We start from the raw sequence: 55043 nt of genomic DNA, 5'->3' as shown, positions 1-55043 counted from the left end.
CAGCCGCCGAGCCCAGGATAAACGGGGGATATGCCCAGTCCAGTGTCCCTCGGGATGCTATCAGTGCTACTTTTTTCACTTTTTCTGCCATTGTAGCAAAGCTAAACGATTACATTACCATATGATCATACAGTGATAAAATTAACAAAAATTGAGATTATCCCAAGAAAAAAACGTTAGCTGTAGACCAAGAATCCCTTGGCAAGCGGCTTCCCCCCATACATCCGGTTTATCCGGTCACCACTTGGGATAATCCACGCTATTTACTTACTTGTATCTGAACACCGGGAATATCGCTATCACAGTAACAAGTAAAAGTAAAACATCATACTACCAATGAACACTCCGCACGTTTACAAAAAGATCGAGCTTGTCGGCTCCTCACAGAAAAACATTGAAGATGCTGTAAACAATGCTGTAGAAAGAGCAGCAGAAACAATCCGCCACATTCGCTGGGTTGAGGTTGTAGAAACACGGTGCCATGTCGAAGAAAACAGAATCGCTTACTGGCAGGTAACGGTCCGACTCGGATTTACGCTTGAGGAAGAATAACAGAAGCAGGGGCGGCACTTCTTTTTACCGCCCCTCATTGTATGCCTCGATAAACTTCGCAACGCTCCTATCCCAACTGCGCTCTATATCGTCAGGAAAGAGGCAGGCTGGAAGTTGCCCTTTCCCTTTATGATACGCAATGCATTCGCAGCAAAGTCCTTTGCGGGGACAAGGCTTGTAGGTGCAGTTGCATCGTTCCAGATTATCATTTTTTCTACAGTCCATCGCCTCTTCCTTTGTCATGTGAAAAGATACTTCGGCTAAACGTTAAAAACATATCCATCCTTTCTGAATACCGCAACAGTGATATCAAAACCACTTGTTTGTATAGCTGATCTCGACCGAAATCCTGGGCTCTATATCCCGAACTTCAGGAACATGAGCGGACCTAAACTGATCCGATATTTGTTGTCCCCCCGAAGTTCAGCGTATAATGATTTATGGATGTCGTAGGAAAACGCAGATCAGATAGAATGGCTAGGCACCCAATCCCCCCAAAAGCATCCGTTTTGAATAACAGGGATTCCCGAATCGTGCGTCGTATGCCTGAGAGTGACTGGAAAAGAGAAGTCATGTCACCCCGTGAAATAGCTGTCCGGATTCCACTGGTCCGCCAAAAGAAAGACAACCATGAAAAGACAGCCTAACCATTGACGATTGCCTGCTTAAAAAAAATGCAAGAGGCTGCCTTTTTACGACAGCCTCTTGAATCAAACCGCACCTGAATTGCAGAATACCGTCAGTGATTATTTTCACCCGTATCGGTAAATCTTTCAGGAGCAAGCTCCCAGTGCTCCGGTGAAAGCCAGAAGGTCGAAAGCAAAAGCTCACGAATATGACTGAACTCTTTAGGAAGCTTATCGTAAAGTTTTTCAAAAAGCTCTTCGTGAGACAGCAGCTCTTTCTTCCAGACCTCACGGTCGACGATCATCAGCTTGGAGAACTGCTCATACGTGAACTCCTCGAGACCGCTCCACTCCATGGACTCATATTTCGGCATCCAGCCAAGGGGGCTTTCCACCGCACTTGCCTGCCCATGAACCCTGTCGACGATCCACTTGAGCACCCGCATGTTCTCACCGAAGCCAGGCCAGAGAAAGCTTCCATTTTCATCCTTGCGGAACCAGTTGACGCCGAAGATTCTCGGCGGCTCGGAAAGTTCGCGTCCAACATGAAGCCAGTGGTTGAAGTAATCACCCATATGATAACCGCAGAATGGAAGCATAGCGAAAGGGTCGCGGCGAACGTCACCGATCTTACCGGCTGCCGCTGCAGTTTTTTCCGAACCCATGGTTGCTGCCAGATAAACACCGAAGTACCAGTTTGGAGACTGGTAAACAAGCGGCACGACATCACTACGACGCCCACCGAAGATAAAGGCACTGATAGGAACACCTTCAGGGTTTTCCCACTCGGGATCGATGGACGGACATTGTGAAGCTGGCGCCGTAAAACGGGCATTAGGGTGCGCTGCCGGCTTGCTTGAATCGGGAGACCAGGGATTACCCTGCCAGTCAGTCAGCCCATCGGGTGGAGTTTTGGTCATACCTTCCCACCAAACGTCGCCGTCAGGGGTAAGCGCCACATTGGTGAAAATGCAATTTTCCTTGAGCGTCTCCATAGCGTTGAAGTTGGTTTTTTCGGAGGTACCCGGGGCTACTCCGAAAAAGCCGTATTCAGGATTGATGGCATAAAGTCTGCCATCCCTTCCCGGTTTGATCCAGGCAATGTCGTCGCCAATTGTCGTCACCTTCCACCCCTCAAATGAATCGGGCGGAATGAGCATGGCGAAGTTGGTTTTGCCGCATGCGCTCGGGAAAGCAGCGGCAACATAGGTTTTTTGACCCTCGGGAGACTCGACACAGAGAATCAACATATGCTCGGCAAGCCAGCCTTCCTCCCGGGCCATCGATGATGCGATCCGAAGCGCAAAACACTTCTTACCCAGAAGCGCATTACCCCCATACCCGCTACCATACGACATGATTGACCGTTCCTCAGGGAAATGAACAATGTACTTCTGATCGTTGCAGGGCCATGGAACATCTTTCTGGCCGGGCTCGAGAGGAGCGCCGACAGAATGCAAACAAGGGACAAAATCATTGTCTTCCCCAAGCAGTTCAATCACCCTCCGTCCCATCCTGGTCATGATACGCATGTTGGTGACAACATAGGGAGAATCCGTTATCTCGACACCTATATGTGAAATGTGCGAACCCAGGGGCCCCATGCTGAACGGAATGACATACATGGTTCGACCCTTCATACACCCATTGTAAAGCTTGCGGAGCGTCTCTTTCATCTCCTTGGGATGTACCCAATTGTTGGTCGGACCTGCATCCTGCTTGCGTATGCTGCAGATAAATGTCCTGTCTTCCACCCTTGCGACGTCACTTGGATCGGAACGGCACAGAAAGCTGTTCGGGCGCTTTTCATCCGAAAGCCTGATGAAGGTACCGCTCTCGACCATCTCCTGGCAAAGCCTATCATACTCTTCCTGGGAACCGTCACACCAGTGCACCGAGTCCGGCTGGCACAGTTCCGCTGTTTGCTGAACCCATTCAACTAATTTTTGATTTTTCACATACTCAGGGGGCTCGATCTGCATTTCGGTCATGGTTATCCTGTTTACTGAATGGTTAATAAAGAAATGTTATAAGCGTTATCATCCACCGGCATTAATGGCTTCACGGATAAGGTTGTCAAAAGCCATTTTACTTTGAGGGCCAAGAAGTACGGACTGAAGGGAACCATCCGCCCCGACAACAAATGATGTCGGAATAGCACGCAACCCTCCCTCAACATAGCTGCTGTATGTATCGAGAATCTGCTGATCAGCCACGACAACGGGAAAGTTAATCCCGTAATCACTGACAAACGCCCTTGCTTTGGAAAGATCCTCGTCGACAGTGATGCCGACGAATGTGAAGCCGTTTTGCTCATACTCACTTTGCAGGGCAACCATGTCGGGCATCTCGGCACGGCAGGGAGGACACCATGATGCAAAAAAGTTTACAATGTATGCTTTGCCGGCAAGGCTCGCCGACGAAACCGTCCGTCCATCGAGCGTTGTACCGACAAAAACAGGAGCAGTAATATTTTTTGTCGCCTCCGAACCTTCCGACTGAGGCTTCGCTGTTTCCGCCTGCTCAGGCTGGCATGCGAACATAACCACAGACAAGCAGAGCATGGTTGCAATTTTAAAAAAACTCATATGTGTGATGGTGTTTATATTCAAAATTGATTAATAAAAAACAGGCTCATGATTTCGTTTGAAAATATACAATTCTTCCCTTTATTTATAGTCCTTCGAACAGAGTCCATAATCTTTGCGTTTATACGATAAATAAAGTATATTCAGAACCATATTTTTTTTAGGCGCCACCTTAGCTCAGTTGGTAGAGCAACTGTTTCGTAAACAGTAGGTCGTGGGTTCAAATCCCGCAGGTGGCTCGAACCTGAAAAAACTCGGTCCACGGATGAAAAAACATGGGCGTGTAGTAAAAAGTTTTGACTGCAACAATACAATCCTATCAACACTGTCAATATGCAAGAAGGTAAGATATCTCAAATCATTGGTCCTGTCGTTGATGTTGATTTCCCGGAAGGCGACCTCCCGGCAATTCTTGACGCACTGACCGTTACTCGACCAGATGGGACAAAACTGGTTCTTGAAACCCAGCAACATCTCGGAGAAGAGCGCGTACGAACTATTTCAATGGAAGGTACCGACGGTCTGGTAAGAGGTATGACTGTCGTAAACACCGGAAAGCCCATCCAGGCACCTGTTGGTGAAAACGTGCTCGGGAGAATGCTCAACGTTGTAGGCGATCCAATCGATGGCCTCGGAGAAGTCAAGAGCAACAAAACCTACCCGATCCATAGGCCGACGCCGAAGTTCGAAGAACTGTCGACCAAATCCGAAATGTTTGAGACCGGTATCAAAGTCATCGATCTTCTTGAACCATACTCACGAGGCGGTAAAACCGGCTTGTTCGGTGGTGCAGGTGTAGGCAAGACTGTTCTGATCATGGAGCTGATCAACAACATCGCCAAGCAGCAGTCGGGATATAGTGTGTTTGCCGGTGTCGGAGAACGTACCAGGGAAGGAAACGACCTCTGGGAAGAGATGAAGGAGTCTGGAGTTATCGACAAAACAGCTCTTGTGTTCGGCCAGATGAACGAGCCACCAGGTGCACGTGCACGTGTTGCGCTTACCGGCCTCAGTATCGCCGAGTATTTCCGTGATGAAGAGAATCGTGACGTACTGCTGTTTATCGACAACATTTTCCGTTTTACCCAGGCGGGTTCCGAAGTGTCGGCACTTCTCGGCCGTATGCCAAGCGCTGTAGGTTATCAGCCGACGCTTGGTACTGAAATGGGCGAGCTCCAGGACAGAATTGTATCGACGAAAAAAGGCTCCGTAACCTCGGTGCAGGCCATCTACGTTCCTGCGGATGACCTTACCGATCCGGCTCCTGCAACCGCGTTTACTCACCTTGATGCGACGACGGTTCTTTCCCGGTCGATTTCTGAATTGGGTATCTACCCGGCTGTCGATCCTCTCGATTCAACGTCACGAATACTCGATCCGAACATTGTCGGTGAAGAGCATTACAATACCGCGCAGGCCGTCAAAGTGCTTCTGCAGCGTTACAAGGATCTTCAGGACATCATCGCGATTCTCGGTATGGATGAACTGAGCGATGAAGATAAACTGACCGTGGCCCGTGCAAGAAAAATTCAGAAATTCCTTTCACAGCCGTTCTTCGTTGCCGAAGCCTTCACCGGACTCCAAGGCAAGTATGTTAAACTCGAGGATACCATCAAAGGCTTCAATGAAATCATCGACGGACGTCACGATGATCTGCCTGAAAATGCATTCTACCTCGTCGGTACTATCGAAGAGGCTATCGAGAAAGCCAAAACCCTGTAACTTTATCTGATTATCATGGCAGGTTCCGATAAAGCCTTTGCAATAGAGATCGTTACTCCTCAAAAACAGTTTTTTGCAGGGGAAGTGACCAGTATTCTGGCTCCCGGGCAGGACGGGTTGTTTCAGGTTCTCAAAAACCATGCACCGCTCGTTGCCGCACTAAAAGGCGGTAAGGTAAAGCTCGAGCTTCCCGGCAGTGGTGAAAAGACATTCACCATAGCCGACGGTTTTTTTGAAATCAGCGACAACAAAGCCATTCTGCTCGCGGAAGATATTTCCTGAAGCAACGCAAAAGAAAGAGGAAACGAAACTCGTTTTGTTAAAACATCAGTGAGACGTACTTCACTCGTATCACTGATGTTTTTTGCTTATGCACATGCACAAGTTGATTCCCAAAGCTCTTCGTCACGGAGACACCATAGGGCTTATTTCACCCTCCTCGCCCTCTCCCGACCATGAAAAAATCGGTCAGGCCGTCACTTATCTCGAAAAACTCGGTTACCGCGTCAAGCCTGCCAGTCACTTTAACTGTCAGGGAGAACACCGTCGGGAACTCGACCGCCGAAAACGTCATGATCTTCATGAGATGTTCGCCGACAGATCGGTCAAGGCAATTTTCTGCCTCAGAGGCGGTTCGGGTGCGACAAGACTGCTGGAAAAACTTGACTACGGCCTCATTGCACAAAACCCGAAAATTCTCGCAGGGTATTCCGATATCACCGCTCTTTCAATAGCGCTCTATGCAAAAACAGGCCTGATAACGTTTTCAGGACCGATGCTTGCAACCGAACTACATAGCCCCAGCCCTTATACGGAAGAGAATTTCTGGAAGGTACTGGAATCGACTTCGACAACCCACCAGATCATCAACCACCCGAGTCACCCGGTCCGCATCTACAAAAAAGGCTCTGCGTCGGGCACACTGCTCGCAGGCAACCTTACCGTTCTTTCCTGTCTTGTCGGGACGCCTTACCTTCCGCAAATGAAGGAATCTCTGATGCTCATCGAAGACATTAACGAAGAGCCCTACCGAATAGACCGCCTCCTTTCACATTTTTACAATGCAGGCCTCCTGCAGAGATGCTCCGGACTTTTGTTCGGACAGTTCAGGCGTGAAGCCATGGCGTTCGACCGGGAACATCCTCTTCTTGATATTCTCAGCTACTATACCGATAAAATGGCACCTCATATTCCAGTTGTCGCAGGGCTTTCTTACGGGCACATCGACGATTTTCTGACTGTCCCTGTTGGTGCAGACTGCACACTGCTTGCCGGTGAAGAACAGCTTTCGATCTGCATGGAACCCGCTGTTTCAAGCTCCTGAAAAAAAGGTATTTGATATTTTCCGTGCCGGGTTTCATTACAGCTCTTTATGATCTATTCTGATTTTATTACATTTTTTACATACGCTGCGTCATATTGTTCCATGCTTAGATTCAGATGCCATGTATAATCTCTGGGAGGCCTCCCACAGTAGCGAGCAAACAGAAGTCGCTCAGCAGGAAACCCTCAGCGATACCCTCGATGCGTACAGGGTAGTCCTTTTCAACGACGACGTACACACGTTTGATGAAGTGATTTTTCAGATCATCAAAGCAATTCAGTGCACAAGATCAAAGGCTGAAAAGCATACTTGGGAAGTCCATACCAAAGGGAGTTCCATCGTCTACGCCGGAACACTGCCCGCCTGCCTGAAAGTCAGCTCTATTCTCGAAGAGATCGATCTCAAAACCGAGATCCAGACCGGTTAGCTTATTACGCATCACAGTCATCGTGCCGTTCTTCCCTGCCTTCATATCAACAGCTCATCAATAGCTTCACGATACTTTGCCACTGAGTAATTTCAAGTGACACCACGGTTCACCTCCTCTGCGGTGATGAACCATAGCGATACCGCATTCGCACTTGAAAACAATTATTGCATACAAAATGATAATTATTGTTTGCATTATGTCTACTAAAGTGTGCATATTATACATAACGATACACAAAGAATTACAGGCACAATGAAACAGCTCGATTTTTCAGTCCTCAAAACGCTACGCCAAAAACGGAAAATGACCGCCGAACAGCTCGCCAGCGAAGCAAATGTCACACGCGCAACTATCGCGAAAATCGAAGCCGGATTCGACAACCCCAGAGTACAAACAATAGAGGCGTTAGCCAGCGTGTTTCAACTCAGCGCCGGTGATTTAATCCGATTGGCCGAAGGGGGGCGCATAGAAGAAGCACGAACCGAACCCTACTCTCAAGACGGTTGTTCAGGAACACGCTTCTTTTTCAGAAATCAGGAAATGTACCTCTTGAAAGCCGTCAAAGGCAGCAAAACCATATTCGAACATAATTTGCATGAAGACACTATGGAGACATGCATCGTCCTGTCAGGACAGCTTACGGTTCAGGTGGGAGAACAGTCTTTGCATCTGGCATCAGGTTCGGCTGCAACATTTCATGCAATGCATGAACATAGTTTTTCCATCGGGGAAGATGCGAATTTCTTACTCATCCATACCCGTAACGTATAGAAATGAAAAAAATTTTTTCCAACACCTTATAACAATAAAAACCATGAATATCCTGAATCTCTATTACTCGTCTACGGGAAACACAACACGGGTAGCGAAAGCCATCGAGGAAACCGCCGTTCAGCAAAACCATTCCGTCGACACTGTCAGAATCAAACCGGGGATGGAACCCGGCATCGATGTTCTCGCCTATGATCTTGTTTTTGCAGGATCAGGCGTTTATGAATGGCTGCCTGGAAAACCGGTGATGACCCTTTTCAGTAAGCTGGCCAAACAGTACAGGCTGAATGGTTTGATTCAGCAACCTGCTGAAAGAAGGCGTACCAAACAAGCAGTGGTATACTGCACCTACGGTGGAACCCACACCGGAGCGAACGAAGCCATTCCGACCGTAAAATATATGGGGCAACTTTTCGATCATCTCGGCTTTGAACTCGCAGGAGAATGGTATATCGTCGGGGAGTTCCATGGAGCATATCTGGATTTTTCCAAAAAAGGGAAACTGGGAAATATCACTGGCCGACCCAATGAGTCGGACCTGCAATCAATTGCGGAAATGGTTAAAGGAGCGCTTAACATTAAAGCCGCCTGAACGTGCACTTCCCCCGATCACGCAACCCAGCCTGGTCGGGGGAGACCAGGCTCTGCAGCTCACCGATATATCACCACAACGTCAAACTCCTGCAAAAAGAAGCATCAGATGTACCGCCCCTGCCAGCGAACAGAGCCCGATGAGAAGTAACGAAAACCTTTTCGTGAACCCGTTGTGCTCATGTCTTCTCAAAAGATAGTGCAACCCCGCATGAACAATGAAAAACACATCCATAATTGCCTGAAACGCATAACGCACCCCTCTATCTGGATGGAACATGAGCCAGAAAATCACTACGAGCAGAGGGACATGAAGCAGCACAAACAGCCGATACCCTTTTCGGTCGGCAAGCCCTGAAAGGCCCGGAAACATTTTCCATTCATGACGGTTAACGGCATCGAGTTCATGCGCAATCAGAAACGACAGCCCTGTGTAGAAAACAAGATCTTCTATCAAAAATCACCCCCTTGTTCTGACAAAATCCGTTATGCCAAAAATCGTGTTTTCCCTGAACTCGAACGCCGAACACCTTTTAGGCTGTAACACCACCTGTCAATCTGTTTGAAAAGTACTCCGTAAAAACCGCTTCACTGACTTTTTACGGAACCGGCCGGTTCCGTAAACTACAGCGTTCAGTTTTCCCAAATACACTTTCAAACGATTTCAGGTTGAGCCGGTGCAACCATTTTATAAGCGTCAAAGCTATTGTATTTGTCAATATAGCGTTCGATAACAATACTCTTTCACCTCCGGTTCATCGCTACCCCAAAATTACCGCCGCCTCAACAATACCAGGCATTCTTCCTTTTGCAGGACATGGTCTTGAAGCAAAGTGAAACACCCCTTCGTTATGCGAGTTCAAACCACAAATAATCTCGCTATACAATGCCAATACTTTGAAAAATGATTGTGATGACGTTGTTTTGCCGTAAACCGCAAAAAAGATATAATTCATTTTTTTTATGTTAGTTAAGAGCTTGTTTTTTCTTTCGACAAAACGCTTACTTGCTCGTCAACAAAAAAACACCAGGAGGCCAATCATGGGCGCGACAAATCAGGAAAAAGAGGTACTGCTTTCCCGACTCGTTGAAATCGATGACGAAATCGGCAATCTCGAACGAGAGCTCGATGAGGCAAAAACAATCGAAACAAACCCTGCTGAAAAAGACAAGGCCCACGATGTTATCGAGAAAGAGGTCCTCAACAAGGAAAATGAAAAATTGCGAATCCAGGTTCTTGTCGGTCAGGAACAGACCCGGGAAGATCTTACAAAAGCAAGAGAGCTTGCCAGAAGCAAATCGCTCAAAACCGAAAGTGAGGCGATCCTTCAAAATGCAAAGCTGACGACCCGTGGCGGATGCGGAGGCGGAGTCTGCCTGACAGGTTGCACCACCTGCTATATGTGCGTTAAAGAACAGTTGGTCGGAAACGTCCCGCTGTTGTAAAAAGTCCTTGTTATGGTAGCAGCAACCGAATTCAGAGATAACGACATTCTTGTCCTATCACCTGAATATCGCATCAGACCCAATGCTTATAACTGCATCATCTATCCGTTTGATGCAGAAGATGCGTCGAGTTGGAGAAGTATGCCTGCCGTCGGGGGAGTCGCTTTGACACTTTTTGACGGCAGACGTACCAATCACGAAGTCGCTCAGGAACTCGAATCGCTTTTAGGACTCGAGAACGAAAAGGCAAAAGAACTGCTCGCATTTCTCATCTCACATTCCAACAGCGAAGCCGGCAAGGAGTACCTTTACCATTATATTCCCGGTAACGGACAAAACTCTTTTTCGACATATTCAACCCTGAAGTTTCTTGAAAAACTCAAAGGCAACTCCCTCACTGATATTCCACAAGGAGCGAAACTCGAAGCCCCGCTAACGCTCATTCTCATGCCCACCAACAACTGTGACGTCAGTTGCAGGTATTGTTATGCCGAGAAAATCGGCCCTCTGCCCAACAAAATGCTTCCCCTTGCTAAATGGTTCGAAATCATTGACGAAGCTGCATCTCTTGAAATAGTCGCCCATACCTTCAGTGGGGGTGACCCGCTCATTTACCCTGGAATTGACCTGCTGTTCGAAAGAATGGCACTCTACGGCATGAAATTCCTTTTACCAACCAAGTCTTTTGTATCCAAAGAGCAAGCGTCCCGGTTTCACGATATAGGGATGAAAGAGCTTGTAACGATACAAATAAGCGTCGATGGCACAAGCTCCGTTATCGATGAGCTCGTCGGTTGTCCGGATTACGCAAACCGTGCATTTGCCTCGATAAAAAACCTTGTCGAACAAGGCTTTTACGTCAGAACAAACACGGTTTGCACTCCTCTAAACTACCGTGAGGTACCCGATCTTGTACACAAACTTCACGATTTGGGCGTAAAACGTTCAAGTATAACCAATTATGCAAGATCTTTCTACCGGCATGACGAATCACTGTTTCTCAATGAGAAGCAAATCCGGTGGGTCAATGAACAGGTTTCGCGAATCGGCAGTGATTTGGGATGGGACGATCTTCGGGCAAATGCTGCAATACGTGACTTTTCCGTCCCTGACCGGGAAGAAAAGACAGCCGACTGGAAAGACAGAGCTTACTGTTCAGGCGGTAAATCCTGTATGGTCATTACACCCAACGGCGATGTTGTTTTATGTGAGCAGGTCCCGCAAAGAGCACCTTTTGTTGTCGGTTCACTCCGGGAGCAAACTATCACGGAAGTCTGGAACTCTCCTGAAATCGATGCGTTTGTTCATCCTTCAAAAGAGTTGTTTAAAGGAACCGAGTGTGAAACGTGTGATGAATTCGACGAATGCCATGCGGTATACGGCCGTTGCTTTCGTGATGCTTTTTTCACGTACCAAAACCTCTACACTCCTTCGCCGAACTGCCCAAAAGCACCTCCCGGGTTTCGCATGAGTTGACCGTCAAAGAAAAATCAACTGTCCCGAGCCCGCTTTCATCACTTCGCGGTTCGTCACCATCACGCCTTCGCCCTGTGACCCTTATTTCAACAGGAAATAACCTGGGACACGAAAATTCCGACCCCGACAGAGTCGGGGCCGTGGTCAGTGACACACGAGACAGTTTAGGGAGGACAGCTAAATGGTTGTGGCAGTGATGGTATACTCTCCACCGGTATGGCTGCCTGAACGGGTGGTATTCGAGAAATCGAGATCCATTTCGATGTTACCCGTGGTAGCTCTGTTCTTCGAGATGCCATTCAGCTTTATGGTAATTGTCGAACCGTTCTGTGCATCGTCACTTACCTTGACATTTGACATCTTGATTTCAGAAGAACCATTCTGCAATTTGTCCGAAGGAGTCGTAACGTCCACTCTTGCATTGCCACTTGTCGAAAAACCTCTGACTGCCCATACATTGTTCAGTCTTACGGTTGTTTTTGTTCCGTCGAGTTCGAGTGAAGCCGTCATCAGGTCATTGGCATCGAGACCATTTCCGCTGGTATTGCCACTCCAGTCTGCATCAAAGCTGTTGCTGCCTTCGTCAATCGCCTCCGCTGTCGGCGCATTGAAGTTCAGGGTAATGCCTGAATAATAGTGCAGGACGATAAATTCTGGCACTCTGACCGAAACATTGGTGGTGCCGCTGGTGCTTGCTGCAAGTGCTGGTGAAGAAAGTGTTGTAAGAAGTACGAGTGCGATGAGGATGCTTTTAATCCGCGTCATGATAATTCTCCTGTTGGTTAACGTTCTACAACAGGAGAGTCAACAGCTGTGCCAGCCAGGAAAGACTGAAAGCAAAAAAACCTAAACCACTATACTATAAAGAGATAAAAGATGAGAAATCTGTTTTCTTCAAAATCAACCACATCGAACAAGGGCGAACAAATAGACCATTAATGCAACACGTGTAGCAAATATGGGCATATTGTCAACCCTATATCAAACATTGCTCACTTACAGCCGAAACCTCCCGATCATGGCGACGCAGCTCTTACACAAGATGCGGTTGGCATGAGAATGCCGGCTACCCGAGAGCTGCCACCACCCCGCCCCCTGCAGAGAGTGTACCCGAAAAACACAGGCCTGATGATTTTTTCGATATTGTATTTCTGCTTGGAGAATTGACGGAAAGAAATGTTACAATTGAAATTCCGGAAATCTCAGCGTCAAGGGCGGGTTTTCTTTAGATGATGATAACCTATTCGTTTTGAATCGGGAGTCTTTACCGATCAGCCAATACCCCCTGATAATCTCCTTGGTTTGTTATATTCAATATCTTATTTACATAGAGACACGGCGGATACCGCCAGAGAACGCAATCATTGAAACACAACATGAGTAATTCGGATACAGCACGAGTAAAGAGTGTGGGTCAATCACCTGAAAAGGTCATGAATAAATTGGTCTCGCTTGCAAAGCGACGGGGGTTCATCTATCCTTCATCGGAGATCTATGGAGGACTTGCCTCCTGTTTCGACTACGGCCCGCTCGGCAGTGAGATGAAGAAGAATATAAAGGATCTCTGGTGGACATCGATGACGAGAAAACACCGGAATATCGTCGGCATCGATGCATCGATCATGATGAACCCGACGGTTTGGGAAGCCTCAGGCCATGTATCGAGCTTCAACGACCCGATGATCGATGACAAAACCACCAAGCGCCGCTATCGCGCGGACCACCTGATCGAAAACCATATCGAAAAACTTCGCCGTGACGGCAGGGAAGATGATGCACACAGGGTAAGCACATACTATGAGCGGGCTTCAGAAACAGACGATCCCAACAAGACTTTCTATGACATCATCATTGCCGAGGAAATCAAGGCTCCGGATACCGGCTCATCAGACTGGACGGAAGTCAGGCAGTTCAACCTCATGTTCCAGTGCAACATGGGTGCACTTGCCGATTCTTCAGGTATCGTCTACTTGAGGCCGGAAACCGCTCAGGGAATTTTTGTGAATTTCCACAACGTCCGCGAATCCAATCGTATGAAGGTGCCTTTCGGTATAGCCCAAATCGGCAAGGCGTTCCGCAACGAGATCGTCAAAGGAAACTTCATTTTCCGCATGGTCGAGTTCGAACAGATGGAAATGCAATACTTCGTAAAACCGGGAACCCAAGGGGAGTCTTTCGAAGCATGGCGCGAGGAACGCTACAACTGGTACATCGAGAAACTGGGTATAGAAAGAGAAAAACTGCACTGGTACAAGCATGACAAGCTCGCTCATTATGCGGACCTTGCTTACGACATCAAGTTCGAGTTTCCCTTCGGCATTGAAGAGATCGAGGGAATTCATTCACGGACCGATTTCGACCTGAAGCAACATCAGGAGTTTTCCGGCAAGAACATGGAATACATCGATCAGACAACTAAAGAACGCTACATCCCCTACGTGGTTGAAACCTCTGCAGGATGCGACAGGCTTTTCCTCGCACTTCTTTGCGACGCCTATACAGAAGACGTTGTTGACGGTGAACAGAGAACCATGCTGAAATTCTCATCGAAAATAGCCCCGGTAAAAGCTGCCGTGCTGCCGTTGATGAAGAAAGGAGAGATGGGTGCAAAAGCAACGCAGCTTTGTGACGAACTTGCTGACAATTTCCTTGTCCAGTATGACGATGCCGGCTCTATCGGCAAACGGTACCGGCGGCAGGATGAGATAGGCACACCGTACTGCTTCACCGTCGATCATGAAACGCTGGAAAACAATACTGTAACCGTGAGGTTCCGTGACTCGGCGCAGCAGGAAAGAGTGAATATCTCGAAAGTAAAAGCATTTCTCGACGAGCAACTTGCTAAATAACTTTTGAAACAATGCGTTACGATGTCGCAATAATCGGTGGTGGGCCTTCAGGAGCCGTTGCCGCCGCCGAACTGGCAAAGGCCGGAATTTCAACGGTTCTTATCGAGCGGAACCTTGACAATGTCAAACCTTGCGGTGGGGCCATTCCTCTCGGACTGATAGAGGAGTTCAACATTCCCTCACCTCTGGTAGAAAAAAAGCTTTCGAAGATGAGCGTCCGTTCTCCCAAAGGAAGAATAATCTCCATGGAAATGCCTAACGGCTACGTGGGTATGGTGCGTCGCGAACGCTTCGACAGCTATCTACGAGACCGGGCCAAACGTTACGGCGCTGAAATCATGGAGGCACTTGTCAAGCAAATCGACCGAAACGGAAAAAGCCATACAATACACCTGTCGAAAGGCCTTGCCCCTTTGGAAGTCTCTTACATTATCGGTGCAGATGGCGCCAACTCCAAAACAGCAGAAGAACTCGGATTCCCCCCGAACGACTTGCAGGTCATTGCCATGCAACAACGCTTCCACTACTGCGATACCCTGAAGCCTTATGAAGAACTGGTAGAAATCTGGTTCGACGGAGACGTGTCTCCTGATTTCTACGGCTGGATTTTCCCGAAAACCGACCATATCGCCATTGGAACCGGCACGGAGTTTCGCAAACATAACCTCAAGCAGTTGCAACATCGTTTTGTGGAGAAACTTGGCATTACAGAAAACCCCTATCTCGACGAGGCCGCAAAGATTCCCATGAAACCGAGAAAATCATTCACACTGGACAATGCCATACTCGTGGGAGACGCTGCAGGGCTGGTAACCCCTGCAAATGGAGAAGGGATATTCTTTGCGATGCGCTCCGGGAAACTCGGAGCACAAGCAATGATTGAAAAAGTACGCAACAACCGGCCTCTGAGTTCATATGAGAAAACCTTCAGAAAACTGTACGCCCCCATCTTTTTTGGACTACAGACACTTCAATCGGTTTATTACAAAAGCGATCGGTTGAGAGAAAGTTTCGTAGCAATCTGTGAGGATAAGGATGTGCAGCAAATCACTTTTGATTCTTATCTCTACAAAAAAATGGTACCTGCCCCTTGGGGCGTTCAGATGAAAATTTTCATGAAAAACATCTATCACTTGATAAAGGGATCTTGAATGCTCCTCTCACTACCGAACTGGCTCATCCATATATCCTCTTCCCTCGAATGGGGAATAGCCGCATTTCTGATGTACCGTTACGGAGAGATGATCGGCCGTAAAGACTTGAAACGTTTAGGACTTTTCATGATTCCACACTGGATAGGAAGCTGGTTCGTGCTTGCCTACCATGTCAGTGGTGATGATATTCCGATACTGCTCGACCTTTCGGAAACCGTCAACCTTCTGGGAAGTATCGCGCTGCTGTACGCATCGATTGGAATTCTCAAAACCATCGAATCCCGAAACATCACCAACATCATGGCAATCTCAGGCATGTTTCTTATTTCGGGAAGACCTCAATCCTACATGGGTGAGGATGTTTTCGATCTCATCCTCCAAATCTCCAGCGTGGTATATATCAGCTTTCTGGTAACCCTGATTCTGATCAAAAAAAAGGATCCCCATATTTTATCGGGTCTCACGATCGCCGGCTTTTGGTTTGTGCTGATATTCATCAGTGTGACGGTATTCTTCATGTACCTCTCTACAGAGGTTCGCGGATTTCCAACGCTGTCACATGATGATCTTCTGCACGGCAGCGCGGAAAGTCTGCTTACCATAAGCAACCTGATGATCGTTCTCGGAATCCATCGCCAGATCAAACGCGTCGAGAAGGGGAACCTGTAAGAGGCATTTCCCTACGGACTGAGAATACCGCGGTACTCTCTGGAATCCTTAAGAATGGCGAGAGCCTTTTTAACGACTGGATCACCCTCGATCATGCTTCTTCGAGCGGCTTCTTCGTCAAAGTGACGCATGATCTCTTGCTCAAGAGCAAGAGCAATCGTTTCCGATTCGTTGGATTTTCCCTTTTCTGCAAGGCGTTCCACCTCGTTATGCAGCGAAGCTATAAGTGTGTCGATCGTTCCTGACGTGTTCTCTTCCGGTTCTTCCTCGATAGCTCTCTTAACTTCTTTCAGCAAAAGTGCAGGCTCGGTTTGATAGACAAATCCTTCATTTTTCAAAAAACTGTCAAAATCCTGCATCAGGAATTTTCTGTCAATACCGGCTTCCGGCAAGCTGTCATTTGAAGCCCTGTACTTGTTCGCATAACGGAACAGCATCCCATCCTTGCGCAGCGATGCCTCGTAATCCCCCAATGTATCAGCCTCCACCTCGATATCGGGAAGAATACCTCCCCCTCCATACACTTTCCGCTTGTTCACGGTATAATAAACCGTTTCATCATTCCCCTTTGTTTCTTCTTTGAGAACATCACGAGAGCCATCCGTCCAGTCATGCTCTTTCTGGATAAGGCGACCCGAAGGAGTATAGTATTTTGCAGTTGTCAGTTTCAGGGCACAATCGAAAGGCAAACGTACCACCGACTGCACAAGCCCTTTCCCGAAAGAACGATCACCGATAACCACACCACGATCAAGTTCCTGAATCGCTCCCGCAACGATCTCCGAAGCGGATGCACTGTTACCATTTATTAAAACAACCAGAGGCAATCCCTTCACAACAGGTTCTTTTGCCGTTCGATAACTTACCTCGCTTTCCAGATCACGCCCCCTTGTAGAAACAACCTGACTTCCTTTGCCGACGAAAAGCCCGGTTACGTCAACCGCCACATCCAAAAGCCCACCCGGGTTGTTACGCAAATCAAGAATCACCGCATTCATGGTACGATTTCCCAATCTGGCAGCAGCATGCATATCATTGATAGCCCGGGTAAGCTCATCCGCGCTTCGGTTACCGAAAGAACTCATTTCGAAATAACCGGTGGTTCCGAAAAGCCCGGCATAGCGTATGCTGTTCACCCTCACTTCCTGACGGACAAGAGTGTAGCGCTTGTTCCTCCTCCGACCGTACCGCTCTACGGACAGAACAACCTTGCTTCCGACAGGCCCCTTGATAAAGTCTTTCACCTCATCGAGCTCTTTTCCTTCAATAAGATGTTTATCGACTTTTACAATCCGGTCACCGACACGCAGCCCGGCCTGCGATGCTGGAGCACCGTCGAAAACCGAAACGATATATACATCACCTGCGATCTCGGAAATTCTGATACCGACCCCCGCATATTGACCCCTGGTCAACTCTCCAAGCTCGAGCGATTCTTCCTTATCAAGAAACACCGTATAAGGATCAAGCGTTTCAAGCATACCGTCAATGCCCGCATACATGAACTCTGCAGGATCGATATCGTCCACATAATTGTCAGATACCCCCCGATAGACATCGCCGAGAAGCTCTATGTTCTTGGCAATGGAAAAATACTCGCGCTCAGAACTGTCCGAAGGTTTGAGACCTGTTCCCGTAAAAGCGAGCAGAATAACGAGAATCGGGATCATCTTTTGCGACATGCCCCTAACGAGGTCGAGTTTCATAAAGAAGATCTTTGAACTTTACAAAAGCAAATCCGATAAATTCAGCGCAAAGCGCTTTCAAGAGCCGTAGCACTATCGGTTTTTTCATCCCTATACTTGATAATCACAGGAGTATAGATAGAAAGACCATGTTCATCGGCAAAGCTACCTTTGATCTTTCTCGAACCTGCAACAACAACAGCCCCTTCGGGAATCGAAAGAGGTGCGTCCTCTGTTTTCCTGATAACACGATCATGAACAATATCGTAAACCGGTGTCGAACCGTTAAGAATAACCCCGGTACCGAGAACCGCCCGCGAACCAACGATCGTACCCTCATAAATGCCACAGTTTCCTCCCACCATAACATCATCCTCAATAACAACCGGTACCGCTCCTACAGGCTCGAGTACACCGCCGACCTGAACCGCAGCGGAGAGATGCACGTTCCGACCAACCTGCGCACAGCTACCGACAAGAGCATGAGAGTCGATCATACTGCCTGCATCGACATACGCGCCGACGTTGACATATGCTGGCGGCATCATAACGACAGAAGGAGCAAGATACGCCCCATCCCTAACGGATGAGCCACCGGGCACAACGCGAACACCATCTTCCTTTCGAAACTGCTTAACGGGATAGGTATCCTTGTCGACAAAAGTCCAGTTACGACCGTCGGGAAACGCTATCGTGCTTTCCTGCAACAATCCCAGCTTCATACCGAGCAAAATCCCCTGCTTTACCCAGGAATTTGCCTGCCAGCAGCCATCTTTTTTCTCAGCAGCCCTTGCCTTGCCTTCATTCAACAGAGATTGGAACTCCATGAAAACATCACGAGCATCGGCATGCTTGCGTAAATCGGGAGCCGTCAGAACGGCCAGGTTTTCTATACTTTTTCGTACTTCTTCAAGTAGCATTGTTCGTTGTTCGTTGTTCGTTGTTCGTTGTTCGTTGTTCGTTGTTCGTTGTTCGTTGTTCGTTGTTCGTTGTTCGTTGTTCGTTGTTCGTTGTTCGTTGTTCGTTGTTCGTTGTTCGTTGTTCGTTGTTCGTAAGCAAACATAGTCTACACACACAGGACCGCTTCAATGCATGAGAATTTTTGTTCAGGGTCAAGAGAGTTCAGAAACCGAAGCGGATATCGGAAATCTGAACAAGACGCAGAAATTGGGCAAAAAGGCCAAGCCTTGAGGTGAGCTTACAGCTCGCTGTACTCTGCGGTTATATCCTTGCTGCTCTTTCGGATATAGAATCGAAAATCGTCACTCCTCAGGCTTTCGTCCGGCTTGACCCTGATAAAAAGCATATGCTGAAGAAACCATTTCATTTCTATGTTGCGATCGACATTTCTCAACGGCTCGGCAACTGTCGGACTCACATGCAGATCAAGTTGCTGGAATTTCATTTTCTGCTGAAGAGCATATTTTCTAAGCCATCTCTCTACCTGATTAATCGTTGTACAGCGAGCCTGTACAACGCCTGAACCTCCACATGCAGGACACTGATCCCCCATGCGCTGCATAAGGCTCGGCCTTATTCTCTCCCGGGTAATCTGCATCAACCCGAAATCGGACATTGGCAGAATGTTCGATTTCGCACGGTCATGGCGCAGCTCGTTTTTCATCGCATCATAAACTTTTTTTGCATTCTTCGGGTCAAGCATATCGATGAAGTCGACAACGATAATACCACCGATATCCCTTAACCTGAGCTGACGGACTATTTCACGCGCTGCTTCGAGGTTTGTTTTCAACGAGTTCTCTTCCTGCTCTTTCTTTGCAGCATAGCGACCACTGTTGACATCGATGACAACCATGGCTTCAGTATGCTCTATAATGATATACCCTCCCGATTTCAGCCATACCTTGCGAGAAAAAATAGACTCGACATCCTTGGCGATACCGTACCCCTCGAACAACGGCAGCTTGCCCTTGTACAGCGTGACATTTTTCTCCATCTCCGGAGCCGCCCACTGAATGTAGTTCAAGGTCTCTTTGTGGATGCTTTGCGAATTGGCAACCAATTCCGTGACATCCGTTGTAAGGGAGTCACGCAGTACGCTGGAAATAATGGTGTCTTCCTTGAAGATGAGCTGCGGAGGCTTTGCATCCTTCAGCTTTTCCTCTATCTGTTCCCATTTAGCCAGCAGTTTTTCGAGATCCTTTTTCAACAGTTCCTCTTCCTGGTGCTCGGCAACTGTCCTGATAATCGCCCCAAAGCCTTCCGGCAGCATCGATCGAACGAGTTTTTTCAGCCTTGCACGCTCTTTACGTGCGACAACACGGCGCGATACCGCTATCTGCCCACCGCCGAAAGGAAGCAGAACCATAAATCGGCCCGCTATGGTGATATCCGATGTAAGACGGGATCCCTTATTGCTGATTGGTTCCTTGATTACCTGGACGAGGATGGAATCGTTAGCTTTGAGCTTGCTCGCAATCATCTGGGTGTATGACTGCCGCCGCCGATCTGGGCCGTTGTTTTTTGTTCGGTTACCACCATTTTTCTGACCGTTGCTCTGAGCGGAAGCTTTGGCACCGTTCCCTTTCGATTCCTTTTGTGCAGGACCCCTTGTCACCCCGTTATCATCCTCTTCACCCCCGCCGTTACCATTCTCATCGTCATCATCATCATCATCCTCGATGAGGGCACGGTAATCATCCGTTGTTGTGCCAACATCAGAAAAGTGCAGAAACCCATCCGACTTCTGACCGATATCGACAAAAGCTGCCTTGAGCCCCTCGACAACCTTGTGCACCCTCCCAAGATATATATCACCTATGCTGCGAAGACTGTCCGGACGCTCGATTATAAGTTCTGCCAAACGGCCCTCTTCGACCAAAGCAACCTGAATCTCGTCACCGGACTTGTTCATCAGCAACTGCTTTTTCACAGTCTTCTTCATTACAAACCCTTACAATCTAAAATGTTATATTATGTTCCCTTGCCCTTCCGTTTTTCCACTACCGGCATCAAACCAAGCGACTACTCAAGTGTTTCGACAAAGCCACGGCACGATCACAACGCTCAACCCGGCATATGAAATGTAACCTCTATTATTTAACATTTTTGTTAAAAGCACAAATTTTCATCACTTTTCTTGACAAGCCTAAAAATTTTCCAGCCTCACTTAAACATCGAAATTTTATTACAACTTGCCACTCTCAACCGGGAAATACGAAGAGACATTTTGGATCGATCACAGCAAGGTCTGCGGCATCGATGAAGCCGGAAGAGGGCCTCTTGCCGGACCGGTTGTCGCGGCGGCGGTTGTTTTTCCGCGTTTTTTCAAACCAACCGGGATTCTCGGGAAATTAAACGATTCGAAACGCCTTACCCCAAAACTTCGCGAATCTCTTGCTGCAGCTGTCCGGGAATCCGCCTTGGACTTCAGCATATCGATGATCGATCACCTTATGATCGACCGCATGAACATCTTCCGCGCAACTATGCTAGCCATGAACAGGGCAGCAGAATCGCTGCAACAGTTACCCGACTTTATGCTGATTGATGGCAACAGGTTTACCCCGACTTTCCCGATTCCATATCAGACGATCGTCAAAGGAGATGCAAAAGTTTTTTCCATTGCCGCTGCATCGGTTTTGGCAAAAACCTCCCGCGACAGGCTCATGAGAGAATATGCCGGCAAATATCCGCTCTACGGCTTTGAAAAACACTATGGATACCCTACAAAAGCGCATGTCACCGCTATTCTGGAGCACGGGCGCTGCCCTCTTCATCGGAAAAGTTTCAAGCTGAAAGAACTTGGAGAAAAATAAACCCAGCCGATCCACATGCCATTTATTCCCCACGATCTTGGGCGCCAAGGAGAAATGACCGCTGTCACCTATCTTCTTGAAAAAGGGTACCGAATCCTCTACAGGAACTACCGCTATCGGCGTAATGAAATAGATATTGTAGCCGCAGATAAACAAACCCTCTGTTTCATAGAAGTGAAAACAAGATCATCGGACACAAAAGGGCACCCGCTCGAAGCAGTTACCCCTGAAAAGCAGAAAGAGATCATAAAAGCTGCTTCGGCATATCTGGCAGCGCTTCCAGCTCCTGAACCCGACTGCAGGTTCGACGTCATTGCCATCATAGCACATTCATTGGCAAACGGCCGAATCAAGAAATTCGAGCTTGAACACATCACCAACGCATTCATGGCGTAACCGCCTCGGCTTCCGGAACAAGACCTCTCCTTCGGGTATCTGCTCCGGACCTGTAAATTGCCAGCCGGTTTCTAGAGGGGTATCGATACAGGGCCCTGCAACCATGGGATATCAGGCTATTTTTGCTATCTTGATAGACATTGAATTTTGAAGATTTGAACACATTTGCACCTCGATAAAACATTATGTCAGATACCCAAAACAAAACCTCACCAGAAACTTATGCAGCAACGAATATCCAAATACTTGACGGCATTGAACACGTACGCAAGCGCCCGGCAATGTACATCGGTGACGTCCATTCACGGGGTCTGCACCATCTCATTTATGAAATCGTCGATAACTCGATCGATGAAACCCTCGCAGGATATAACGACACCATAGAACTTTCACTCAATCCCGACGGTTCGGTTACCGTCTCAGATAATGGAAGAGGTATTCCGGTAGACATTCACCCCCAGAAAAAAAAATCTGCACTCGAACTTGTCATGACCCTTATCGGTGCAGGAGGAAAGTTCGACAAGGGAGCTTACAAAGTTTCCGGAGGATTGCACGGTGTTGGCGCATCTGTTGTCAACGCCCTTTCGGACTGGTGTGAGGTCGAAGTCTACCGTGGCGGGAAGATCTGGTACCAGCGTTATCAGAAGGGGATCCCGCAATGTGATGTGCAGGTTATCGGTGAGACCGACAAATCCGGCACCAAGACAACATTCAAACCCGATTCCGATATTTTCAAAACTACGGAATTCCGCAAGGATGTCGTGATCGACCGTATGAGGGAGCTCGCGTTTCTTAACAATGTGCTGAAAATTATTGTCAAGGATGTTGACGGAACAGAAGATACCTTCCATTTCGAAGGCGGTATCAGAGAGTTCGTCAAGTTTACCGACAATAACAGAATCAGTCTTATCAAGGAGCCTATTTATTTCACGAGCGAAAAGGATTCCACGGTTGTTGAAATAGCGTTGCAGTACAACGATTCGTACCAGGAAAATGTTTTCAGCTATGTCAACAACATCAACACCCATGAGGGTGGCACGCATGTCACCGGGTTTCGCAAGGCACTGACAAGGACATTGAACGCCTATGCACAGAAAAACGACCTGCTGAAAAACCTCAAGCTCTCACTTACCGGAGACGACTTCAAGGAAGGACTGACAGCAATCATCTCGGTCAAGGTAGCCGAGCCGCAGTTTGAAGGACAGACAAAAACCAAACTGGGTAACTCGGAAACCCAGAGCATTGTAGAAAGCATCGTCAATGAACAGCTGTCCGATTATGCCGAAAGCAACCCTTCCATTCTGAAAGCAATTATTGAAAAAGTCAAAAGTGCAGCACTTTCGAGGGATGCGGCACGAAAAGCAAAAGAGCTCACCAGGAGAAAATCAGCACTTGAAAGTTCAGGGCTACCTGGCAAGCTGGCAGACTGTTCGATCAACGACCCCGAACACTGTGAACTGTATATCGTAGAGGGTGACTCTGCAGGAGGCAGCGCCAAACAGGGGAGAGACCGCAGCTTCCAGGCTATACTGCCGCTGAAGGGCAAAATTCTCAATGTTGAAAAAGCACGCTTGCACAAGATGCTGGAAAACGAGGAAATAAAGACAATCATACTCGCCCTCGGCACGAATTTCGGTGAAGATGAATTCGCCGCCGAAAAACTGCGCTACGGCAAGATCATAATCATGACCGATGCCGATGTGGACGGTGCCCATATACGCACACTCCTGCTGACGTTTTTCTTCCGCCATATGCGAGCCCTGATAGAAGCAGGCAAAGTCTACATCGCACAGCCGCCGCTCTATTTGATCAAGTCGGGCAAAGAGCAGAAATATGCATGGGATGATGACGAACGCAACAGTATCATCGAGTCGATGAAGAAAAAACAGAAAGGAGGGAAAACCAATGTCAATATCCAGCGTTACAAAGGTCTTGGAGAAATGAATCCCGAACAGCTGTGGAGCACAACCATGGACCCGGAACACCGGTCACTGCTTCAGGTAAGTGTTGAAAACGCCATGGAAGCGGACCAAATCTTTTCAACCCTTATGGGAGACAAAGTAGATCCGCGCCGTGACTTTATCGAGAAGAACGCCCGCTACGTTCGCAGGTTAGATGTCTGAGATCTTGACATAAATCTCTTTCTGCAGCCCGTTGATCCATTCCTGGAACATTCTGTTTTGCTTCTCGTCGATGGCAAGTTTTTCAAGCCTGGCATAATCGGATGACAAGTTCAGACGATGAGCCGGCTTCTTGTCGTTGAGAAGAAAAATCGCGTAAAACGGGGCTCCGGACTCAGGTTCGACCCTGATAACCTTGCTCATATCACCGATATTGTTCAACGACTTGACAACAGTTTTAAGCTGATCGCGAAGTGCCGTTATAACAAACATGGTCTCGCCGGTTTCGGTATTCCTTATAACCCCTCCATATTTTGCCGATACGGGGTCATCCGAATATTTCCTTGCCATCTCTGCAAAGTCGGCTTTTCCACTTTCGATATCCTTACGAATCTCCTCCAGTCCGGCTTTTGCCGCCGGGGCATCGAGCGTACTCCTATCAAACACGATCAGAATATGCCGGGTATGCACAGCATCCGTTTCTTTATCAAGAAGCTGAATAATATGATAGCCGAATCGCGATTCGACAATCCCGGAAATTTCTCCTTCTTCCAGTCCGAAAGCAACCTCTTCGAAATTCTTTACGAAATCACCACGCCGTGAATAGCCAAGATCACCGCCGAGGTGAGCAGAACCGGGGTCCTGAGAATATTGACGGGCAAGCTGCGCAAAATCACCACCCGCTTTAAGCTGATTTTGTATATCTTCGATGGCGGCAAGAGCATTTTTCCTTGCTTCCCCGGCAACCTTGGGATACATCACGATCTGGGAAACCGAAACAGTTTCAGGAACCAGAGGAAGCCTATCACGATTCGTATTATAAAAATCCTCAACCTCATCGAAAGTAACTGTAACTCCCGACATCTTCGTTCTCCTGAGATTGTTGATCATCTGCTGGTCACGAATATCGTCCTTTATTTCTTTTTCGATGACCGCATAGGATTTCGAGAACGTTGCTTCCATCTCTTCTATGGATTTGAACTTGCTCCTCAAAAACATCATTCTTTCATCGGCACTTTTCTCAATTTCCGACTCATTCACCACTATACTGTCGAGCCTGGCTTTGGTTAGCACGATTTTCCGGCTGACAAGCGTTTCGAGTATACCCGCTTTCAATGAAGGATCATTTTTCGCTTCGGGGTACTGCAAAACCGTCACCATAGCCTGCTCATCGACTTCAGATTGCAAAATCATTTCATTTCCCACAACGGCAACTATCCTGTCGGCAGTCGCTGCATCGGCAACCTCAAAACTACCGACGAACACAATCGCCGCAACTGCAAAACATCTCAAAAAACAGTTTTTCATAATCATTTTGCTTTACCTAAGTTGAGCGTTTCAGCTCAGGTTACTGATACTTTTCTCTTGCTTCTCCAAGCAATGTACTATAATACTGCTTTTGTTTCTGAACAATAAGAAGTTCTTCAATCTCCTCGTAGGCTTGCTCGAAAGTTTTTTTGCTTCCTTTTTTTACCATGTCATGCATTTCCATCACCACAAAAAGTGAATCGTTCACAGCGATGACCGAGGAGTGTTCCCCTGGTGCAAGGCTCAACAGCACCTCTTTCATTCTATCATTTTCAAGATGGAGCTGCTCAAGAGGCATCAAAGAACGCACAGGATGAGTTCGCCGATTTTTCCCGGCATACCCCGGCTCGATGGATTCGATAAGCTGCTGCAAATGCTTTTCATCACCGTCATGCAACCTCAGTGCGTTCTCTATGCGACCTGCAGATTGAAGGGTTGACGCATAGTACCGGGAAACCGCATAAACTGTTTCCGGACAGAGAAATGCACCGGAAAATTCCTGGTAAAATGCACTTACCTCGGCAGAATCGATGGCATAAACACCTTCTTTCTCAGCGTTATCCATTTTTCGATCAACAAACCGCTGAATAACGATGTGACGGGTTGCTTTTTCTATCAGCATTCGAGCATCGGGATCTTTGTCGATCCCTTCTTCGAGTGCCAGCTGATAGAGGGCAGCGATATCTTTCCAGTCCTCTATGTAGATCGCCGAAGCCGTCAGACTGTCTTCAGATGAAGAATAATCGATCGAAGCAAGCAGTTCGCCCCGGCTTAGCTGATGCTTACCTGCACGGGCAACGACATCGGCATCAGGAACACCATCGCATCCAGCCATGAAAAAGAGGAGCACGCCTGTCGCGATATGCAGCTTCATGCCGCTACCCCCCTCTGAGTTTTATCGGGCGTTTCGACTTCAACTGCCACTCAAGCACAACAGGAGCGGCAATAAACAATGAAGAATATGTTCCAACGATTATCCCGAGAAGAATGGCAAACGTAAATCCTCTGATGGCAGGACCTGCAAAGATAAAGAGCACGAGCACAACAAGAAGGGTGGTCCCTGAAGTAATAATAGTCCTGCTGAGCGTCTGATTAAGGCTGTTGTTGAAGATTGTCAGATAATCACCCGACTTGCCTACGCGAATATTCTCACGAATCCTGTCGTAGACAACAACGGTATCGTTGATCGAGTAACCGGCGATCGTAAGAAAAGCGGCGATGATGCTCTGATTGATATCGAGAGGCATGAAATCAAACATCCCCCCAAAAATGCTGAATATTCCAAGCACGATAAAAACGTCATGAAATATGGCGACCACACTTGCTGCGGCAAAGCGGAATTCGAACCGAATCCCTACGTAAAGCAGAATAGCGACAATTGCACCGAGCAAAGCTTTGAGAGCTGCCCATTTCAAGTCAGAGGCGATGCTTGGACCAACGGAATCGATCCTCAACACTTCATGAGGATTGTCCGGAAGGCGATCCCCAAGAGCATTGGATACAAGAGACCTCAATTGGTTGAGGTCTCCATCAAATCCCGTTTGGACAAGAACCGACCGGTCAGCCCCGTAGCGCTTGATTGCGCCATCCACACCGGCTTCTTTCAAAATCGTCCGGACATCGCCAATCTCGACATCATTGTCAAAACGCAGGACGACCTCGGTCCCTCCTCTGAAATCTATACCGTAATTCAAACCCCGGACAAACAATGAAACCACTCCTGCAAGCACAAGGGAAAGAGAGATTACATACGCTACCTTCCTGTACTTCAGAAAATCTATGCTTGTGTTTTTAATCAGGTGCATGCTGTGTCTTCTTAATAAGATATTAACCGAAACTTTTGACTGTCATCACATTTGACTCGATCAGCAGATCAAAAATAACCTTTGTGATAACCAGAGCTGTAAACAAACTTGCAGCCGTTCCTATCATCAGGGTAAGAGCAAATCCCTGTATTGGCCCGATGCCATAAATATAGAGAAGGAATCCAGCGCCAAGGGTTGTAATCTGGGAATCGACAATTGCCGAAAACGCCTTGCTGTAACCTGTATCAACTGCGAGACGGAGATTTTTACCGGCAGCGATTTCCTCCCGGATTCTTTCGAAAATCAACACATTAGCGTCTACAGCCATACCTATGGTCAACACGATACCGGCAATACCGGGCAACGTAAGTGCTGCACTGAACCCAGCCAGTACCGAGAGAACGAACAACACATTTAAAACGAGGGCGATATCGGCAGAAACACCTGCTTTCCGGTAGTAAACGATCATAAAAACCGCAACGATAGACAATCCCCATCCTGCCGACAACAAACCGGAACGGATATAATCCGCGCCGAGAGAGGGTCCGACCGTTCTTTCTTCGATAATTCTTACCGGTGCAGGGAGTGCACCGGCTTTCAGAACGATCTCGAGATCCTGTGCCTCCTCTATGCTGTCAATGCCGTTGATTACCGAACTTCCGCCAGGGATTTTCGATTCGACAACGGGTGCAGAATATACCGCACCGTCGAGAACGATGGCGATCTGGCGGCCGATGTTCGCCCCGGTTATTCTTGCCCATTTCGCCGTACCGTCAGAATTCATCCGCATGGTCACCTCAGGCTGAAGAGCGGAAGCCCCAAAAGTAGCTTTTGCCTCGGTAATAACCCCGCCTGTCAACTCCGGAGTTTTTTTCAGAAGAAACAGATCGTAAAAGGTCTCTCCATCACGTCCCTCGATCGATCTTGCGGAAAGACGGATCTCGGAATCCTTGGGCAGCAATTTCTGAATATCTTCACGCTGAAACAGCCCGGTCAGGTATTCCCGCGAATACTCGGGAGCATATGCCCTTCCGTTCTGCATAAGCACAATGTTCTCATAAAGAGGGTTGCTTATTTTTGCAACCTGATCGCTTTCATTATCGGATTCCCCCAGAGAGGCGTTCCCGTTTTCATTTTTTGCAAGATACTTGTTAATGCGTTCGAACGCTTCAAGCATGCTTTCATTATCCCTGACCAGCTTGAATTCAAGCTTAGCCGTCCCCTTGAGCAGCTTGCGTACCCTTTCTTCATCTGAAACACCGGGCAATGCAACAATAATCCGCCTTGCCCCCTGAGACTGTATAACCGGCTCGGCGACACCGTATTGATCGACGCGGTTTCTTATAATCTCTTTCGCCCGGACAACGGCATCTTCAGCCTCTTTTCTCAACTTGCCGATTATTTCCTCATCGCTGTCACGAACCTCGTAGAAATAACGGCTCATCTTTATATTGCGCTGCTTGAACTCGGCAACCAGCATTTCGATAACCTGTTGGTTACCCTGCTCGGCACGCTTTTTAACTTCGGCGATAATCTCTCGAAACGTGTCATCCTTGTTCCACGCCCTTTCTTCTATAAGATCGATAAGATCCACCTCAAGGACCAGATACATTCCCCCTTCAAGGTCAAGGCCGAGTTTCAGACTTTTTTCAGCTGCTGTTTCGATAGCTTCGCGATTATCACGGGCAAACGAAAGGCTGTCTTCAGAAGCGGTCAGCTGTGAAAGCTGTTTCGAGTACGAGTAATCCTTATACGTCGGCCAGAGAGACCATATGGCAAGAGCCGTCAGGGCAACAATAAGAATAGTTTTGAAACGATTGTTTTTCATACATACATGATGCTTTACGAATATGACATGATCAGTAAATCAAGTTCAGCCAATATATAAAACCAACCCCTGATTAACAATCGCACATCATAGAGTGAAAACAGGTACTCTGATAGGACGAAAAAACCGACAAATTCTCCCGCTTGAACATCATAACGATTGCATGCAGAACAGCCCAACGAAAAGCGGGCGATAAGAGACTCACATAAAACCATTCGACAATGGTTGCAATCGTCACAATCATCATGCGTCAATCATGCCGCCTCCCGCGAAATAGATGTTCGGATTTCACAGATGGCCTCCATGGTGAAGACAGGATAAGAAGGGTCAGACACCTCGAGAAAAGGGGCGTTGAATTGTTGGGGCGGGCGACAGCAGATGATAATCAAGACAAGTACATGAACTATAAACGAATACCTGCTCAAAAAACTAGAGGTTGTCTCAAAAGCACTGCATCACGGCTATCGGTCACCATGCATACCTTTCCGGTAAAAAGTCATGCCGCACTTGATGCGGCATCCATACTGACTTTCCTTGGGAGATGGATCCCCGGGTCAAGCCCGAGGATGACTATAGAAAGACTCATTGCAGGACCAATGAGGTAACCTCCTTGCAGAAAAACCTCAAAAGCAACATCATCCCCAGATATCCTGAGCAATGTTGTTGTACCATCCGCGAGCATAGGTAGCCTCTTCGCTGAGCTGGTCGTCATCGGCGTCCATAGGCGTAAGACCACCGGCACCTTTGATGCTGACAATACCATCGCTGGTAAGCTTGTAGACAGCGGCAACAGAGATACCATAGCCCGGTCCGACAAGACTGTAACAGGTATTGACAAGTGACGGGGGAGCAGGAACCTTACCCTGCATCAGGCGAACAATGCTGGCTGCAGTGACTTTACCTTGGCTGCTTGCCGCAAAACCGGATTTCGGCATAGCACCGGCAATAGCTGCATCACCGATAACATGAATGCCGGGTTGAATCGCGGACTCAAAAGTAATCGGGTTTACAGGACACCAGCCGGATTCATTGGCCAAACCTGCATCGATTGCAATTTTTCCAGCACTTTGAGGAGGAATAACATTGATCACACCGCCTTTTACGGGCCCTGACGCGGTCTGAACAGTCATGGTTGCCGGATCAACCGACAGAACCTTGCCACCGGCCGATCCAGCGCGCCATTCGATGATACCGTCATAGAGCCTTTCCCAACCTTTGGTGAACAGCCCCTGCTTGGAAAACTTTTCCTTGTCATCGAGGATAATAACCTTTGAGTTGGGTTTATTTTTTTTCAAGTAGTTGGCAATGAGACTCGCTCTCTCATAAGGACCTGGGGGGCAACGGAAAGGATTTCCCGGTGCGCAAATAATCACATTCTCCCCGTCCTGCATCTCCTGAAGCTGTTTCGTCAAGAGTTCGGTCTGGGGTCCGGCCTTGTAAGCGTGAGGCATGGAGGAATTAGCCACTTCTTCACTGTAGCCCTCAATCGCATCATACTTGAAATCGATCCCCGGCGAAACAACCAGACGATCATATTTCACTTCATCGCCACTCTTTAGCGTAACGGAATGATTAACCGCATCGATTTCAACCGCTTCATCATGAATAACATCGACGCCATGCTTATTTTGCAGCACCTCAAACGTATGACCGATATCTTTCATCTCCTTCAACCCCCCCATAACCCAATTGCTGAACGGACAGGTATAAAAGGTCATTGCGGGCTCTATAAGCGTTACGGAAATCGACGGGTCGAGCTTCCTGATATACTTTGCGGTCGAAGCACCGCCAAATCCGCCCCCTACAACAACAACATGTTTCTGATTTGCAAAAGCAGGCTTGCTACCACCGAAAAACCCAAGAGTAGAACCGGCTGCCCCTGCAATGAAAAGTTTGTTGAAATCTCTACGAGTAAATTTCTGGCTCATGTTGCTCCCCCTACTTATTTTGAAGAATTTTGTTGACTTAGGCTGCCAAAATATTCGGCAATGAGTTCGATTTCCTCATCACTATAGCCTTTTGCATGACGTCCCATTACCGTAGAGTAACGCTCACCTTTTTTAAATTCCATGAGAGCGGTTTTCAGATATGACGCTGATTTTCCATAAAAGCCTGGCAAAATACCGACACTTTTGCCATCGGTACCATGACATGATGCACAGGAAAGCGCCAAAATTTCACCACGCGGATCAACCTCCACTGATTGAGCTGCCGGTTGCTGTGATGAATCCTGAGTTTCAGATGGCGGCGTATTACACCCCGAGAGTGCCCCTGCAGAAATAAGACCGACAGACAGCCAAGAGGTAATTTTTTTAACCATTGTACTCATCTCCTTGTTATATTATTGATTAGCGGAATAATGGGGCTGAAGTTCATTCTATCGTTTTCTCCGCAGTTCGACAGGGAATCCGCGTGTTCACCTGCCTGAAACTGTTTTTTTCCTGTTTTTTCCTCCCTCACGCCTTTCACCAGAGATAACGTTATTGATTCGCAGTGCTGACTCTATACATGCCGATTGCAAAATCACCTGCTTCTTTTTCTGTCTGTTATGCAATACATTACACGAAGGGGGATTCCTCACGCCTGTCATACGTTATCGCAGCTCATCATATACAGCCGCTTATCAGCTTTAAAGCTTTACTCGCCAACCTGCCGAGTATCATTCGATGTTCAAGACTGTTTGTGAGGAAGCTCATATGGCAATGCACATATACCACACAATATATAACTATATATTTATATAACAATTTTTATTCTGTGTCACAAACAATAATTTACGGCACCATAGTCAGTTACACAGCCGATAACAACATGCCTCCGAAAGAGAAGGATGATTGGAACAGTGCTGCATACGGAGCATGCATATTGAACCATTCCCCATCAACAAAAATGCCGTTAATGACATATAAATAAACAACTTAACAAAAAAGAAATCCTTAAAAGCTCGCCAATAAAGTCAAGGATAGTTTCACGTGAAACGATTTTTTCTATGAGTACGTATGATATTATAGTAGCAGGTGCCGGCCATGCAGGATGCGAAGCAGTTCTTGCAGGAGCCCGAATGGGGCATAAGAGCCTGCTTATCACATCAGATTTTTCAGCAATAGCAAGAATGTCCTGCAATCCGGCAATCGGAGGTGTCGCGAAAGGGCAAATAACAAGAGAAATCGATGCACTTGGAGGCGAAATGGCCAAAGCCATCGATGCCACCGGGATTCAGTACAGAATGCTCAATCGAAGCAAAGGCCCGGCCATGCATTCACCAAGAGCACAGGCCGATCGTACACTCTATTCGATTTATATGCGCAAGGTCATCGAGCAGGAAAATAATATCGATCTCCTACAGGACAGTGTTATCGGCATCGCCACAAAACGAAACAAGTGTACTGGAATCATACTTAGCTCGGGACGCCGTATAGAAGCAAAAACGGTCATCCTCTCCTGCGGGACCTTTCTCAACGGTCTCATACATATAGGGATGAACCATTTTCCGGGTGGACGAACAATTGCCGAACCCCCGGTTCAGGGATTAACGGAATGCCTTTCGGCATTGGGTTTTGAACACGGTCGCCTTAAAACAGGAACTCCCCCGCGTATAGATCGTAGAAGCGTGGACTACTCCAAGGTAACGGTGCAGCCTGGAGACAAAAACCCAGCACCGTTTTCATTCAGCACGAGGGACCTTCATGCAAAAAAGCAGATTGACTGTTACCTTACCGCAACAACAGAAAACACACACCGCATTCTTCAGACAGGATTCGAACGTTCACCACTGTTTTCCGGGAAGGTGCAGGGTGTTGGACCTCGTTATTGTCCTTCTATTGAAGATAAAATTCACCGTTTCAGCGATAAAAACAGCCACCACATCTTCCTCGAACCAGAGGGTTTTGACACAAACGAAATGTATGTCAACGGTTTTTCAACATCGTTGCCCGAAGATATCCAGCTTGAAGGACTACGGTCGATTCCTGGATTGGAACATGTTATTATGATGAGACCTGGCTATGCAATTGAATATGATTATTTTTATCCTTATCAACTTCATCCTACACTTGAAACAAAGCGTATTGAAAACCTCTACTTTGCAGGTCAGATAAACGGAACCTCAGGTTATGAAGAAGCTGCAGCTCAAGGAATTATGGCAGGAATCAATGCCGCTCTGAAGATTCAGCGAAAGGAACCCTTGATACTCAAGCGATCAGAGGCGTACATCGGTGTGCTCGTCGATGACCTCATTACCAAGGAAACAAATGAACCATATCGGATGTTCACCTCTTCTGCTGAACATAGAATAATACTCAGACAAGATAATGCAGACTTGCGACTGATGCCATACGGATATGCATGCGGACTTTTGCCTGAAAAACGGTATCGATCACTCGAAATAAAAAAACATGACATACATTCAGTAAAAGAACTGATTGCTTCGACGAAAGTTCAGGAAAGCGATATCAACAGGCTCTTGACTGCACAGGGAAGCCCGCCTATAAAGGGCAGTGTACGATTAGCGAGTATTCTGAAACGCCCCAAAATATCACTTTCTTCCATATTGACAGCTTCATCGGAAGCTGCAACCAAAGTTCATTCCATAACACAGGATACGGAAGTGCTCGAACAGGTTGAAATCGATTGCAAGTATGAAGGCTACATAAAAAGAGAACGCCTTATGGCCGAAAAAATCGCACGCCTTGACTCGCATCGGATTCCTGAATCATTCAATTACAATGCAATTAAAGGATTATCGAATGAGGGAAAAGAAAAGCTAGCCAAACACAAACCTTCAACTGTAGGGCAAGCATCGAGGATTTTAGGAGTTACACCTGCAGACATTTCTGTCCTTATGGTGAAAATTGGCAGGTAAGGGACCAGATTAAATAATTATCAATACTGTTTCACGTGAAACACTACCGATAGAATTCTTGTTTTATAATGACACGAAACGGATTATGAACAATAACCATGATAACAATGGCAACCTGAACACTCTTCTGTTCGGTAAAGACATTGAAGAACGTATCGTTGGAATTCATCAGCTTGCGGATAACAGAATCAGGCTTTACGTAAGGGATAAAAACGGTGTAAAGAGCCGTGACGAAGAATTTTATCCGTTCTTCTTTTTGTCAGAAGACACTCTATTGGAAGGGTTTACACCAGCGAATAATGAAAAATTTTGGCTCATTAAGCTTCAGGGAGATAATTTTTACAGGTTTTTAGCCATTTTTAAAACTCAACAAAACTACCGAAACGCACTTGATCATATTGCGTCGAAATCAAAGCAATCGTCCCAAGAAGAAAACGATTCAGGTGTTTCGAACAATTTAACCTACAACAAAGGAGACGCTGTAACACAATATCTGCTTCAAACAGGCAAAACTCTGTTCAAGGGGATGATGTTTGAAGATCTTTATCGCATTCAGCTTGACATAGAGACATATTATAAACCGGAAAAAAGCACAAGTACCAAAGTCTCGATTGGCAGCGACCCTATCATAATCATATCACTCTGTGACAACAAAGGATGGGAACAAGTTATCCACACAAAAGAGCAATCTGAAAAAGAATTGCTTCAGGAACTGGTTACGATCATTCAGTTAAAAGATCCTGATGTGATCGAAGGACACAACATTTTCAGTTTTGACCTTTCCTATATCCAGAGAAGGTGCGAAATAAACGGTGTAGAATTCAGAATCGGACGTGACGGTTCGATACCGAGAAGTTTTCCCGCAAGCATCCGCTTTGCTGAACGATCTTTAGATTATCCCTTTTTCGACATCGCCGGCAGGCATGTTATAGACACATTCTTTCTTGTGCAGAACTATGATGTTGCCAAACGTTCCATGCCGAGCTATGGGCTGAAAGCGGCAGCAAAGTATTTCGGTTTCGCTTCCCCTGACAGAACATATGTTGAATACAGCGAAATCGCGAACCTTTGGGACAATAATCCTGAAAGGCTTCTGGATTATGCGCTCGACGATGTACGAGAAACCGAGAAAATTGCGGCACTGCTGTCAGGCAGCAATTTTTACATGACAAGAATGATACCTTATACCTATGCGCAAACGTCGAGACTCGGTCCGGCAGCCAAAATAGAGGCACTGCTGGTTAGAGAATACCTCAAAGAAAAACATTCACTCCCAAAACCGGAAATAGGTCAGCAGCACATGGGAGGATTTACGGAAGTGTTTCTCAAAGGAATTTTGGGCCCTATCGTTTATGCCGACGTTGAATCGCTTTATCCATCAATAATGCTGTCATACAATATCTGCCCGAAAAGCGATGAACGAAAGATATTTCCCAAAATATTGACCGATCTGAAAGACCTTCGTTTTACAGCAAAGAAAAAAGCGAAAGAAGAAAAAGAAAAAGGAAATGAGGCTGCAGCAAACAACTTTGATGCAATGCAATCGTCTTTCAAGATACTGATTAATGCAATGTACGGCTACCTGGGATTCAGTATCGGTATTTTCAACGACTACGAGGAGGCCGATCGAGTTACGACAACAGGGCAGGAAATAGCGCGGAAAATGATAAAAGAGTTTGAGTCACGCGACTGCAAAGTTATTGAAGTCGATACTGATGGTATCCTTTTCGTGCCACCGGCACATATCCGGTCAAAAGAAGATGAGATTAATCTTGTTAATGACGTATCTTCAGTGATGCCAAAGGGTATAACCATCGGTTATGACGGTAGATATAGAAAAATGATTTCATACCTCAAGAAAAATTATGCCCTCCTCGGTTACGATGGGACAATAAAGCTGAAAGGTTCATCACTAATAAGCAGAAGCGGAGAGAAATTCGGACGTGAGTTTGTTCGGAAGGGTTTTGAAAAGCTTCTCGAAGAAGACGTTCAGGGATTACACGACCTTTATGTTTCATATAAAGAAATGATCTTGAACCATAACTGGATGATCGATGATTTTTCACGGACTGAAAGCTTGAAAAACACAATGGAACAATACAAAGTCGATACCGGATCAGGTAAAAGACCGCGTTCCATTACCTATGAGCTTGCATTGAGAAAAAAACTTTCAGTCAACAAAGGGGATCGAATCACCTATTACGTTTCCGGAAGCGGTCTTCAAAGCAGTCACTATGATAAAGGGAAACTGGCTGACGAGTGGAATAGCTCGAAACCGGATGAAAATACACAGTTTTATCTGAAAAGGCTTGATGAATTTTCTCAGAAATTTCTTCCATTCTTCAAACCACAGGATTTCAGTTCAATTTTCTCAACCGATACCTTGTTCTCATTTTCACCAGAAGGGATCGAACTTATCAAGGAAATACGGCATAAAGAGACAGAATCAATTGATGAAAACGATATACCATTTTAAAATAATAGGTTACCTGTTTTCAATCATGATTATAATCTTCTGTTGCTCAAGCACAACGAAGAACTACATTGACTCACTTTGCAAGGAACTTTATGGATTTATTCCATGTATACTTTAAACAAATCGAAAAAAGTTCTCTAACATTTTTACAAAACCCAAGACGAATACACAATGGTTGATAACAAAATTCTTCCTGTTACCGATGATGTCACATGGATAGGGGTTCTGGACCCCGGCCTTGTCACATTCGATATTGTCATGGAAACCAAGTACGGCACGACTTATAATTCATACTTTATCAATGCAGACAAAAAAGCAGTCGTCGAGACTTCGAAAGCCAAGTTTTGGCCGACGTATCTTGATAAGATAAAAAAAGTTACCGACCCTGCAGAGATTGAGTACATCATTGTCGATCATACCGAACCGGATCATTCCGGCAATGTCAAGAACCTGCTTGCAGTTGCGCCCAACGCTACAGTTGTCGGAAGTGCAAACGCAATCAAGTTTCTTCGTGATCTTGTTGGTAATGATTTCAAATCGTTGACCGTCAAGGACGGTGATACCCTGGACCTCGGTAACAAGACACTCCGTTTCATCAACGCCGTAAACCTTCATTGGCCAGATGCGATTTATACCTGGCTCGAAGAAGACAAGGTACTTTTCACCTGCGACTCTTTCGGGTGCCATTACTGCCACGAAGAAATGTACGACGACCTTGCCGGTGATTTTGACGATGCATTCACCTACTACTTCGATGCGATTCTCAGACCGTTCAGCAAATACATGCTACAGGCAATAGAACGCATCTCCGATCTCGATATCAAGGTCATTTGTCCAGGTCATGGACCGATATTGCGTTCAAACTGGAAAAAGTATGTCGATCTTTCCAAAAAGTACGCGCAACGCGCTATCGCACTTCCTAACGAGAAAAATATCCTGATTGCATACGTATCGGCATACGAAAACACCACAATCATAGCCGAAAAAATCGCCGAAGGATTGCGTCCACACTGCGACTTCACCATCGATGTCTGCGATATTGAAAACATGCACTTTGCAAAACTCGAAGAAAAAATTGCGCACAGTGCCGCGATCATTGTCGGTTCACCAACAATTAACCAGAACATCGTTTCACAGATTTACCAGCTCTTTGCCGCCATTAATCCAATCCGTGATCGAGGTAAACTGGCAGCTGCATTCGGCTCTTACGGCTGGAGCGGTGAAAGTATCAAAATCATTGAATCGAATTTCACCAACCTGAAGCTAAAAGTATTCGATCAAAATATCAGAGTAAAATTCAAGCCACATGAAAAAGAGTTCGAAGAGATCAAAACATTTGGAAAAGCTTTTGCCGAAACGTTGATCGAAAAGAACAAACTTGTCTGCAATACCTGAAAAATAGCTGCATAAAGCAAAGAATAGGCTGTCTCATTAGTCCTGCAATTTGTCTTTTATGCAGTGTCATCCCCGGACCTGCCCCGTGAAATCAGAACATTTATTTCACGGGGTGGTGTGACTTCGGGTGGATTTGACACCATATCATCTGTAGCATGACTACTCTCTCCATGTCATCCCCGGGCTTGACCCAAGGATTGATCTTTCGATCAAAGTCAGTATGGATGCCGGATCAAGTCCGGCATGACTTTTCAGGGAAATTGGGCACCGATTCACTGTGATATCCGAACTGCTATTTCAAGGGGTGGCATAGGGCTTTGCGGGTATAGGGTGTTTGCATGGAACACGAGATGTCTTTGGAAGAGGGAGCATCATGTACCGACTGCAGTGGAAAGCTTTTTTGCCAAAAGATCGACATAAGCTCCCTCGATGAGTTGTGACCGATCAATCTCTAATCTCTCCAGAAGCCGATACGCCTCTGTGACCCCGGTCTCGGTCGTTTCGTTTTCTTCCAGAATAACCTCGATTTCAAGAAAATGCCCCAAACCAGAGACATTATCGAGATGTATACGCGTTCGCCCGGTTAAAAACAACAAACGATATTTATGCACACGCCCTGTTTGTCCATAAGACATTGCCAACAAATCTCTCATGACATCAGGCTGGGAAACGGGTAAATGCAGATAAAAAGATTCTTTAGGTCCTTTTTTATCAGCCCTGCGGTAAAAGATCAGCTTGCCTTCTCCTGTTGAAAGCACACGCAGCTTCAACCGACCGGTTTTACACGAAAAAAACGTATCGTCCTGAATTAACTCGAATGGACCTTGATCGGCAAGAGGTGTTACTTTTGGAATAAAAGCGTCGACACTTGGAATGACAGCTTTAATATCGATGTTTCTCGGCATGTTGTGTTTACGGCAAAAATGGCAAAGATTTTACTTCTGACACACAACGGAGATCAGCTAATAAGTTTTGTAATATCATGCCACGTTACAAACAGTGAGAGCATGATAAACAACACGATTCCAGCAAGATTTACGATCTGATGTGTTCTGACACACATCGGTTTGTTCCTCAAGGCTTCAATCAACAATATGAAAAGCTGTCCTCCATCGAGTCCGGGAAAAGGAATCATGTTCATGATGCCGAGGCTCAGGCTGAGAAAACCGGTAAATAGCAGAAGATCCATCCATCCGCCACTGGCAGCTTGTCCGGCAAGTACTGTAATCCCGACAGGCCCTGAAAGATTTTCCACCCCTGTGCTGCCAGAAAAGATATTGATGAAAAGACGAATGGTTTCCGAAATGACGCTCCAGATCGTCTGGATGCTTGCAACAACAGCGTTGGATAACGACATGCTTTCACCGATCATGAAAGCAGGAACAAATAATAAGAACGCAAAGATTACATTGAAGAGGGAACCTGCCGACATGATGAGTGCACGTGAAGTGCGTGAGGCGGCAAAGAGTTTCTTGGCGTGTTCATCCGTTTCACTCGAGAAACTGACAAAACCGCCGAGAGGAAGCAGCCGTAAGGTAAATTCCGTTTCCCGATGTCGAAACAGTGTAGCTACCCGTGGGCTGAACGGAAAACCGACTGAAAATTCGTAGACAGGCACTCCAGCTTTTCGTGCTGCAAGGAAATGGCCGAACTCATGCACCAGCACTACAACAGAAAGGACAAGAACAAAAGAAAATATCGCAATAAACATAACTAATGAAGCATAAATATTTCAGAAACACGGTTCACCGCTACATTTCTTCCCGATGATCGCAATCTCCCATTATCAAGCTTTTTGCAGGACACCGCTATCACTTTGTATAAATCCTCTTATCCACAGCATTATATCATAATACTGCAAGTATAATACAACAATATTTCAGCAAAATATAAAAAACGAACGATCTTTCCAGCTTGAAACATCCAATACTTTACATACTGCTTCTTGGCTGCAAAGAAAAAACGCCATGAACCATTAAAGTAACTGGAGCAGGAGCATGTAGAAGAGGTTATATGCGCTAAACGGATTGCCTACACGGATTATAATCTTCACTACTTGAAGACTATATCTTTTACCATAACCTTTCCTATCGTCTCGTTCAATCTACCGACAATATTTTTTTTCATAAAAGAAAGTTCGTTTCTCCATGAAGGATTCAGAACCCGTACATAAAGAACACCTTTTACGAACTTTTCAACTTCCGTTATCCTTGCAATGGTCTCCCCGACAACAGTATGCCAAACCTTGAGTGCATGGTGCTCTTCATGAGCCCTTTTCATCCCGTAGATGGAATATATGTCATCGACGATATCATCGAATTTTCTTGGAGATCTGGATTTTTTCATGGTACACGAATAATTACGGATCTTCCCCTTGTATCGCTCCTGCTATTTTCCGGATCGAGATGCAATGAATACCATCAAACTCCGGTTTATCAGTTGCTGTAATGATCGATTGTCCGGAACCTTCCAGCAGCAGAAGCACTTTTTCAACTCTATTCCTGTCCAGCTCACTGAAAAGATCGTCGAGCAGGAATAAAGGGCTTTCTCCAGTGACTTCACGAATTAACCGCTGCAAAGCCAACTTAATCGCTATCAGAAACGTCCGTAACTGGCCCTGAGAAGCATATTTTTTAACCTCGACCCCATCGAGTCGAAATACGATATCATCCCTGTGAGGCCCAAGTAAAGTCAGTTTACGATGCAATTCCTGCGAAGCGACCTCTCTGAAGCGATGCATCATGGTCTCAGCGATTTCCTTCTCCTTCATCCCTACAACTTGCCGACTTACAGAAGACCGGTAACCGATTCCCGGTACTTCTCCAAGGCCGAGTTGTTCATAAACCGGGCTACAGCAGGCAAGCAAACGATCCATAAAGTTCAATCGTGCCGATACAATTGACCCGGCAAGAAACGACAGTTTTTCGGTCCATGCTTCGAGATTAGCACCGTTGCCGCATCTTCCGTCCATAGCTGAAAGCAGTGTATTGCGTTGCTGCAACACACGCCGGTATTGCAGCAAATCGTCAAGATAACGCTTGTCGGTTTGGGATAGCGCATTATCTATGAAGCGCCGTCTCTCTTGCGGTGAACCGTTTATTACGGTAAGCTCCATGGGAGAAAACGTTATACATGGAATGCGCCCGATAAGCCCCGAATACTTCTTCAACTCTTCACTATTGATGAAGATCTTCTTGTCCGATGTTTTCGCGTAACTGACTTTAACGGTTATCTCTATGTCCCTTTCATCGGCAAACCTGCTCTGCAACAAAAAATAATCGGCTGTAAACCTCAAACATTCCCTGTCGAGGGATTTGTTGAATCCTTTGGCAAGGGCACAATAGTGAACGGCTTCAAGAATATTTGTCTTACCCGAGCCATTTGGTCCATAGAGCACATTGATCCCATCCGATGGAACAAATGTCAGATCGGAATGTTTTCTGAAATTGACAAGCTTTATTTCTTGTAAACGCAAAGATTGGTCGGGTATGTCAATTATTGATTCTCACGGGCATGACCAAAATAATCAAACGATCATCGTCTTTTTCTTTTTCAGGTTTCAGGATAACAGCGGTTGTAGGGCTGCTCAGCTCGACAACGACGTTGTCTTCATCGAGATGTGCAAGGGCTGCTTCAATGAACTTCGCGTTGAAACCAATGTCTATCGGTTCATTGTCATAGTTGCAGGAGAGATTTTCCTGCGCTGATTCTCCTTCGTTGATGTTTTCAGCCGAAAGTTGTAAAGAAGATGGAGATATGGAGAACCGTATATCGCCAATGCTTGAAAATCTTCCAACTCTCTTGACAGAATCATAGAAAAGGGATCTTTCTACGGTTAGTTTTTTATCATTCTCAAGGGGAATGACCGCCTCGTAATTCGGATACTGCTCGACAATCAGTGCGGCATCGAGAACCAGACCATCCATGGAAAAACGAATGGATTTGTTTACCGAGTCAATAGATATGGTAACGACACCTTCACCGATCAGTTTCTGAAGAACAGATAGTACTCTGGCAGGTATAACGACTTTTTGCTTTTCCTGTTGAGAAACATCACATGATTTTCTGAATCGAACCAGACGATGCCCGTCAGTTGAGACCGCAGTGAGATTGTTGTTCTCTATTTCAAAAAGGACCCCCATCATCGCAGGTCTCATGCCATCGATACTGCAGGCAAAAATTGTTTTGTGTATGAGATTGAGCAAATCTACCGAAGGTAGCACAAATTCAATGTCATAGCTTTTTTCCTGCTTTTCCGCTTTGCTTTCAAACGTGCATGGTATTTTATAGCGTCCTTTATCTGTAGCGATATTGACAATACCCTGTTCGCTCATTTGCTGACGCTCGACTTCGAAACTGACCTCGGTATCGTACATGCTTCTCAGAAAATCGAGAATGGTCCGGGCTTTTACTCCCAGATTTCCCTGATCGGCCGACTCCACATCCGTTGACGCGGTTATGGACATTTCACCATCTGTTGCAAAGAGTGTAAGACTTTGATTTTCAAGTGTCATGTGCAGATTCTCATATCTGGGATCAAGGGCCTTGTTGGGAATTGCCTGCGTCACCTTGTTTACAGCATCCTGGAAATGCTTGATAGAGGTCGAAAATTTCATTGTCTACTCTTTTTATTTATTAAATAATGAAAATTGTTGTTGTTGTTAGGTGTGTGGAATTCTTGATTGTTTTGTAAAAGTATCCATAAGTCTATTTTTTATAGTGCTTTATTTCGTTTATCCTTATGTGGATATCTGTTGATAACATGTTGATAATTCTACCCCTTATAAACATCCACTCGAGCTTTTACTGTTTTATTTTTTCACTGTGTTGATAAGTGCTCCTGCCTCTATTCGGTAATGCACAGATTGTTGACAGGTTATGCACATTGCTGAGCCTTGCCTTGAAAAACTATGGTGCTGGCATGTGCTACGGGGTTGAGCGGGGTCCCTGTCATATTGACATGATCTCAATACGTTTTTTCAGTTCCTCGACCTGACTTCTCATTTCCGCGGAATTCTCCACCTTTTTGTTGATGGTGTTGTAACCATGAATCACCGTTGAATGATCTCGACCTCCGAAATGAAGTCCTATGGTTTTCAAAGATGAGTCGGTAAGTTCCTTGCTGAGGTACATCGCTATCTGTCGCCCGGTTGCAATCTCTTTTTTCTTTGATTTACCTTTCAAATCGTTGGGGGTGATGGAAAAATAGGAGCAAATCGCTTTTTCAATGGTTTCAAGGCTCAACTGCTTGGACTGAATTCTGATAATGTCCTTAAGAGTAGTTTTGGTGAATGAGAGGTCGATTTCCTTGTTAAACAAAGAGTGTGCTGCCAAAAGCTTGACAATACAACCTTCAAGTTCCCTGACATTTTGCGTGACATTGGTTGCTATGAACTCTATGACATTTGCATCGAATGTCACTCCGTTTTGTTCCAGCTTACTTTGAATGATGGCTTTTCTCGTTTCATAGTCAGGTGGCTGGATGTCAGCCGACAACCCCCAGTTAAATCGTGAAATCAGCCGATCTTCAATTCCTCTTATCTCTTTTATAGGTCTATCGGATGAAAGAATGATCTGTTTGTTCGACTGGTGAAGGGTATTGAAAATATGGAAGATTTCCTCCTGGGTTTTTTCCTTGCCGGCAAAGAACTGAATGTCATCGATTATCAGGACGTCGACTTTTCTGTAAAAAGCGGAAAATTCCTGAATATTGCCGTTTTGTATCGCATTGACGAAATCGATGGCAAATTTTTCGCTCGAGACATACAAGACATACTCGGAGATGCTTTTTTCACGGACATGGTTGCCTATTGCTTGAGTCATGTGCGTTTTGCCGAGTCCGACTCCTCCATAAATGACAAGGGGGTTGAAGGCATTTTGTCCGGGGTTTTGGGATACTGATTTTGATGCAGCAAACGCCAGAGAGTTACAGTCACCGCGAATAAGTGTATCGAATGTGTATTTTGGATTAAGATGACTTTCAAACTTCGTCCGGTAGCGTTCCAGAAAATCTCTGTCGGAAGATACTTTGACCGTTGTAGAGCAACCGTTTTCGGTAGGCCCGTTTTTCGGCATATTCTGATGCGGCAGTTCAATGGTGACCGGATTGTTCTGTGACCTGTCCATAACGATTGAATACATCAATCGTCCTTCCGAGCCGAGAATGTCTTTAAGAGCCTGTTTCAGCTGCGTTGAGTAATTTTCTTCAATCCATTCGTAAAAAAACTGGCTTGGAACCTCAATAGTCAGTTCGTTGTCGGAAAAGTGCAGGGGAGAGATAGGGGTGAACCATGTTTTAAAGGCCTGGCTGTTAAGTTTGTCTTTTAGAACATCTAGGCAAGCATCCCATACTTTTTGCGCTGCATTGGCTTGTGTACCATTACCGTGTGATTGCTTATCGAGTAGTACCTTACTTTGTGGGGCTGGCATGAAATCGTAACATTTGAGATGTGGATAAGCTCTTTCATTGACGAATCATCAACATTCATTGTTCATAAATTACATTTTTCGGTGGACAAAAAACAATTCGTGAAAGGAAAAGTTCTTGTTCATAGTGTTATGTTTTTAACAAAGGTTGTCAACAGTTTAAGTTGTTTTTTCGTATTGTCTTATGCTTCTGTGGTTGTTTGGTTGTCAACATCTGTGGATTGTTTTTGCGGGTAGGTTTTTTGCGCCTTTCGTCAGGTAAAGTTTTTTTATCAACAAGTTATCAACATTGTGGGTATCTCCCCTTCAGCGGGGTGTTGACAGCTCTTGTGACTTATCTGAAAAGCGGTTTTACCTGGTTGGATTTCAAAGATGATTATGCTAAATTCAATGCCCTGTATTTTTTGAACGATCTATGAGAACAATGAGGAGCGTTTCATTATGAAAAGAACATTTCAGCCGCATAATAGAAAGAGAAGAAATAAGCATGGTTTTCGCCAGCGCATGGCTACAAAAAACGGCCGTAGGATCATAGCCTCACGCAGAGCGAAAGGGCGCCATTCGCTTAGTGTCAGCAGCGACATGGGATCTCGCAAGAAAGGATAGGATAGAGTATTAACTGTTCCGTGATATCGTGAACTCTGTTCGTGCGCACTCGTTAAAAAAGTACGAGATTCTCAGGGGGAGCTCCTCAGTATCGAAGCTTTTTAGTTCCGCCCGCAGTTACAGAGGAAATTTCATCAAGGTGCTGTTTGCCCCGCTTGAGGTGACTTGGAAGGGACATAGGTCACTACCCAAGGTTCTTTTTATCGTTGGCAGGAAAATAAAGCCCAATGCTGTTGATCGAAACAGGATAAAGCGTTTGATGAAAGAGGCCTACAGGCATGAAAAAGCACTTGCAACCGAATGTGCTGGAAAATATGCCGGGAACGGAGACAGGATACTCTGTGTAGCATTTATGTATATCGGGCGAAAAAAAAACTCGCCATCGTTGGGAAGTTTCAGAAAAGAGATTAGGGCATTGCTTGAAGGCATTAAAAGTATGGCTCAATGTTGAGCTGTCTTGTAATGCCTGAAAGGTTGTTGATTCAGGCAAAAGAGATTTTATAGCAAAAGAGTAATCATGGAACTCAATGCTTTCTGGAAAATTATAAACCAGGTGCCGATTCTTCTGATCAAGTTTTACCGGTTGTACATCTCTCCCCTTTTAGGTCCGTCCTGTCGATTTTATCCTACCTGTTCAAATTATGCGCTTGAAGCGTTCAGGACTCATAATTTCTTTTATGCTCTTTGGCTGACTGTGTGGCGGGTGATACGCTGCAATCCTTTTTCCAAAGGGGGGTATGATCCAGTGCCGCTGTCCGGTGAAAAATTAAAATCTAAAGAAAGAGATAATGGATAAAAATTCTGTAATAGGACTTGTGCTGATAGGTTTGATCATGATTGTCTGGATGCAGTTCATGGCTCCGGAGAAAAAAGCCTTTCAAGACACTGCGGTGAATGATGTTGCCGTGGTTGATGAAGCAGGCGATGACAGTAACGGATCATCATCGGTCATGCAGGATAGCGGGAGCACCGACGCTTTCGGTGAATTTGCCGTAGCGGCTGAAGGTGAGGAAAAAACCATCACTGTTGACAACGAACTTTTCACAGCGGTGTTTTCCTCCCGTGGAGCTACTCTGAAATCAATGGTATTGAAAGACCATCTCAATTCGGACCGGGAACAGTTCGACCTGGTGAAAAATGCCGACAGCGGTGCACTGTCTCTGTTCTTCCAGACCCGTGACGGGAAGAAAATCGATACAAGAGACCTTTATTTTTCTACATCTGATCAGCAAAACGAAGTGGTCTTGACAGGAGATCAGTCTTATGCATTGACTTACAAGCTCGATATCTCGTCCGAAAGAAGCATTATCATTACCTATACGTTTACCGGAGATAACTATGCTATAGGTTACGATGTACAGATGACCGGCTTCGAGGGGCTGCTGCCCGGTAACGAATATCAGCTTGAATGGGATGGTGGGTTGCTGCATTCCGAGAAAAATCATGATGACGAGGTGCAGAACTCTTGGGCGTCGGCCTATATGGGAGGGAGTCTTCTCAAGCTCGATGCCAGCGACTCTTCAAAAAACTATCGTGAAGAGCAGTCCGGTGTGGCTACGTGGATCGCGGTAAGAACGAAATATTTTGTGGCGGCATTGATTCCTTCTTCACCAACAGAAGGAGTGTTTTTGAGCGGAAGCCACAAGGCTGGTGACAAGTTTGAGGATTATACGGCAGCCCTGAAATTCTCGCTTCCGGCAGACGAGAAAACCTACAAAGAATCGCTGGTACTCTATGTTGGACCGATCGATTACAATGTGCTGCATTCTCTGGACGTGAATCTCGAAAAGATCATGGATTTCGGCTGGGACTGGTTGACCAGGCCATTTGCGGAGTACATTATTCTGCCGATCTTCAACCTGCTCAACAAGTTCATCAGCAATTACGGTCTGATCATCGTTATTTTTGCCCTGCTGATCAAACTGGTCACTTACCCGCTGACCATGGCGTCTACCAAGTCAATGAAAAAAATGGCTGCCCTGCAGCCGATGATGAAAGAGTTGCAGGAAAAGTACAAGGACAATCCTGCAAAAATGCAAAGTGAACTGGGCAGGATCTACAAGGAGGCAGGGGTTAATCCGTTAGGAGGATGTCTTCCTGTACTGCTTCAGATGCCGCTGCTTTTTGCAATGTTCTACGTGTTCCGTTCGTCCATAGAACTGCGTCAGCAGCCATTCCTTTGGGCTAAAGATCTTTCATTGCCTGACTCCATTCTGGATTTGGGATTCAGCATTCCGCTTTATGGGGATCATATCGCTTTATTTCCGATTCTCATGGGTGGAGCGGTCTATCTGCAGCAAAAGATTACCCCGACGACACAGACCAATGAGCAGATGAAAATCATGATGTACATTTTCCCGGTCATGATGCTGCTCTTTTTCAACAACCTCCCTGCTGGACTGGGGCTCTACTATCTGATGTTCAACGTGTTCAGTATCATCCAGACATATTATATCAATAAAACATCTTCTACGGATGATCTGCCGGAAATAGCTCCGGCCAAACCGGTTCAAAAGCAGCCGAAAAAGAAAAAAGGCGGCAAAAAACGATGAGCCGTTAATTGGTCGTCCCGGCATCGCATGGTGTCGGGACAGGGAACAAACGTATCTGCAGCAAGATGATACAGCTCTCGACACAATCCCTTGCAGTACTGTCAAGCCCGCGGATATTCTCTGCAATTGTCGTTCTTATCACAGCGCTGTTCATCATCTGTCGCAGAGGTTGGGACGGCGCGGCAATTCTTTCTCTTGTTCTCACTGCCGGCATTGTTTCTGAATCGATGCTTTCAGCGTTGACCGGATCAGTGCTACAGGAGATCGGTTTGTCATGCCCTTACGGTACTGCAGCATATGCCGCGGCAGCGGTCATCGTCTATATTTTTTTCAGCCGGAGCACGGTTGCTGATACGTTGTTCACTGCTCTTTTCCTGCTTTTGAGCGCTCTGCTTGCCGTTTCAGGGATTTTTGCCGGGATGTATTCTCCAGGAGCCGCTGCCGTGGGGATTCTGGTTGGGATTGCCTCTTCAGGGTTGGTGTATACTGCCGTGGTTTCGATGGTGAAATACTATCTCAGTATGGGCAGGTGACACCGGTGTCATCAAGCAGTGACAGGATGTTTGTTGGTCGGAAAAGAGAATTATAACGTAATGTGACATATTTGGTTGCAAGATGGCACAATACTGGGGTATAGACCTTGGGGGAACAAAAATAGAGGGAGTCGTCCTCGATGAAAGCAAGAAGCCTCTTGTCCGTCTGAGGATTCCAACGGAAGCATCCGGAGGGTACCGCCATATACTTTCACGAGTGCAAAAGCTTTTACAGATGATGGCTGATGAATGCGGTTTTACGTTGCCGTCAGTTGTAGGAATAGGTACTCCCGGCCGGATTGACGTGAACACCGGCCTTTTGAAAAATTCCAACACGGTATGTCTTAACGGCAAGCCGGTGCAGGTCGATTTTCAGGAACTGCTCCGGGCAGAGGTGGTGATCGAAAATGATGCGAACTCTTTCGCGCTTGCGGAATCTCTCTTCGGCGCAGGAAGAAAAACAATGCGTCAGGGGACAGGCATCGCTTTCGGAATCATTCTCGGTACCGGTGTGGGTGGAGGAATTGTCTGCGGTGAAACGGTTGTTCACGGAGCGCATGGAATTGCAGGAGAGTGGGGTCATAACGAACTTTTGCCGGATGGAGAATTGTGCTACTGTGGAAGAAAAGGGTGTGTGGAAACCGTATTGTCGGGGCCGGCACTCGAACGGTTCTATACCATACGGTCGGGAGGGATGTGGAAATCCCTCAAAGAGATCGCAGCGACTGCCGAAGCTGATCAGGCCGCCGGGGAGACGATCGAACGTTTGCTGAAAGGGTTCGGTAAAGCGATCGCTCAGGTAATCAATATCCTCGATCCCCATATCATTATTGTCGGTGGCGGTGTGAGCAACGTCGAGGCGCTCTACTCCCCTGTTGCCCGTCGTGAGATAGAAAGACATCTGTTCAACGGTACACTCGATATTCCGGTTGTGCGTCCGCAGCTCGGAGACAGTGCCGGCGTTATCGGAGCGGCCTTGTTAACTGTAGGAACGTGTTGATGAAAGATAAAAGTTTAAAAGAGTTGTATAGAAAAGGAGAAACGATTGAGCTGACAATCTCCGATATAGCGGAAAAGGACCAGTGTTTCGGGAGGCTTGAAAACGGCACCGCGGCTCTTGTAAAGGGAATGCTGGCTGTGGGAGACTGGATTAGCGCAACCATAACCAAAATCAGGCCTACCTATATCGAGGCCGTGCTTGACAGGATTTTGTCACCTTCGGCTGACAGGATCGAGCCCGAATGTCCGGTTTTCGGTGTTTGCGGAGGATGCAAGTGGATGCATGTGAGTTATGACGCTCAGCTCCGCTATAAACAAAAGAAAGTGCATGATGCGCTCGTTCATATCGGTAGTGTGGAGGATATGCCGGTCAACCCGGCTCTGCCTGCTCCTGGTATCACGCATTACCGGAACAAGGTTGAATTTTCCTGTTCCAGCAAGCGGTATCTGATGCCGGAAGAATTGAAAATGGACGTTCTCGAAAAGCCCAAAGATTTTGCGCTTGGATTCCATGCGCCGGGAAATTTTGAAAAGGTTCTCGAGATAGACCGCTGCTACCTTGCCAAGGAGTGTATGAACAGCGCACTTCGGGTTACCAGAGAGTTTGCGCAAGAGTACGGTCTGGAGCCCCATGCGGTAAGGGAACATAAAGGGTTTTTAAGAAACCTTATGCTGCGCTACAGCGAAGAACAGAATGTACTCATGGTCAACCTCGTGACTTCATGGTACGATGCCGGTCTCATGGAAGCGTACCGCGATCGTCTTCTGTCTTCTATGCCGCAACAACCAATGACTGTCGTCAACAATGTCACGTCACGGAAAAATACGGTTGCGGTCGGTGAGAAAGAGTATGTCATTTACGGTGAAGGGGTTGTCCAGGAGCGTCTGGGCGACCTGCACTTCCGGATATCCGCCAACTCTTTTTTCCAGACAAACACAAAACAGGCAGAAACCCTCTATGAGGGTATCATGACTATGGCCGGGTTGAGGGAAGATGATACGGTCTATGATCTTTATTGTGGAACCGGCACCATTACACTCTATCTTGCCGAGCGCTGCCGTCGGGCGGTAGGTCTGGAAATCGTGGAAAGTTCACTGGCAGATGCCGCGGAAAACGCCTCCCGAAACGGCGTTACCAATGCCTCGTTTTATGGCTTGGATCTGAAGGATTTTCATACTGTACTCGGTACGCTGGAGGAGTTCGGGTTACCAAGGGTGATTGTCACGGATCCACCAAGGGCGGGTATGCACCCGAAAGCGTTGAAGACCATGATTCGGCTCCAGCCCGAAACAATCGTCTATGTGAGCTGTAACCCTGCCAACCTTGCACGTGATGCAAAGGAGATCATCGCCTCGGGTTATCGGCTTGAGGAGGTCCAACCGGTCGATATGTTCCCGCATACGAGTCATATCGAGACGCTGGCGTGCTTCAGAAGAACAGTGTAAGGATTGTTGACTCGTTGATTTGTTGAACTGTTGGTCTGAACGCTCTCGGAAAAACCGTCGCGAGAAGTTCCGGGAGCAAGGCGAACGGAGTGCAGGAACCGGAGTGTACAAATAGTACATGAGGATTCCGAGCACCGCTCAATGCAGCTATCGAATCTCTTAGCAGGTTGTTCCGGGAGTGTAAACGGAAGGTAAAGGTCAAAAGTAAAAAGCATTCCTTTCATTCCTCGCAGATGATGTTTACTTTTGCGGCGCTTGTGATCGCTTGCTTTTTGATGGCTTCGACATCGCTTTCTGGATCGCCGGATGCAAGGGCTACGCCCATTCGCCGGTAGGGACGGGCTGATGGCTTGCCGAAAATGCGGATATCTGTCCCCGGCAGGGCAAGAGCTTCTTCCAGACCGCTGAAACGAGGCATGTTTCCCTCCATCTCGGCCAGGATGACCGCGCTGGCCCCGGCACGCATCAGAGAAATCTCCGGTACCGGCAAGCCCAGGATCGCCCTGGCGTGCAGTTCGAACTCCGAAAGGTTCTGGGTCCCGACGAGAGTCACCATGCCGGTATCATGAGGACGCGGGGAAAGTTCCGAGAAATAAAGGCCTTCATCGGAAAGAAAAAACTCTACACCCCAGATACCGGCTCCGCCGAGGGATCGGGTGACCTTTTCAGCCATTTCCTGCGCTTCCATCAAAAGAGTTTCGCTGATACGGCAGGGCTGCCAGCTTTCCTGGTAATCGCCTCTTTCCTGGCGGTGTCCGATAGGCGGGCAGAAGAGCGTCGGACCGTTTTTCTGTGTTACGGTCAGGAGAGTGATTTCGGTATGGAACGGAATGAACGATTCAACGATCACTTCGGCGATATCTCCCCGCTTCGCGCTTTGCGAATAGCTCCATGCATTCTCGATATCCGATGTGCTTCTGATGATTGATTGTCCCTTGCCAGATGAACTCATCAGGGGTTTGACCACTGAGGGCAGACCGATATTTTCTACGGCTGATATCAGTTCTTCCAATGATGCGGCGTAACGGTACCGTGCTGTTCTCAGGCCAAGTTCGGCCGCAGCCAGGTCGCGGATGGCTTTACGGTTCATGGTAAAGTTTGCAGCGCGGGCCGACGGAACCACCTGAATGCCCTGTTTCTCGTAGCAATAGAACCGTTCAGTGCGGATTGCCTCTATCTCGGGCACAACGATATCCGGCTTGTGCTTCGCAACCAGAGCATCGAGAGCGTTGCCGTCGAGCATGTCGATAACCTCCCGTTCATCGGCTACCTGCTGTGCAGGCGCATCGTTGTAACTGTCAACCGCGACAACATGTTGGCCGAGACGTTGTACGGCAATAACAAACTCTTTTCCCAATTCCCCGCTGCCAAGCAGCATGATTTTCTTTGGCGTGGTCATGATAGAGGCTCAAATGAACGGTTTATGCCTTGTAGAGCAAATGTTACGGTTTCCTGAAGGGTATCAATATACAACATGGGCGTCGGGATGAAAACACGGGGAGCATTGTCGCTGCCGCGGGTAAGGAATTATTGGCTTTGCTTGCCTGTTGAGAGAAAAAAAGGAGCAGAGATCATGCAGATAGAACATTCGGTTTTCATCAAGCGTCCGCTTGCGGAGGTTGAGGCATACCTCACCGATATATCCAACGACAGCGAGTGGCAGGAAGATGTCATGGAATCGGCGATCACAACAGAAGGAGGTATAGGTGAAGGAACGGCAGGTTACGAAGTTCGCAGTGTCATGGGGTTCCCGATGCGGACGGAATGGATCGTTACCGGCCACAATCCCGGAAAATCGTACACTTTTGCGAGCAGGGAAAGTATTATCCCTTATGAAGGGACTGTGGAGTTTTCCGCTGAATCCGGAGGCACCAGGGTGGCTTACCGCTTTACCATGAAACCGGAAGGAGTGCTCGGGGTGCTTGATCCGCTGATTGCGTTTGCCTTTACTCCTCGCTTCCGCGAGAACCTTGAAAACCTTCGTGCTCTTCTGGAGAGTCGGGCATGAGAACGGGAGGGACACTATGCAAGCAGGCAGAAAACCGCATGAAAAACTGGAGGACTACCGATACTTTCTCAAAGACAGCATTCGTCAGGAAATCAATTTCACACAAACTGCCCAGAGCCGCAGGCTTCCAGCTCCTCCACTGCAGAAACCCTGTCATGGAGATACGGTCCGAATCGATCTGCCCGAAGGCCTTCGTTCATTACGGTACTGCTGTCGAGTTCCGGTTGGCGAGGCAATCATGGAACGTGAAAGCGTGCGTTTCTACAGCGACGAAGCCCTTACCCTCGAAGAGCTGTCCGCACTGCTCTGGGCGACACAGGGAGTCCGCCATGTGCTGAGCGAAGAGTGCGCCTTGCGAACCGTCCCGTCCGCCGGGGCCCGGCATTCTTTCGAGACATATATTGCTGTAAGCCATGTAGAAGAATTGCCTGCCGGGCTCTATCGCTACCTGCCTTTCGACCATCAGCTGTTGCAGCTTTTTCTCGATGAGAAAATAGACGACAAGGCCTCATGGGCCTGCATGGCACAGCGCTTCGTTGCCGGTGCCGCTGTAACCTTTTTCTGGACAACGATTCCTGCCCGCATGGAGTGGCGTTATGACCTAGCGACCCACAAAGTGATCGCCCTTGACGCCGGGCACGTCTGCCAGAACCTCTACCTCGCCTGCACCGCCCTCGGCGCAGGAACCTGCGCCATAGCCGCCTATGATCAAGCCGAATGCGACCGTCTGCTCGGGGTTGATGGGGAGGAGGAGTTTACAGTGTATATCGCACCGGTAGGGAAGTTATGAAGCCTTCATGAAACTTGGTCTTTTTATTTTCTACAACAGTCAACCAAATGAAGTATTCTGCTGTCTATTCTTATTCCGCAGAATGATTTTTTAGGAAAAAGCAAAAATACAAAAACAACGTTTCTGTGTTTTTTTTCTTGATTGGTCTTGTTTTAATGGCTATTTTTACAAAAATAACGTTTCAGAGAAATAGGGCTGTTGGAGATGGTGCGTTTAAAAGAGGTGGTGACAGTGCAAACGGGATACTCGTTCAGGTCTCGACTCGATACTTCCGAAAAGGGTAATGTTGCGGTTATCCAGATGAAGGATCTTCGTGATGATAACAATACGGTTGATTGCAAGAATCTGGTCAGGATCGATATGGATCGGGTGAAAGAGCACCATTTTGCTCGAAAAGGTGATCTGGTTTTCAGGTCCCGCGGGTTGGTCACGACGTCGGCTGTTCTTCTTGAAGATCCGGGCAGGGCGGTTGTTGCTGCTCCGTTGTTAAGAATAAGGATCAATGATTGCGACATGGTTTTGCCGGAGTATCTGAACTGGTATATAGGCCAGCGAGAAGTGCAGTTATTCCTCGACAGCAGGGCAAAAGGCACGTTTCAGAAAATGATCGGAAAAGAGGCGATAGAAGATCTTGAGGTTTTCTTGCCGGTTCTCGAAAAGCAGAAATGCATTGTTGAGGTGGCTAAGCTGTCAGACCATGAGCAAGCATTGCTCCATGAGATTGCAGAAAAAAAGGATCAGTATATATCAGCAGTACTAATGCAGTTGGCAAAAGGAGAAACATAATGATTGGTATGATCGATCAGAAGAAAATCAATACTGCGGCATGGGCAGCGTGTGATACCTTCAGAGGGGTTGTTGACCCGGCACAATATAAGGATTACATCCTTGTGATGCTTTTTCTGAAATATATTTCCGATGTCTGGGAAGACCACTACGAGGAATACAGGGAATTATATGGGGATGATGATGCACGTATCCTTCGCAAGCTTGAACGAGAGCGTTTCGTTCTTCCTATGGTACAACTGACTGAAAAGAACATTTTGACCGGGGAGGAGACGTTACTGGATGAATTTCCTGCTACATACTACAGCCTTTACGAGCGTAGATCGGCGGCAAATATCGGTGAACTGATCAATATTACTCTCGATCATATCGAGGAACAGAATAAGGCCAAGCTCGAAGGGGTTTTCCGGAATATCGATTTCAACAGCGAAGCCAATCTCGGCAAGACCAAGGACCGTAACCGTCGTCTGAAACAGTTGCTGGAGGATTTCCACAAAGCCGAGCTCGATATGCGTCCCAGCCGTGTTTCTGAAGATGTGATCGGCAACACCTATATCTATTTGATCGAGCGTTTTGCCTCTGATTCAGGTAAAAAAGCTGGAGAGTTTTTTACCCCATTCAAGGTCAGCGAACTTGTCGCGAAGCTTGCGGTTCCGAAACCTGGCGACCGCATTTGTGATCCGGCCTGCGGCTCCGGCGGCTTGTTGATCAAGGCTGCAAAAGAGGTCGGTGATCGTGATTTCGCCCTTTTCGGACAGGAGTCGAACGGAAGCACATGGGCGCTTTGCCGTATGAACATGTTTTTGCACAGTTTCGACAGCGCACGCATTGAATGGTGTGATACGCTGAATAGCCCGCTGCTGGTCGAGAACGATCGCCTGATGAAATTCAACTGCGTCGTGGCCAATCCGCCGTTCTCTCTGGACAAGTGGGGCGCGGAGAATGCCGAATCCGACCAATTCAACCGATTCTGGCGCGGTGTTCCTCCCAAAAGTAAAGCGGATTGGGCGTTTATTACGCACATGGTCGATACTGCTTTGGAAAAG

Annotated in this window: 51 protein-coding genes, 1 tRNA gene and 1 pseudogene (1 of these 53 cut by a window edge); 31 read left to right on the top strand and 22 right to left on the bottom strand. The window is 46.8% G+C overall.

Features of this window, described 5'->3' with window-relative positions:
- Positions 1–91, bottom strand: a pseudogene (locus CR164_RS13245) (DsrE/DsrF/DrsH-like family protein); the annotation flags it as partial.
- 245 nt (positions 92–336) lie between these two features.
- On the opposite strand from CR164_RS13245, the gene CR164_RS11355 reads away from it, so the two are divergent.
- Complete coding sequence (locus CR164_RS11355; protein WP_110024115.1) at positions 337–552, top strand: dodecin; 216 nt, start codon at positions 337–339, stop codon at positions 550–552.
- A gap of 24 nt (positions 553–576) precedes the next feature.
- On the opposite strand, the gene CR164_RS11350 is transcribed toward CR164_RS11355, so the two are convergent.
- The gene (locus CR164_RS11350; protein ID WP_239994543.1) at positions 577–795 is read right to left on the bottom strand and encodes a DUF6485 family protein; all 219 of its coding nucleotides are present in this window, start codon (positions 793–795) and stop codon (positions 577–579) included.
- 266 nt (positions 796–1061) lie between these two features.
- Here CR164_RS11350 and CR164_RS13040 point away from each other — a divergent pair, with 266 nt between their 5' ends.
- A complete protein-coding gene (locus CR164_RS13040) occupies positions 1062–1199 on the top strand; it encodes a hypothetical protein (RefSeq protein WP_153303696.1) in 138 nt (45 codons plus the stop codon).
- A 92-nt stretch (positions 1200–1291) separates the two neighbouring features.
- On the opposite strand, the gene CR164_RS11345 is transcribed toward CR164_RS13040, so the two are convergent.
- Both CR164_RS11345 and CR164_RS11340 read right to left on the bottom strand, forming a co-directional pair.
- Positions 1292–3169 carry a phosphoenolpyruvate carboxykinase (GTP) gene (locus tag CR164_RS11345; RefSeq protein ID WP_110024113.1) on the bottom strand — a complete coding sequence of 626 codons (1878 nt, stop codon included), beginning with the start codon at positions 3167–3169 and terminating at the stop codon, positions 1292–1294.
- A gap of 48 nt (positions 3170–3217) precedes the next feature.
- Positions 3218–3766 (bottom strand): TlpA family protein disulfide reductase, encoded by a 549-nt coding sequence (locus CR164_RS11340; RefSeq protein ID WP_110024112.1) that lies wholly within the window; start codon positions 3764–3766, stop codon positions 3218–3220.
- Between the two features lie 166 nt (positions 3767–3932).
- Here CR164_RS11340 and CR164_RS11335 point away from each other — a divergent pair.
- The 7 genes from CR164_RS11335 to CR164_RS11305 all read left to right on the top strand — a co-directional run bounded on the left by CR164_RS11335 (position 3933) and on the right by CR164_RS11305 (position 8605).
- Positions 3933–4005, top strand: a tRNA-Thr gene (locus CR164_RS11335).
- A 94-nt stretch (positions 4006–4099) separates the two neighbouring features.
- Entirely contained in the window at positions 4100–5488 is a 1389-nt protein-coding gene (gene atpD / locus CR164_RS11330) for a F0F1 ATP synthase subunit beta (RefSeq protein WP_110024111.1), read from the top strand.
- Between the two features lie 15 nt (positions 5489–5503).
- On the top strand, positions 5504–5770 hold the full coding sequence (atpC, locus tag CR164_RS11325) for an ATP synthase F1 subunit epsilon (protein WP_110024110.1): 267 nt from the start codon (positions 5504–5506) through the stop codon (positions 5768–5770).
- A 94-nt stretch (positions 5771–5864) separates the two neighbouring features.
- Positions 5865–6812 carry a S66 peptidase family protein gene (locus CR164_RS11320; protein WP_110024121.1) on the top strand — a complete coding sequence of 316 codons (948 nt, stop codon included), beginning with the start codon at positions 5865–5867 and terminating at the stop codon, positions 6810–6812.
- A 121-nt stretch (positions 6813–6933) separates the two neighbouring features.
- A complete protein-coding gene (locus CR164_RS11315; protein ID WP_110024109.1) occupies positions 6934–7239 on the top strand; it encodes an ATP-dependent Clp protease adaptor ClpS in 306 nt (101 codons plus the stop codon).
- A 255-nt stretch (positions 7240–7494) separates the two neighbouring features.
- Entirely contained in the window at positions 7495–8013 is a 519-nt protein-coding gene (locus CR164_RS11310; protein ID WP_110024108.1) for a helix-turn-helix domain-containing protein, read from the top strand.
- Between the two features lie 43 nt (positions 8014–8056).
- Positions 8057–8605 carry a flavodoxin family protein gene (locus CR164_RS11305; protein WP_110024107.1) on the top strand — a complete coding sequence of 183 codons (549 nt, stop codon included), beginning with the start codon at positions 8057–8059 and terminating at the stop codon, positions 8603–8605.
- An 81-nt stretch (positions 8606–8686) separates the two neighbouring features.
- Here CR164_RS11305 and CR164_RS11300 read toward each other — a convergent pair whose 3' ends face one another.
- Positions 8687–9061 carry a DUF6713 family protein gene (locus tag CR164_RS11300; RefSeq protein WP_110024106.1) on the bottom strand — a complete coding sequence of 125 codons (375 nt, stop codon included), beginning with the start codon at positions 9059–9061 and terminating at the stop codon, positions 8687–8689.
- Between the two features lie 584 nt (positions 9062–9645).
- Here CR164_RS11300 and CR164_RS11290 point away from each other — a divergent pair.
- On the top strand, positions 9646–10050 hold the full coding sequence (locus CR164_RS11290) for a hypothetical protein (RefSeq protein ID WP_110024104.1): 405 nt from the start codon (positions 9646–9648) through the stop codon (positions 10048–10050).
- 12 nt (positions 10051–10062) lie between these two features.
- Positions 10063–11526, top strand: coding sequence for a radical SAM/SPASM domain-containing protein (locus CR164_RS11285; protein WP_110024103.1), 1464 nt, complete (start codon positions 10063–10065; stop codon positions 11524–11526).
- A gap of 177 nt (positions 11527–11703) precedes the next feature.
- Here CR164_RS11285 and CR164_RS11280 read toward each other — a convergent pair whose 3' ends face one another.
- Entirely contained in the window at positions 11704–12291 is a 588-nt protein-coding gene (locus CR164_RS11280) for a hypothetical protein (RefSeq protein ID WP_110024102.1), read from the bottom strand.
- Between the two features lie 611 nt (positions 12292–12902).
- On the opposite strand from CR164_RS11280, the gene CR164_RS11275 reads away from it, so the two are divergent.
- Genes CR164_RS11275 through CR164_RS11265 form a run of 3 tightly spaced genes read left to right on the top strand, consistent with a single transcriptional unit; the run spans position 12903 to position 16198 of the window.
- Positions 12903–14375, top strand: coding sequence for a glycine--tRNA ligase (locus tag CR164_RS11275; protein ID WP_161953525.1), 1473 nt, complete (start codon positions 12903–12905; stop codon positions 14373–14375).
- Positions 14376–14386: 11 nt separating this feature from the next.
- Positions 14387–15526, top strand: coding sequence for a geranylgeranyl diphosphate reductase (locus CR164_RS11270; RefSeq protein WP_110024101.1), 1140 nt, complete (start codon positions 14387–14389; stop codon positions 15524–15526).
- A complete protein-coding gene (locus CR164_RS11265) occupies positions 15527–16198 on the top strand; it encodes a DUF2499 domain-containing protein (protein WP_110024100.1) in 672 nt (223 codons plus the stop codon).
- Between the two features lie 11 nt (positions 16199–16209).
- On the opposite strand, the gene CR164_RS11260 is transcribed toward CR164_RS11265, so the two are convergent.
- The 3 genes from CR164_RS11260 to CR164_RS11250 all read right to left on the bottom strand — a co-directional run bounded on the left by CR164_RS11260 (position 16210) and on the right by CR164_RS11250 (position 20788).
- Positions 16210–17904 carry a S41 family peptidase gene (locus tag CR164_RS11260; protein ID WP_110024099.1) on the bottom strand — a complete coding sequence of 565 codons (1695 nt, stop codon included), beginning with the start codon at positions 17902–17904 and terminating at the stop codon, positions 16210–16212.
- 41 nt (positions 17905–17945) lie between these two features.
- Positions 17946–18803: a 2,3,4,5-tetrahydropyridine-2,6-dicarboxylate N-succinyltransferase gene (locus CR164_RS11255; RefSeq protein WP_110024098.1), complete on the bottom strand. Its 858-nt coding sequence runs from the start codon at positions 18801–18803 to the stop codon at positions 17946–17948.
- A gap of 278 nt (positions 18804–19081) precedes the next feature.
- Positions 19082–20788, bottom strand: a complete 1707-nt coding sequence (locus CR164_RS11250) for an Rne/Rng family ribonuclease (protein WP_110024097.1) — start codon at positions 20786–20788, stop codon at positions 19082–19084.
- A 250-nt stretch (positions 20789–21038) separates the two neighbouring features.
- On the opposite strand from CR164_RS11250, the gene CR164_RS11245 reads away from it, so the two are divergent.
- The 3 genes from CR164_RS11245 (at position 21039) to gyrB (ending at position 24181) form a co-directional block, all read left to right on the top strand.
- Entirely contained in the window at positions 21039–21662 is a 624-nt protein-coding gene (locus CR164_RS11245) for a ribonuclease HII (protein ID WP_110024096.1), read from the top strand.
- A gap of 15 nt (positions 21663–21677) precedes the next feature.
- Positions 21678–22058 carry a YraN family protein gene (locus tag CR164_RS11240; protein ID WP_110024095.1) on the top strand — a complete coding sequence of 127 codons (381 nt, stop codon included), beginning with the start codon at positions 21678–21680 and terminating at the stop codon, positions 22056–22058.
- Between the two features lie 185 nt (positions 22059–22243).
- Complete coding sequence (gyrB, locus tag CR164_RS11235) at positions 22244–24181, top strand: DNA topoisomerase (ATP-hydrolyzing) subunit B (protein ID WP_110024094.1); 1938 nt, start codon at positions 22244–22246, stop codon at positions 24179–24181.
- Here gyrB and CR164_RS11230 read toward each other — a convergent pair.
- The 6 genes from CR164_RS11230 to CR164_RS11200 form a co-directional block, all read right to left on the bottom strand.
- Positions 24170–25486 carry a peptidylprolyl isomerase gene (locus CR164_RS11230; protein ID WP_239994542.1) on the bottom strand — a complete coding sequence of 439 codons (1317 nt, stop codon included), beginning with the start codon at positions 25484–25486 and terminating at the stop codon, positions 24170–24172. The genes gyrB and CR164_RS11230 overlap by 12 nt on opposite strands.
- Before the next feature lie 40 nt (positions 25487–25526).
- Positions 25527–26360, bottom strand: coding sequence for a hypothetical protein (locus tag CR164_RS11225; RefSeq protein ID WP_110024092.1), 834 nt, complete (start codon positions 26358–26360; stop codon positions 25527–25529).
- Between the two features lie 4 nt (positions 26361–26364).
- On the bottom strand, positions 26365–27291 hold the full coding sequence (secF, locus tag CR164_RS11220) for a protein translocase subunit SecF (protein ID WP_110024091.1): 927 nt from the start codon (positions 27289–27291) through the stop codon (positions 26365–26367).
- Between the two features lie 22 nt (positions 27292–27313).
- Entirely contained in the window at positions 27314–29119 is a 1806-nt protein-coding gene (gene secD, locus CR164_RS11215) for a protein translocase subunit SecD (RefSeq protein ID WP_110024090.1), read from the bottom strand.
- 635 nt (positions 29120–29754) lie between these two features.
- Positions 29755–31047 (bottom strand): NAD(P)/FAD-dependent oxidoreductase, encoded by a 1293-nt coding sequence (locus tag CR164_RS11205; protein ID WP_110024088.1) that lies wholly within the window; start codon positions 31045–31047, stop codon positions 29755–29757.
- Between the two features lie 14 nt (positions 31048–31061).
- Positions 31062–31439: a c-type cytochrome gene (locus CR164_RS11200; protein ID WP_110024087.1), complete on the bottom strand. Its 378-nt coding sequence runs from the start codon at positions 31437–31439 to the stop codon at positions 31062–31064.
- Positions 31440–32108: 669 nt separating this feature from the next.
- Between CR164_RS11200 and mnmG the strand changes: the two genes are divergently transcribed.
- From mnmG to CR164_RS11185, 3 genes are all read left to right on the top strand, one after another.
- A complete protein-coding gene (mnmG, locus tag CR164_RS11195; protein ID WP_110024086.1) occupies positions 32109–33980 on the top strand; it encodes a tRNA uridine-5-carboxymethylaminomethyl(34) synthesis enzyme MnmG in 1872 nt (623 codons plus the stop codon).
- Between the two features lie 85 nt (positions 33981–34065).
- A complete protein-coding gene (locus tag CR164_RS11190) occupies positions 34066–36456 on the top strand; it encodes a DNA polymerase domain-containing protein (RefSeq protein ID WP_110024085.1) in 2391 nt (796 codons plus the stop codon).
- Between the two features lie 171 nt (positions 36457–36627).
- Entirely contained in the window at positions 36628–37851 is a 1224-nt protein-coding gene (locus CR164_RS11185; protein WP_110024084.1) for an FprA family A-type flavoprotein, read from the top strand.
- Positions 37852–38222: 371 nt separating this feature from the next.
- Here CR164_RS11185 and CR164_RS11180 read toward each other — a convergent pair whose 3' ends face one another.
- The 6 genes from CR164_RS11180 to dnaA form a co-directional block, all read right to left on the bottom strand.
- A complete protein-coding gene (locus CR164_RS11180; protein ID WP_110024083.1) occupies positions 38223–38756 on the bottom strand; it encodes a class IV adenylate cyclase in 534 nt (177 codons plus the stop codon).
- Positions 38757–38809: 53 nt separating this feature from the next.
- Positions 38810–39562 (bottom strand): site-2 protease family protein, encoded by a 753-nt coding sequence (locus CR164_RS11175; protein WP_110024082.1) that lies wholly within the window; start codon positions 39560–39562, stop codon positions 38810–38812.
- A gap of 341 nt (positions 39563–39903) precedes the next feature.
- Complete coding sequence (locus CR164_RS11170) at positions 39904–40197, bottom strand: DciA family protein (protein WP_110024081.1); 294 nt, start codon at positions 40195–40197, stop codon at positions 39904–39906.
- 13 nt (positions 40198–40210) lie between these two features.
- Entirely contained in the window at positions 40211–41326 is a 1116-nt protein-coding gene (recF, locus tag CR164_RS11165) for a DNA replication/repair protein RecF (RefSeq protein ID WP_110024080.1), read from the bottom strand.
- A 16-nt stretch (positions 41327–41342) separates the two neighbouring features.
- Entirely contained in the window at positions 41343–42467 is a 1125-nt protein-coding gene (gene dnaN / locus CR164_RS11160; protein ID WP_110024079.1) for a DNA polymerase III subunit beta, read from the bottom strand.
- 334 nt (positions 42468–42801) lie between these two features.
- Positions 42802–44280, bottom strand: coding sequence for a chromosomal replication initiator protein DnaA (dnaA, locus tag CR164_RS11155; protein WP_110024078.1), 1479 nt, complete (start codon positions 44278–44280; stop codon positions 42802–42804).
- A 438-nt stretch (positions 44281–44718) separates the two neighbouring features.
- Here dnaA and rpmH point away from each other — a divergent pair, with 438 nt between their 5' ends.
- The 7 genes from rpmH to rlmD all read left to right on the top strand — a co-directional run bounded on the left by rpmH (position 44719) and on the right by rlmD (position 50413).
- A complete protein-coding gene (gene rpmH / locus CR164_RS11150) occupies positions 44719–44883 on the top strand; it encodes a 50S ribosomal protein L34 (protein WP_110024077.1) in 165 nt (54 codons plus the stop codon).
- Between the two features lie 28 nt (positions 44884–44911).
- Positions 44912–45334 (top strand): ribonuclease P protein component, encoded by a 423-nt coding sequence (locus CR164_RS11145; protein WP_161953524.1) that lies wholly within the window; start codon positions 44912–44914, stop codon positions 45332–45334.
- Between the two features lie 66 nt (positions 45335–45400).
- A complete protein-coding gene (yidD, locus tag CR164_RS11140) occupies positions 45401–45679 on the top strand; it encodes a membrane protein insertion efficiency factor YidD (protein ID WP_110024075.1) in 279 nt (92 codons plus the stop codon).
- Entirely contained in the window at positions 45672–47435 is a 1764-nt protein-coding gene (gene yidC / locus CR164_RS11135) for a membrane protein insertase YidC (RefSeq protein WP_110024074.1), read from the top strand. The genes yidD and yidC overlap by 8 nt, the downstream gene beginning before the upstream one ends.
- Positions 47436–47443: 8 nt before the next feature.
- Complete coding sequence (locus tag CR164_RS11130; protein WP_110024073.1) at positions 47444–47968, top strand: hypothetical protein; 525 nt, start codon at positions 47444–47446, stop codon at positions 47966–47968.
- A gap of 82 nt (positions 47969–48050) precedes the next feature.
- A complete protein-coding gene (locus tag CR164_RS11125; protein ID WP_110024072.1) occupies positions 48051–48968 on the top strand; it encodes an ROK family protein in 918 nt (305 codons plus the stop codon).
- Positions 48968–50413: a 23S rRNA (uracil(1939)-C(5))-methyltransferase RlmD gene (gene rlmD, locus CR164_RS11120; protein ID WP_110024071.1), complete on the top strand. Its 1446-nt coding sequence runs from the start codon at positions 48968–48970 to the stop codon at positions 50411–50413. The genes CR164_RS11125 and rlmD overlap by 1 nt, the downstream gene beginning before the upstream one ends.
- A gap of 220 nt (positions 50414–50633) precedes the next feature.
- Here the strand turns inward: rlmD and purT are convergent, their stop codons facing one another.
- On the bottom strand, positions 50634–51812 hold the full coding sequence (gene purT / locus CR164_RS11115; RefSeq protein WP_110024070.1) for a formate-dependent phosphoribosylglycinamide formyltransferase: 1179 nt from the start codon (positions 51810–51812) through the stop codon (positions 50634–50636).
- 174 nt (positions 51813–51986) lie between these two features.
- Here purT and CR164_RS11110 point away from each other — a divergent pair, with 174 nt between their 5' ends.
- The 4 genes from CR164_RS11110 to CR164_RS11095 form a co-directional block, all read left to right on the top strand.
- Positions 51987–52421, top strand: a complete 435-nt coding sequence (locus CR164_RS11110; RefSeq protein WP_110024119.1) for an SRPBCC family protein — start codon at positions 51987–51989, stop codon at positions 52419–52421.
- Between the two features lie 16 nt (positions 52422–52437).
- Complete coding sequence (locus CR164_RS11105) at positions 52438–53211, top strand: SagB/ThcOx family dehydrogenase (RefSeq protein WP_110024069.1); 774 nt, start codon at positions 52438–52440, stop codon at positions 53209–53211.
- Positions 53212–53415: 204 nt separating this feature from the next.
- Entirely contained in the window at positions 53416–53997 is a 582-nt protein-coding gene (locus tag CR164_RS11100; RefSeq protein WP_110024068.1) for a restriction endonuclease subunit S, read from the top strand.
- Positions 53997–55043: the 5' portion of a type I restriction-modification system subunit M gene (locus CR164_RS11095; RefSeq protein WP_110024067.1), read on the top strand. Its footprint extends 522 nt past the window's final position; only the first 1047 of its 1569 coding nucleotides appear in the window; it begins with the start codon at positions 53997–53999; the stop codon falls past the right edge of the window. Before CR164_RS11100 ends, CR164_RS11095 begins: the two co-directional genes overlap by 1 nt.

The sequence above is a fragment of the Prosthecochloris marina genome (assembly GCF_003182595.1).
In the GTDB taxonomy this organism is placed as follows: Bacteria; Bacteroidota; Chlorobiia; order Chlorobiales; family Chlorobiaceae; genus Prosthecochloris; species Prosthecochloris marina.
This window is presented reverse-complemented; position numbering and strand designations above follow the sequence as displayed.

Excerpts from the sequence above, each read along its gene's own strand:
- CR164_RS11240 (WP_110024095.1), top strand. The coding sequence starts at position 21,678 with ATGCCATTTATTCCCCACGATCTTGGGCGCCAAGGAGAAATGACCGCT.
- atpC (WP_110024110.1), top strand. The coding sequence starts at position 5,504 with ATGGCAGGTTCCGATAAAGCCTTTGCAATAGAGATCGTTACTCCTCAA.
- CR164_RS11125 (WP_110024072.1), top strand. The coding sequence starts at position 48,051 with ATGGCACAATACTGGGGTATAGACCTTGGGGGAACAAAAATAGAGGGA.
- yidD (WP_110024075.1), top strand. The coding sequence starts at position 45,401 with ATGGAACTCAATGCTTTCTGGAAAATTATAAACCAGGTGCCGATTCTT.
- rlmD (WP_110024071.1), top strand. The coding sequence starts at position 48,968 with ATGAAAGATAAAAGTTTAAAAGAGTTGTATAGAAAAGGAGAAACGATT.
- mnmG (WP_110024086.1), top strand. The coding sequence starts at position 32,109 with ATGAGTACGTATGATATTATAGTAGCAGGTGCCGGCCATGCAGGATGC.
- CR164_RS11175 (WP_110024082.1), bottom strand. The coding sequence starts at position 39,562 with ATGTTTATTGCGATATTTTCTTTTGTTCTTGTCCTTTCTGTTGTAGTG.
- CR164_RS11255 (WP_110024098.1), bottom strand. The coding sequence starts at position 18,803 with ATGCTACTTGAAGAAGTACGAAAAAGTATAGAAAACCTGGCCGTTCTG.
- dnaA (WP_110024078.1), bottom strand. The coding sequence starts at position 44,280 with ATGCCAGCCCCACAAAGTAAGGTACTACTCGATAAGCAATCACACGGT.
- yidC (WP_110024074.1), top strand. The coding sequence starts at position 45,672 with ATGGATAAAAATTCTGTAATAGGACTTGTGCTGATAGGTTTGATCATG.
- CR164_RS11170 (WP_110024081.1), bottom strand. The coding sequence starts at position 40,197 with ATGAAAAAATCCAGATCTCCAAGAAAATTCGATGATATCGTCGATGAC.
- CR164_RS11305 (WP_110024107.1), top strand. The coding sequence starts at position 8,057 with ATGAATATCCTGAATCTCTATTACTCGTCTACGGGAAACACAACACGG.
- CR164_RS11205 (WP_110024088.1), bottom strand. The coding sequence starts at position 31,047 with ATGAGCCAGAAATTTACTCGTAGAGATTTCAACAAACTTTTCATTGCA.
- CR164_RS11100 (WP_110024068.1), top strand. The coding sequence starts at position 53,416 with ATGGTGCGTTTAAAAGAGGTGGTGACAGTGCAAACGGGATACTCGTTC.
- CR164_RS11265 (WP_110024100.1), top strand. The coding sequence starts at position 15,527 with ATGCTCCTCTCACTACCGAACTGGCTCATCCATATATCCTCTTCCCTC.
- CR164_RS11180 (WP_110024083.1), bottom strand. The coding sequence starts at position 38,756 with ATGCCGAGAAACATCGATATTAAAGCTGTCATTCCAAGTGTCGACGCT.
- CR164_RS11185 (WP_110024084.1), top strand. The coding sequence starts at position 36,628 with ATGGTTGATAACAAAATTCTTCCTGTTACCGATGATGTCACATGGATA.
- dnaN (WP_110024079.1), bottom strand. The coding sequence starts at position 42,467 with ATGAAATTTTCGACCTCTATCAAGCATTTCCAGGATGCTGTAAACAAG.
- CR164_RS11290 (WP_110024104.1), top strand. The coding sequence starts at position 9,646 with ATGGGCGCGACAAATCAGGAAAAAGAGGTACTGCTTTCCCGACTCGTT.
- gyrB (WP_110024094.1), top strand. The coding sequence starts at position 22,244 with ATGTCAGATACCCAAAACAAAACCTCACCAGAAACTTATGCAGCAACG.
- CR164_RS11340 (WP_110024112.1), bottom strand. The coding sequence starts at position 3,766 with ATGAGTTTTTTTAAAATTGCAACCATGCTCTGCTTGTCTGTGGTTATG.
- CR164_RS11275 (WP_161953525.1), top strand. The coding sequence starts at position 12,903 with ATGAGTAATTCGGATACAGCACGAGTAAAGAGTGTGGGTCAATCACCT.
- CR164_RS11270 (WP_110024101.1), top strand. The coding sequence starts at position 14,387 with ATGCGTTACGATGTCGCAATAATCGGTGGTGGGCCTTCAGGAGCCGTT.
- atpD (WP_110024111.1), top strand. The coding sequence starts at position 4,100 with ATGCAAGAAGGTAAGATATCTCAAATCATTGGTCCTGTCGTTGATGTT.
- CR164_RS11350 (WP_239994543.1), bottom strand. The coding sequence starts at position 795 with ATGACAAAGGAAGAGGCGATGGACTGTAGAAAAAATGATAATCTGGAA.
- secF (WP_110024091.1), bottom strand. The coding sequence starts at position 27,291 with ATGCACCTGATTAAAAACACAAGCATAGATTTTCTGAAGTACAGGAAG.
- CR164_RS11200 (WP_110024087.1), bottom strand. The coding sequence starts at position 31,439 with ATGGTTAAAAAAATTACCTCTTGGCTGTCTGTCGGTCTTATTTCTGCA.
- CR164_RS11315 (WP_110024109.1), top strand. The coding sequence starts at position 6,934 with ATGTATAATCTCTGGGAGGCCTCCCACAGTAGCGAGCAAACAGAAGTC.
- CR164_RS11345 (WP_110024113.1), bottom strand. The coding sequence starts at position 3,169 with ATGACCGAAATGCAGATCGAGCCCCCTGAGTATGTGAAAAATCAAAAA.
- CR164_RS11280 (WP_110024102.1), bottom strand. The coding sequence starts at position 12,291 with ATGACGCGGATTAAAAGCATCCTCATCGCACTCGTACTTCTTACAACA.
- CR164_RS11355 (WP_110024115.1), top strand. The coding sequence starts at position 337 with ATGAACACTCCGCACGTTTACAAAAAGATCGAGCTTGTCGGCTCCTCA.
- CR164_RS11110 (WP_110024119.1), top strand. The coding sequence starts at position 51,987 with ATGCAGATAGAACATTCGGTTTTCATCAAGCGTCCGCTTGCGGAGGTT.
- CR164_RS11310 (WP_110024108.1), top strand. The coding sequence starts at position 7,495 with ATGAAACAGCTCGATTTTTCAGTCCTCAAAACGCTACGCCAAAAACGG.
- CR164_RS11250 (WP_110024097.1), bottom strand. The coding sequence starts at position 20,788 with ATGAAGAAGACTGTGAAAAAGCAGTTGCTGATGAACAAGTCCGGTGAC.
- CR164_RS11320 (WP_110024121.1), top strand. The coding sequence starts at position 5,865 with ATGCACAAGTTGATTCCCAAAGCTCTTCGTCACGGAGACACCATAGGG.
- secD (WP_110024090.1), bottom strand. The coding sequence starts at position 29,119 with ATGAAAAACAATCGTTTCAAAACTATTCTTATTGTTGCCCTGACGGCT.
- CR164_RS11190 (WP_110024085.1), top strand. The coding sequence starts at position 34,066 with ATGAACAATAACCATGATAACAATGGCAACCTGAACACTCTTCTGTTC.
- CR164_RS11230 (WP_239994542.1), bottom strand. The coding sequence starts at position 25,486 with ATGAAAAACTGTTTTTTGAGATGTTTTGCAGTTGCGGCGATTGTGTTC.
- purT (WP_110024070.1), bottom strand. The coding sequence starts at position 51,812 with ATGACCACGCCAAAGAAAATCATGCTGCTTGGCAGCGGGGAATTGGGA.
- CR164_RS11260 (WP_110024099.1), bottom strand. The coding sequence starts at position 17,904 with ATGAAACTCGACCTCGTTAGGGGCATGTCGCAAAAGATGATCCCGATT.
- rpmH (WP_110024077.1), top strand. The coding sequence starts at position 44,719 with ATGAAAAGAACATTTCAGCCGCATAATAGAAAGAGAAGAAATAAGCAT.
- CR164_RS11225 (WP_110024092.1), bottom strand. The coding sequence starts at position 26,360 with ATGAAGCTGCATATCGCGACAGGCGTGCTCCTCTTTTTCATGGCTGGA.
- CR164_RS11285 (WP_110024103.1), top strand. The coding sequence starts at position 10,063 with ATGGTAGCAGCAACCGAATTCAGAGATAACGACATTCTTGTCCTATCA.
- CR164_RS11105 (WP_110024069.1), top strand. The coding sequence starts at position 52,438 with ATGCAAGCAGGCAGAAAACCGCATGAAAAACTGGAGGACTACCGATAC.